Annotated in this window: 47 protein-coding genes and 1 pseudogene; 44 read left to right on the top strand and 4 right to left on the bottom strand. The window is 41.0% G+C overall.

Annotated elements, in window-relative coordinates; all coding sequences use genetic code 11:
- The first annotated feature begins 155 nt into the window (after window positions 1–155).
- The 4 genes from HT693_RS08680 to yaaA all read left to right on the top strand — a co-directional run bounded on the left by HT693_RS08680 (window position 156) and on the right by yaaA (window position 3428).
- Complete coding sequence (locus HT693_RS08680) at window positions 156–566, top strand: peptide deformylase (RefSeq protein ID WP_000412227.1); 411 nt, start codon at window positions 156–158, stop codon at window positions 564–566.
- A gap of 11 nt (window positions 567–577) precedes the next feature.
- A complete protein-coding gene (locus HT693_RS08685) occupies window positions 578–2173 on the top strand; it encodes a hypothetical protein (RefSeq protein ID WP_000822860.1) in 1596 nt (531 codons plus the stop codon).
- Between the two features lie 178 nt (window positions 2174–2351).
- Window positions 2352–2516 (top strand): YczI family protein, encoded by a 165-nt coding sequence (locus tag HT693_RS08690; RefSeq protein WP_000508264.1) that lies wholly within the window; start codon window positions 2352–2354, stop codon window positions 2514–2516.
- A 183-nt stretch (window positions 2517–2699) separates the two neighbouring features.
- Window positions 2700–3428, top strand: coding sequence for a peroxide stress protein YaaA (gene yaaA, locus HT693_RS08695; protein WP_023933180.1), 729 nt, complete (start codon window positions 2700–2702; stop codon window positions 3426–3428).
- Between the two features lie 126 nt (window positions 3429–3554).
- Here yaaA and HT693_RS08700 read toward each other — a convergent pair whose 3' ends face one another.
- On the bottom strand, window positions 3555–4103 hold the full coding sequence (locus tag HT693_RS08700; RefSeq protein WP_000039623.1) for an NADPH-dependent FMN reductase: 549 nt from the start codon (window positions 4101–4103) through the stop codon (window positions 3555–3557).
- 257 nt (window positions 4104–4360) lie between these two features.
- Here HT693_RS08700 and HT693_RS08705 point away from each other — a divergent pair, with 257 nt between their 5' ends.
- From HT693_RS08705 to HT693_RS08780, 16 genes are all read left to right on the top strand, one after another.
- Window positions 4361–4849, top strand: coding sequence for a DUF5590 domain-containing protein (locus HT693_RS08705; RefSeq protein ID WP_000747177.1), 489 nt, complete (start codon window positions 4361–4363; stop codon window positions 4847–4849).
- On the top strand, window positions 4846–6033 hold the full coding sequence (locus HT693_RS08710; RefSeq protein ID WP_050251558.1) for a pyridoxal phosphate-dependent aminotransferase: 1188 nt from the start codon (window positions 4846–4848) through the stop codon (window positions 6031–6033). Before HT693_RS08705 ends, HT693_RS08710 begins: the two co-directional genes overlap by 4 nt.
- On the top strand, window positions 6026–6391 hold the full coding sequence (locus HT693_RS08715; RefSeq protein WP_000565214.1) for a VOC family protein: 366 nt from the start codon (window positions 6026–6028) through the stop codon (window positions 6389–6391). Before HT693_RS08710 ends, HT693_RS08715 begins: the two co-directional genes overlap by 8 nt.
- Before the next feature lie 16 nt (window positions 6392–6407).
- Entirely contained in the window at window positions 6408–7754 is a 1347-nt protein-coding gene (asnS, locus tag HT693_RS08720) for an asparagine--tRNA ligase (RefSeq protein ID WP_161802379.1), read from the top strand.
- 152 nt (window positions 7755–7906) lie between these two features.
- A complete protein-coding gene (gene rpsF, locus HT693_RS08725; protein ID WP_001151784.1) occupies window positions 7907–8197 on the top strand; it encodes a 30S ribosomal protein S6 in 291 nt (96 codons plus the stop codon).
- 11 nt (window positions 8198–8208) lie between these two features.
- Entirely contained in the window at window positions 8209–8679 is a 471-nt protein-coding gene (ssbA, locus tag HT693_RS08730; protein WP_000609606.1) for a single-stranded DNA-binding protein SsbA, read from the top strand.
- A gap of 31 nt (window positions 8680–8710) precedes the next feature.
- Window positions 8711–8950, top strand: a complete 240-nt coding sequence (rpsR, locus tag HT693_RS08735) for a 30S ribosomal protein S18 (protein ID WP_000068664.1) — start codon at window positions 8711–8713, stop codon at window positions 8948–8950.
- Window positions 8951–9121: 171 nt separating this feature from the next.
- Entirely contained in the window at window positions 9122–9625 is a 504-nt protein-coding gene (locus tag HT693_RS08740; protein ID WP_031222773.1) for a GNAT family N-acetyltransferase, read from the top strand.
- An 82-nt stretch (window positions 9626–9707) separates the two neighbouring features.
- Window positions 9708–11108 (top strand): bifunctional Cof-type HAD-IIB family hydrolase/peptidylprolyl isomerase, encoded by a 1401-nt coding sequence (locus HT693_RS08745; protein ID WP_023940251.1) that lies wholly within the window; start codon window positions 9708–9710, stop codon window positions 11106–11108.
- Window position 11109: 1 nt separating this feature from the next.
- Window positions 11110–11469 carry a S1 RNA-binding domain-containing protein gene (locus HT693_RS08750; protein ID WP_000689593.1) on the top strand — a complete coding sequence of 120 codons (360 nt, stop codon included), beginning with the start codon at window positions 11110–11112 and terminating at the stop codon, window positions 11467–11469.
- A 54-nt stretch (window positions 11470–11523) separates the two neighbouring features.
- A complete protein-coding gene (locus tag HT693_RS08755; RefSeq protein WP_000390770.1) occupies window positions 11524–12273 on the top strand; it encodes a tRNA1(Val) (adenine(37)-N6)-methyltransferase in 750 nt (249 codons plus the stop codon).
- The gene (locus HT693_RS08760) at window positions 12263–12547 is read left to right on the top strand and encodes a GIY-YIG nuclease family protein (RefSeq protein WP_023940249.1); all 285 of its coding nucleotides are present in this window, start codon (window positions 12263–12265) and stop codon (window positions 12545–12547) included. Before HT693_RS08755 ends, HT693_RS08760 begins: the two co-directional genes overlap by 11 nt.
- A gap of 85 nt (window positions 12548–12632) precedes the next feature.
- Window positions 12633–13568: a manganese-dependent inorganic pyrophosphatase gene (locus HT693_RS08765; RefSeq protein ID WP_023940247.1), complete on the top strand. Its 936-nt coding sequence runs from the start codon at window positions 12633–12635 to the stop codon at window positions 13566–13568.
- A gap of 86 nt (window positions 13569–13654) precedes the next feature.
- Window positions 13655–14167: a YiiX/YebB-like N1pC/P60 family cysteine hydrolase gene (locus HT693_RS08770; RefSeq protein ID WP_023940246.1), complete on the top strand. Its 513-nt coding sequence runs from the start codon at window positions 13655–13657 to the stop codon at window positions 14165–14167.
- Window positions 14151–14801, top strand: coding sequence for a DUF1803 domain-containing protein (locus HT693_RS08775; RefSeq protein ID WP_023940244.1), 651 nt, complete (start codon window positions 14151–14153; stop codon window positions 14799–14801). The genes HT693_RS08770 and HT693_RS08775 overlap by 17 nt, the downstream gene beginning before the upstream one ends.
- A gap of 100 nt (window positions 14802–14901) precedes the next feature.
- A complete protein-coding gene (locus HT693_RS08780) occupies window positions 14902–15093 on the top strand; it encodes a CsbD family protein (protein ID WP_172925116.1) in 192 nt (63 codons plus the stop codon).
- A gap of 47 nt (window positions 15094–15140) precedes the next feature.
- On the opposite strand, the gene HT693_RS08785 is transcribed toward HT693_RS08780, so the two are convergent.
- The gene (locus HT693_RS08785) at window positions 15141–16586 is read right to left on the bottom strand and encodes a UDP-N-acetylmuramoyl-L-alanyl-D-glutamate--L-lysine ligase (protein ID WP_023941017.1); all 1446 of its coding nucleotides are present in this window, start codon (window positions 16584–16586) and stop codon (window positions 15141–15143) included.
- A gap of 105 nt (window positions 16587–16691) precedes the next feature.
- Here HT693_RS08785 and HT693_RS08790 point away from each other — a divergent pair, with 105 nt between their 5' ends.
- The 13 genes and pseudogenes from HT693_RS08790 to greA all read left to right on the top strand — a co-directional run bounded on the left by HT693_RS08790 (window position 16692) and on the right by greA (window position 33219).
- Entirely contained in the window at window positions 16692–18314 is a 1623-nt protein-coding gene (locus tag HT693_RS08790; RefSeq protein WP_172925117.1) for a polysaccharide biosynthesis protein, read from the top strand.
- A gap of 205 nt (window positions 18315–18519) precedes the next feature.
- Entirely contained in the window at window positions 18520–20478 is a 1959-nt protein-coding gene (locus HT693_RS08795) for a peptide ABC transporter substrate-binding protein (RefSeq protein ID WP_000748867.1), read from the top strand.
- A 210-nt stretch (window positions 20479–20688) separates the two neighbouring features.
- A pseudogene (locus tag HT693_RS12120) lies at window positions 20689–21423 on the top strand (ABC transporter ATP-binding protein); the annotation flags it as partial.
- A gap of 186 nt (window positions 21424–21609) precedes the next feature.
- Entirely contained in the window at window positions 21610–22332 is a 723-nt protein-coding gene (locus HT693_RS12125) for an ATP-binding cassette domain-containing protein (RefSeq protein ID WP_025170631.1), read from the top strand.
- A 157-nt stretch (window positions 22333–22489) separates the two neighbouring features.
- Complete coding sequence (locus HT693_RS08805; protein ID WP_023933152.1) at window positions 22490–23584, top strand: cystathionine gamma-synthase; 1095 nt, start codon at window positions 22490–22492, stop codon at window positions 23582–23584.
- 7 nt (window positions 23585–23591) lie between these two features.
- On the top strand, window positions 23592–24758 hold the full coding sequence (locus tag HT693_RS08810; protein ID WP_172922207.1) for a MalY/PatB family protein: 1167 nt from the start codon (window positions 23592–23594) through the stop codon (window positions 24756–24758).
- Between the two features lie 92 nt (window positions 24759–24850).
- Entirely contained in the window at window positions 24851–27949 is a 3099-nt protein-coding gene (locus HT693_RS08815; protein ID WP_001096284.1) for a DEAD/DEAH box helicase, read from the top strand.
- 47 nt (window positions 27950–27996) lie between these two features.
- Window positions 27997–28614: a hypothetical protein gene (locus HT693_RS08820; protein ID WP_000808233.1), complete on the top strand. Its 618-nt coding sequence runs from the start codon at window positions 27997–27999 to the stop codon at window positions 28612–28614.
- Between the two features lie 10 nt (window positions 28615–28624).
- The gene (murC, locus tag HT693_RS08825; protein ID WP_001127123.1) at window positions 28625–29959 is read left to right on the top strand and encodes a UDP-N-acetylmuramate--L-alanine ligase; all 1335 of its coding nucleotides are present in this window, start codon (window positions 28625–28627) and stop codon (window positions 29957–29959) included.
- Between the two features lie 9 nt (window positions 29960–29968).
- Window positions 29969–30430, top strand: a complete 462-nt coding sequence (locus tag HT693_RS08830) for a GNAT family N-acetyltransferase (protein ID WP_000405299.1) — start codon at window positions 29969–29971, stop codon at window positions 30428–30430.
- On the top strand, window positions 30427–30921 hold the full coding sequence (locus tag HT693_RS08835; protein ID WP_000702440.1) for a GNAT family N-acetyltransferase: 495 nt from the start codon (window positions 30427–30429) through the stop codon (window positions 30919–30921). The genes HT693_RS08830 and HT693_RS08835 overlap by 4 nt, the downstream gene beginning before the upstream one ends.
- An 80-nt stretch (window positions 30922–31001) precedes the next feature.
- A complete protein-coding gene (gene mltG / locus HT693_RS08840; protein ID WP_050975877.1) occupies window positions 31002–32675 on the top strand; it encodes an endolytic transglycosylase MltG in 1674 nt (557 codons plus the stop codon).
- Between the two features lie 61 nt (window positions 32676–32736).
- Window positions 32737–33219 carry a transcription elongation factor GreA gene (gene greA / locus HT693_RS08845; RefSeq protein ID WP_000818760.1) on the top strand — a complete coding sequence of 161 codons (483 nt, stop codon included), beginning with the start codon at window positions 32737–32739 and terminating at the stop codon, window positions 33217–33219.
- Between the two features lie 161 nt (window positions 33220–33380).
- Here greA and HT693_RS08850 read toward each other — a convergent pair.
- Window positions 33381–34428 (bottom strand): IS630 family transposase gene (locus HT693_RS08850; protein WP_172925118.1). Its coding sequence is split into 2 segments (ribosomal slippage): window positions 33381–33936 and window positions 33935–34428, totalling 1050 coding nucleotides; the frame shifts between segments, so codons are not numbered across the junction.
- Between the two features lie 225 nt (window positions 34429–34653).
- Between HT693_RS08850 and HT693_RS08855 the strand changes: the two genes are divergently transcribed.
- The 9 genes from HT693_RS08855 (at window position 34654) to HT693_RS08895 (ending at window position 41828) form a co-directional block, all read left to right on the top strand.
- On the top strand, window positions 34654–35067 hold the full coding sequence (locus HT693_RS08855; RefSeq protein ID WP_166731177.1) for a GNAT family N-acetyltransferase: 414 nt from the start codon (window positions 34654–34656) through the stop codon (window positions 35065–35067).
- A 429-nt stretch (window positions 35068–35496) separates the two neighbouring features.
- On the top strand, window positions 35497–35697 hold the full coding sequence (locus HT693_RS08860) for a F0F1 ATP synthase subunit C (protein ID WP_001054562.1): 201 nt from the start codon (window positions 35497–35499) through the stop codon (window positions 35695–35697).
- 34 nt (window positions 35698–35731) lie between these two features.
- Window positions 35732–36448 (top strand): F0F1 ATP synthase subunit A, encoded by a 717-nt coding sequence (gene atpB, locus HT693_RS08865; RefSeq protein ID WP_000392851.1) that lies wholly within the window; start codon window positions 35732–35734, stop codon window positions 36446–36448.
- A 13-nt stretch (window positions 36449–36461) separates the two neighbouring features.
- Entirely contained in the window at window positions 36462–36956 is a 495-nt protein-coding gene (gene atpF / locus HT693_RS08870; RefSeq protein WP_023941012.1) for a F0F1 ATP synthase subunit B, read from the top strand.
- Window positions 36956–37492, top strand: coding sequence for a F0F1 ATP synthase subunit delta (locus HT693_RS08875; RefSeq protein ID WP_023941011.1), 537 nt, complete (start codon window positions 36956–36958; stop codon window positions 37490–37492). Before atpF ends, HT693_RS08875 begins: the two co-directional genes overlap by 1 nt.
- Window positions 37493–37506: 14 nt before the next feature.
- Window positions 37507–39012, top strand: a complete 1506-nt coding sequence (gene atpA, locus HT693_RS08880; protein WP_023941010.1) for a F0F1 ATP synthase subunit alpha — start codon at window positions 37507–37509, stop codon at window positions 39010–39012.
- A 15-nt stretch (window positions 39013–39027) separates the two neighbouring features.
- Window positions 39028–39906, top strand: a complete 879-nt coding sequence (locus HT693_RS08885; protein ID WP_000301222.1) for a F0F1 ATP synthase subunit gamma — start codon at window positions 39028–39030, stop codon at window positions 39904–39906.
- An 85-nt stretch (window positions 39907–39991) separates the two neighbouring features.
- On the top strand, window positions 39992–41398 hold the full coding sequence (atpD, locus tag HT693_RS08890; protein ID WP_000094362.1) for a F0F1 ATP synthase subunit beta: 1407 nt from the start codon (window positions 39992–39994) through the stop codon (window positions 41396–41398).
- Window positions 41399–41408: 10 nt separating this feature from the next.
- The gene (locus tag HT693_RS08895; protein ID WP_000192870.1) at window positions 41409–41828 is read left to right on the top strand and encodes a F0F1 ATP synthase subunit epsilon; all 420 of its coding nucleotides are present in this window, start codon (window positions 41409–41411) and stop codon (window positions 41826–41828) included.
- A gap of 198 nt (window positions 41829–42026) precedes the next feature.
- Here HT693_RS08895 and HT693_RS08900 read toward each other — a convergent pair whose 3' ends face one another.
- Window positions 42027–43040, bottom strand: a complete 1014-nt coding sequence (locus HT693_RS08900) for a lactonase family protein (protein WP_000665626.1) — start codon at window positions 43038–43040, stop codon at window positions 42027–42029.
- Window positions 43041–43183: 143 nt separating this feature from the next.
- On the opposite strand from HT693_RS08900, the gene HT693_RS08905 reads away from it, so the two are divergent.
- On the top strand, window positions 43184–44350 hold the full coding sequence (locus HT693_RS08905) for an AI-2E family transporter (protein ID WP_000435449.1): 1167 nt from the start codon (window positions 43184–43186) through the stop codon (window positions 44348–44350).
- Window positions 44340–45569 carry a tetratricopeptide repeat protein gene (locus HT693_RS08910; RefSeq protein ID WP_023941003.1) on the top strand — a complete coding sequence of 410 codons (1230 nt, stop codon included), beginning with the start codon at window positions 44340–44342 and terminating at the stop codon, window positions 45567–45569. Before HT693_RS08905 ends, HT693_RS08910 begins: the two co-directional genes overlap by 11 nt.
- Window positions 45570–45638 lie beyond the last annotated feature (69 nt).

The following is a 45638-nucleotide window of genomic DNA, read 5'->3' on the forward strand; positions in this document are numbered from 1 at the left end:
CTTCCTAGTTTGCTTTTTGATTTTCATTGAGTATAAGTAGCAAAAAAGTCATCTTCGGATGGCTTTTTGCTACAGTTGAGGGAAAGGGCTTGCAGTTATCGGCTTTTGTGCTATAATTGTTATAATATAGTAAAAAACAAGAGGAGTGTGAGGAAGTGGAAAAGAAAATTGTAAAAGATATTTTGTTTTTATCTCAGGTATCTCAGCCGGCAAGTCAGGAAGACCTTTATCTTGCCAGAGATTTGCAGGATACACTCTTAGCAAATCGTGAGACCTGCATTGGTCTAGCTGCCAATATGATTGGGGTGCAAAAGCGCGTGATTATCTTTAATCTTGGCTTGGTTCCCGTGGTCATGTTTAACCCAGTGCTTCTGTCCTTTGAAGGATCCTATGAGGCAGAAGAAGGCTGTTTGTCCTTGGTAGGTGTGAGATCAACTAAGCGTTATGAAACCATAAGGCTTGCCTATCGTGACAGCAAGTGGCAGGAACAGACCATTACCTTGACAGGCTTCCCAGCTCAGATTTGCCAGCATGAGCTGGATCACTTGGAAGGACGAATCATTTAGGAGGAAAGCAAATGAAACGAATAGTCTTTGAACTTATTTTTATCGCAACGACCTGGTATATCTTTTTACCGCCCCTTAACCTGACCAGCTGGGAATTTCTCTTCTTCCTCTGTGGGCATTTGTTAGTTGTGGCAATCTTATTTGGCTTTGGCAAGGGGATAAACCTTGTCAAAACGGTTCATGTGCGCCACGGTAAGGCGGAAGCTGCCTTAAATCTTGAGGGTTTCAAAATCAATCGGTTAGGGAAAATTCTGTTAGCTTCGATTGGAGGAATTCTTCTCTTGGCAGCTTTGGTTTCCTTGGTAACTTCCAGCATGTTTCAGGCTAAAAATTATGCCAATGTAGTCACGGTTACGGAAAAAGACTTTACTGAATTTCCTAAGAGTGACACCAGTAAGGTTCCTATCTTAGATAGAAGTACTGCTGAAAAAATTGGTGACCGCTACTTGGGTTCCCTAACAGATAAGGTGTCGCAGTACGTAGCGGCAGATACCTATACCCAATTGACAATTGATGGGAAACCTTATCGAGTGACGCCACTAGAATACGCAGACCCTATCAAGTGGTTTAACAATCAAGCTAAGGGAATCGGTGAGTATATCAAGGTGGACATGGTAACTGGAAATGCGGATTTGGTGGACTTGAAGACACCAATCAAGTATTCAGACTCGGAGTATTTTAACCGTGATGTCAAACGTCACCTGCGCTTGAAGTACCCGACCAAAATCTTTAAAACTCCATCTTTTGAGGTGGACGATGAGGGCAATCCTTTCTATGTAGCAACGGTTTACCAAAAGCAATTTGGACTTGCGGTTCCTCGTCCTGCTTCAGTCATTATCTTGGATGCTACAAATGGAGAAACCAAGGAATACAGCTTATCAGATGTTCCAGAATGGGTGGATAGGATCTATCCAGCAGAGGAAACCATTGAGCAAATCAACTACAACGGCAAGTACAAGGACGGTTTCTTGAATGCCATGATTTCCAAGAAAAATGTGACCCAGACTACCAATGGCTATAATTACTTGTCTATCGGTAATGACATCTATCTCTACACAGGTGTGACGTCGGCTAATGCGGATGAGAGTAATCTTGGTTTCATCCTTGAAAATATGCGAACAGGAGAAATTACTAAGTATAGCTTGGCTTCTGCGACAGAAGAATCAGCCCGTGAATCAGCAGAAGGTGCTGTTCAGGAGAAATCCTACAAAGCAACCTTCCCAATCCTCATCAACCTCAATGACAAGCCTTTCTACATCATGGGTTTGAAGGACAATGCTGGCTTGGTCAAAGAGTATGCTCTAGTAGACGCAGTCGAGTACCAAAATGTTATCGTAGCTACTACAGTGGAAGAGATGCTCAGCAAGTATGCCAATAAAAACGACCTTGAAATTGACAATGCAACGACAGAAAGCATCAAGGGAGTAGTAGCAGACCTCAAATCAGCTGTTATCAAGGGCGACACCGTCTACTTCTTTAAAGTTGATGGCAAGATTTACAAGGTTAAGGCCTCAGTATCAGATGACCTTCCTTACCTTGAAAATGGTAGAACCTTCGAAGGTCAAGTAGGAAAAGACAGCTATCTCAAGACCTTTAAAGTACAGTAATACTCTGCGAAAATCTCTTCAAACCACGTCAACTTTATCTGCAACCTCAAAGCTGTGCTTTGAGCAACCTGCGGCTAGTTTCCTAGTTTGTTCTTTGATTTTCATTGAGTATAAAAAAGGTTTATTTAAGAAATATATGTTATAATAAAATAAATTAAGACTAATGGAGGACAAAGAAATGGGTTTTTATTTGATGCTTGCTTCAATGCTACTTGGACTGCTCGCTTTGAAGATAGGTTTTTCTCAGTTCAAGGAGAAAAAAGATAAATTCTTATCTATCTTAACAAGTTTAGCTGGCGCAGCCCTTGTTCTCGTGGCTATCTGGTTAGGATGGCCCAAATAAATAGAGAAGCCTCGGTCAAACCGAGGTTTTTCATACTCTTCGAAAATCTCTTCAAACCGCGTCAGCTTCGCCTTGCCGTACTCAAGTACAGCCTGCGGCTAGCTTCCTAGTTTGCTCTTTGATTTTCATTGAGTATCAGATGAATTTCTTGGTTGTGGCTAAAAAATATGCTACACTATCAATATGAAAATTTTAATCCCTACAGCAAAAGAAATGAACACAGACTTGCCGAGTATCGAGGCAACACCTTTAATACCAGAAAGTCAGGCCGTGCTGGATGCCTTGGCCCTCTATTCTGCTAGTCAATTGGAGAGTTTTTATAAGGTATCAGCCGAGAAGGCTGCGGAAGAATGTCAAAATATCCAAGCTTTGAAAAGGCAAACTGCTCAACACTACCCAGCTCTTAAACTTTTTGATGGGCTTATGTACCGCCATATCAAGCGAGATAAGTTGACCGAGGCGGAACAAGCCTATCTTGAAAATCATGTCTTTATTACTTCGGCTTTGTACGGTGTCGTTCCAGCCTTGTCATCTATGGCCCCTCACCGTTTGGACTTTTTGATGAAGTTAAAAGTCGCTGGTAAGACTTTAAAGAGTCATTGGAAGGCAGCCTATGATGAAGCTGTGAAGCAGGAAGAAGTGATTTTCTCCCTCTTGTCGTCCGAGTTTGAGACGGTATTTTCTAAGGAAATCAGAGAAAAAATGGTGATCTTCAAATTTATGGAGGATAGAGGCGGTCAGCTGAAAATTCACTCAACCATTTCCAAGAAAGCGCGTGGTGCCTTCCTGACAGCCCTGATAGAAAATCAAGTACAGACGGTGGAGGAAGCTCGTCGCTTAAGCTTTGCAGGATTTACCTACCGAGAAGATCTGTCCCAGCCACAGGAATTGGTTTTTGTTAAGGAAGTATAGAAATCAGATATTTTGTATTTGGCAATATGTATCATCAGCTATTTTAGTTTATAAATGAGAAAAAAAGCGAACAAGCTAGTCTTCTGAGTGTCAGAAAAGTAGTCTTGTTCGCTTTTATTATGTTAGTTACTTGATCGCATTGACCAAGTCTTCCGCTTGTTTTTCAAGTGAGTTTAGGACTGTTTCTTCAAGAACCAATTTTCCGTCTGCCCAAGCAGAGTCATTGACACGTGCAGCAGTGAAATCACCAACGATTTGTGTACGGATAAATGGCAAGAGGTCTTTGTAAATAGCGAAAAGTTGATCGTGACCGGCATTGGCTACAGATGATACGGTGACAAACTTGTCTTGAAGGGCAGAAGCGCCACGTGTATCAGACAAGTCAAGGGCGCGAGATAGCCAGTCAAGCAAGTTTTTTACTGTTCCAGGGATAGAGAAGTTGTAGACTGGAGAGAAGATCCAGATAGCATCCGCAGCGAGAACCGCTTCACGAGCAGTAGCTACAGCTGGATGAGTTGGAACTTCCAAATCTTGGCTGAAGAGAGGAAGGGCTGAATAATCAAGGTAGCTAACTTCCGCTTTACCAGCAAGTGCTTTCTCAGCTTCGAGCGCCATTTGGTGGTTGAAAGAACCTTGGCGTAGTGATCCGACGATAAATAATACTTTTTTAGACATGATGTGTCTCCTTTTTCTTAAATTTACGAGAATTTTCTCGTTGTTATAAAATATATTACAACAAAGCAAAACAACTTGCAAGAAATTTGCTCAGAGTTTATTTGAAAATTGTAAAATTTCGGAAACTCTAGTCATTTGTGACTGAAAAAGTAAGAACTGTTTCACTTTCAAAATCGGTTTTGTTTGAAGGAAGAAATAAAGTGCGATTGTTCTTGCATTCACTTGTAATAAAGCCCAATAGATGGTAAAATAGACGAGTGAAAAAAAGACAAAAAAAAGCAAAAAATAATCTACTGTGGCAGTATGGTCTAGGGATGACGATTTTGTTTGTGGTTATCAGTGCTTCCTTTCTGTATCTAGTGTTTCTGAGTATGAAACCTTATCAAACAGCTAAAAGTGAAGGAGAAAAATTAGCTCAGCAGTATGCAGGATTAGAGCAGGCTGATCAGGTTGACTTATACAATGGCTTGGAATCCTATTATAGCGTTCTTGGCCGTAATAAAAAACAAGAAGCACTTGCTGTCCTGATTGGAAAAGATGACCACAATATTTACGTTTATCAGCTAAATCAAGGTGTTTCACAAGAAAAAGCAGAAGCTGTTTCGAAGGAAAAAGGAGCTGGCGAGATTGACAAGATTACCTTTGGCCGTTATCAAGACAAACCAATCTGGGAAGTCAAGTCAGGCTCTGATTTTTATCTAGTAGATTTTGAAACAGGAGTATTGGTCAATAAGGAGGGCCTATGAAACTATCCAACCGTGTTTTAGAAATGGAAGAAAGTGTGACCTTGGCTGCTGGAGCTCGTGCCAAAGCACTCAAGTCTGAGGGAAGAGATATCCTGTCTCTAACCTTGGGTGAGCCAGATTTCACTACTCCAAAAAATATCCAAGATGCCGCCATTGCATCGATTCGAGATGGGCGTGCTTCTTTTTATACAGTAACCTCAGGCCTGCCAGAGCTCAAGGCAGCGGTCAATACTTACTTTGAACGCTTTTACGGCTATTCTGTAGCGCCAAATCAAGTGACAGTCGCTGCTGGAGCCAAATATTCTCTCTATACCTTCTTTATGGCTGTGGTCAATCCAGGTGATGAAGTTATCATCCCAACCCCCTACTGGGTAAGCTATGGAGACCAGGTCAAGATGGCAGAAGGTGTGCCAGTCTTTGTTCCTGCTAAGGAAGATAATCACTTTAAGGTGACCGTAGAGCAGTTAGAAGCAGCTCGCACAGACAAGACCAAGGTTTTGGTGCTGAATTCGCCATCCAATCCGACAGGTATGATTTACACCCGTGAGGAACTCTTGGCAATCGGAAACTGGGCTGTAGAAAAGGATATTCTCATTCTAGCAGATGATATCTATGGGCGCTTGGTCTATAATGGTCATGAGTTCACACCGATTTCTAGCCTATCTGAGGCCATTCGCAAGCAAACCATTGTCATTAACGGTGTATCAAAAGCTTATGCAATGACGGGTTGGCGGGTAGGTTATGCAGTGGGTGATCCAGAAATCATTGCTGCTATGAGCAAATTAACAGGTCAAACAACTTCGAATCCGTCAGCAGTAGCCCAGTATGCAGCAGTTGAGGCTCTATCAGGTGAGCAAGATACTGTAGAAAGCATGCGTCAGGCTTTTGAGGAACGTCTCAATACCATCTATCCCCTTCTTGCTGAGGTGCCAGGATTTGAAGTGCTCAAACCGCAAGGAGCTTTCTATCTCTTCCCAAATGTCAAAAAAGCTATGGAGATGAAAGGCTATACAGATGTGACAGATTTTACAACCGCTATCCTAGAAGAAGCCGAAGTGGCCTTGGTAACAGGAGCAGGATTCGGAGCACCAGAAAATGTCCGCCTCAGCTATGCGACAGACCTAGACACGCTTAAAGAAGCAGTTAAACGCTTGAAAGCATTTATGGGTAGTGAGAATGATTGATCATTTTGAGATTAAGGTAAAGGATTTACAAATTTCAGAAGGATTTTATAAGAGTTTTCTCGCTCCTTTGGGCTATAAATTGGCTTTTAAGACTAGTTCTCTAATCAGTTTTCTTGCCCCGAACAGCCCTCATCCTGGTGGTGATTTTTGGCTGGCTCAGGGGACACAAGATCCTATTCACTTTGCTTTTTTAGCAGAAAATAAGGAAGAAGTTCAGGCTTGTTATGAGGCTGGTTTAGAGGCAGGTGGGCGAGACAATGGGGCTCCTGATTATCGCAGTGAGCATCCGATTTACTACGCTGCTTTTGTGATTGACCCAGATGGGAACAATATAGAAGTGGTTTGCCATAAAGAATAAAAAAGAAAAAGGAAAAATAATGACAAAACGTGTAACGATTATTGATGTAAAAGACTATGTTGGTCAGGAAGTGACGATTGGCGCTTGGGTTGCCAACAAATCAGGAAAAGGGAAAATTGCCTTCTTGCAATTGCGTGATGGAACAGCCTTCTTCCAAGGTGTGGCTTTTAAACCAAACTTTGTCGAAAAATTTGGTGAAGAAGTAGGACTTGAGAAGTTTGATGTCATCAAACGCTTGAGCCAAGAAACGTCTGTTTATGTGACAGGTATTGTCAAAGAGGACGAACGTTCTAAATTTGGCTATGAGTTGGACATCACAGACATCGAAGTGATCGGTGAATCTCAAGACTACCCAATCACACCAAAAGAACACGGTACAGACTTTTTGATGGACAACCGTCACTTGTGGCTCCGTTCTCGTAAGCAAGTGGCCGTGATGCAAATCCGTAACGCTATTATCCATGCAACTTATGAGTTCTTTGACAAGAACGGTTTCATGAAATTTGACAGCCCAATTCTTTCAGGAAATGCGGCAGAAGATTCAACAGAACTCTTTGAAACGGACTACTTCGGAACGCCAGCCTACTTGAGCCAATCAGGTCAGCTTTACCTAGAAGCAGGTGCTATGGCTCTTGGTCGTGTCTTTGACTTTGGTCCAGTTTTCCGTGCTGAAAAATCAAAAACGCGCCGTCACTTGACCGAGTTCTGGATGATGGATGCAGAGTACTCATACTTGACACATGATGAGTCGCTTGACTTGCAAGAAGCTTATGTGAAAGCTCTTCTACAAGGTGTTCTTGACCGTGCGCCTCAAGCCTTGGAAACCTTGGAACGTGATACAGAGCTCTTGAAACGCTACATTGCAGAGCCATTCAAACGTATCACTTACGATCAAGCCATTGACCTCTTGCAAGAACATGAGAATGATGAAGACGCTGACTACGAACATCTTGAGCATGGTGATGACTTTGGTTCACCACATGAAACTTGGATTTCAAACCACTTTGGTGTGCCAACTTTTGTCACGAACTACCCAGCAGCCATCAAGGCCTTCTATATGAAACCAGTTCCTGGAAATCCAGAGCGCGTGCTTTGTGCAGACTTGCTTGCTCCAGAAGGTTACGGAGAAATCATCGGTGGTTCTATGCGTGAGGAAGACTATGATTCCCTTGTCGCTAAGATGGATGAACTTGGCATGGACCGTACAGAGTATGAATTCTACCTTGACCTTCGTAAATACGGTACAGTTCCACACGGTGGATTTGGTATCGGTATCGAGCGTATGGTAACCTTCGCAGCAGGAACAAAACATATCCGTGAAGCCATTCCATTCCCACGTATGTTACACCGTATTAAACCATAAGAACAGGAAAACGCCCATGTGGCGTTTTTTCGAATTCCAGAGTTTTTACTTGCGTAAAAAATTTTTTTCTAGTATAATAGTTTATTGTGAGCGAACCTCACTTACCCCTTGCAAAGTCTTGGGGTCATTAGACCAAAAGGAGGAACATATCAATGGCTAAATACGAAATTCTTTATATCATTCGTCCAAACATTGAAGAAGAAGCTAAAAACGCTTTGGTAGCACGTTTTGACTCTATTTTGACTGACAACGGTGCAACTGTTGTTGAATCAAAAACTTGGGAAAAACGTCGTCTTGCATACGAAATCAAAGATTTCCGTGAAGGACTTTACCACATCGTTAACGTTGAAGCAAACGACGATGCAGCTCTTAAAGAGTTTGACCGTCTTTCAAAAATCAACGCTGACATTCTTCGTCACATGATCGTCAAAACTGACGCGTAAGAAGGTAAACTATGATTAACAATGTTGTACTTGTAGGGCGTATGACACGTGACGCTGAGTTGCGTTATACCCCATCAAATGTAGCAGTTGCGACTTTTACTCTTGCAGTAAACCGTACATTTAAGAGTCAAAATGGCGAACGTGAGGCTGATTTTATCAATGTCGTTATGTGGCGCCAACAGGCTGAAAACCTTGCTAACTGGGCTAAAAAAGGCTCACTTATCGGGGTGACAGGCCGTATCCAGACTCGTAGTTACGATAACCAGCAAGGACAACGTGTCTACGTGACAGAAGTCGTGGCTGAGAATTTCCAAATGTTGGAAAGCCGTAGTGTGCGTGAAGGTCATACAGGTGGAGCTTACTCTGCCCCAACTGCAAACTATTCAGCACCTACAAATTCAGTGCCAGACTTTTCACGTGATGAAAATCCATTTGGAGCAACAAATCCATTGGATATTTCAGATGATGATTTACCATTCTAATGGACAACTAAAATTATAAAGGAGAAAAAACATGGCTCAACAACGTCGTGGCGGATTCAAACGCCGTAAAAAAGTTGATTACATCGCAGCAAACAAAATTGAATATGTTGATTACAAAGATACTGAGCTTCTTAGCCGTTTCGTTTCAGAACGTGGGAAAATCCTTCCTCGTCGTGTAACAGGAACTTCAGCTAAAAACCAACGTAAAGTAACAACAGCTATCAAACGCGCTCGCGTAATGGCTTTGATGCCTTTCGTAAACGAAGATTAAAGAAAAGACCCGGTTAGGTCTTTTTTTCAGGTCCAGTGGACCTCTTTTTCATGAGCTTGAAAACAAGAAAGTGAATTAAGACCCCGACGGGTCTTTTTTCACGAGATAGTTTTTTTCTGACCTTGGCGTGCTATAATAGTAATAGAAAGAGTAAAGGTGGGTAAGTCAAAGATGAATTGTACGATTAGAAATATGATTAAGTCTGATATTGAATCCTTATCTCATGGATTTATGAATCAAGGTTGGCCTGGTAGAGAGGAAATTTTGGCTAGATATTTTCTGGAACAGGAAAGTGGGGAGAGAGAAGTCTTAGTTGCAGAGATTGATGGTGCTGTAGCGGGCTACGTTACCATTTTGCCCTCTGCTAAACATGGTCCTTTTGCAGAAGTCTATCCAGAATTATCAGATTTTAATGTGTTTGAGCCTTTTCGAAATCAAGGGATTGGGAGTCAACTGCTAGAAGAGGCAGAAAATCGAGTTAAGTTTTTTTCAGACAAAGTGACGTTGGGTGTAGGTTTGCACTCAGGCTATGGACCTGCCCAGAGATTGTATATCAGACGGGGCTACATTCCAGATGGGACAGGTGTCTGGTATCGAAATCAACCCTTGGAAATGAATGCTACTATTCAAAATAATGATGATTTAGTTCTGTACTTATCAAAGAAGTTCGAATAAGAGATGGCGAATTTCTTTGAAAATAGGGGATTTAGCTACTTTATGGTATAATGGAAAGAGTTAGATTGAAAGAGGTAGTGAGATGGATGCCAAATTAAGATACAAGGCAAAAAAGATTAAGATTGTCTTTTTTGATATTGATGATACATTGCGAAATTCCAAGACAGGTTTTATTCCGTCTTCAATCCCAACTGTTTTTAAGCAATTACGTGAGAAAGGAATCTTGACAGGTATTGCTTCTGGACGGGGGATTTTTGGTGTTGTACCAGAGATTCGTGAACTGAATCCTGACTTTTTTGTGACCTTAAATGGGGCTTATATCGAAGATAAAAAAGGTCAGGTTATTTATCAACATCAGATTGAGAAGTCAGATGTTGAGGAGTATATTTCTTGGGCCAAGCAAGAGGAAATAGAGTATGGCTTGGTTGGGAGTCATGATGCCAAATTGTCGACTCGTACCGATATGATTAGTGAAGCTATCAATCCAATTTATCCCGATTTAGATGTAGATCCTGATTTCCATGAAAAAGAAAATATCTATCAGATGTGGACTTTTGAAGATAAAGGAGATGACTTGCACTTGCCTGACAGTCTCTCAGACAAACTTCGCATGGTTCGTTGGCATGAGCATTCGTCTGATATTGTGCCGATTTCAGGCTCCAAAGCGACGGGGGTGGAAAAGGTTGTGGAACATCTTGGCTTGAAACCAGAGAACGTCATGGTTTTTGGAGATGGCCTCAACGACTTGGAACTCTTTGATTATGCTGGAATCAGCGTTGCAATGGGAATTTCTCATGATAAGATCAAAGAAAAAGCAGATTATATTACAAAAGCACTAGAAGAAGATGGCATTTTTGATGCCTTAGAAGGATTTGGTATGGTAGAAAAAGAATTGCATTTCCCACAAGTAGACATTGAAACAGTAGAAGGTCCTATCGCGACTATTAAGACCAATCACGGAGACTTGCGTATTAAACTTTTCCCTGAACATGCTCCTAAAACAGTAGCTAACTTTGTAGCTCTTGCAAAAGATGGTTACTATGATGGTGTCATTTTCCACCGTATTATCAAGGACTTTATGATTCAAGGTGGAGACCCAACTGGAACTGGTATGGGTGGCGAGTCCATCTACGGCGAATCTTTTGAGGATGAATTCTCAGAAGAACTTTACAATGTCCGGGGTGCCCTTTCTATGGCCAATGCTGGTCCAAATACTAACGGCAGCCAGTTCTTTATCGTGCAAAACCAACACCTACCTTATTCTAAGAAAGAAATTGCTCGTGGTGGTTGGCCAGAACCGATTGCGGAAATCTATGCCAACCAAGGAGGAACTCCTCACCTAGACCGCCGTCATACTGTTTTTGGTCAGCTAGCTGATGAAGCTTCTTACGCTGTTTTGGATGCAATCGCTGCTGTTGAAACAGGGGCTATGGACAAGCCAGTTGAAGATGTTGTGATTGAAACAATTGAAATCGAGGACTAAGATGAAAATCGGTGATAAGCTAAAGGGCCGTATTACAGGGATTCAGCCCTACGGTGCCTTTGTTGAGCTAGAGACAGGTGATACGGGGCTGATTCACATTTCAGAGATTCGGACAGGCTTTATTGAAAATATTCATGAAGCCTTGAAAGTCGATGAAGAGGTTCAAGTTCAGGTAGTGGATTTAGATGAATTTACAGGGAAAGCAAGTCTTTCTATCCGCACTTTGGAGGAAGAAAAGCACCAGTTTCCGAGACGGAGACGCTTTTCAAGCGACCGTTTTAACTACGGCTTTGCGCCTCTTAAACGAATGATGCCAATTTGGACTAGAGAAGCCTTGCACTATTTAAAAAAGAAGAAGTAGTTTAGAATTTTATATTTTTTTGTAATGTTAATATAAATCTGCTATAATAGAACCATGGAAGAAGAACAATTATTAAAATCAGGGGAGCGAATTAACCAGCTCTTCTCAACAGATATTAAAATCATTCAAAATAGAGAGGTTTTTAGCTATTCGGTGGATAGTGTTCTCTTGTCACGTTTTCCACGTTTTCCTAAAAAGGGCTTGATAGTGGATTTCTGCGCTGGGAATGGAGCGGTGGGGCTATTTGCTAGCACTCGTACTCAGGCACAGATTTTGGCTGTTGAGATTCAGGAGCGTTTGGCGGATATGGCTGAACGCTCTGTCCGTTTGAATGGTTTGGAAGAGCAGATGGAGGTCATCTGTGATGATTTGAAAAATATGCCTGCTTATATCCAGGGAAGTAAGGTGGATATGATTTTGTGTAATCCGCCCTATTTCAAGGTGGATCCTCATTCAAACCTGAACGAGAGTGAACATTATCTCTTGGCGCGACATGAAATCACGACCAATTTGCAGGAAATCTGTCGTAGTGCCCAGAGTATTCTCAAATCTAATGGGCGTTTGGCCATGGTTCATCGTCCTGATCGACTTCTGGATATTTTGGATACGTTACAACGGCATAATCTAGCCCCTAAGCGTCTGCAATTTGTCTATCCAAAAAAGGAAAAGGAAGCCAATATGCTCTTGATTGAAGCTATCAAGGATGGTTCAACAAGTGGCTTTAAGGTCTTACCACCTCTCATTGTTCACAATGATGATGGCTCTTATACGCCGGAACTCGAAGAGATTTATTATGGATTATAAGGCTTATATGTATGTGCTGGAGTGCCGTGACGGATCCTACTATACAGGCTATACGACTGATGTGAAGAGACGCCTCGCTGTCCATAATAGTGGGAAGGGAGCCAAATACACACGAGTACGCTTGCCAGTCAAACTCATCTATGCTCAAGGTTTTGCCAGTAAGGAAGAAGCCATGTCGGCAGAAGCCCTTCTCAAGCGTAAGAAACGACCACAGAAGGAAAGATTTTTATCTGAAAATCAAGATAGAAATTTACTCAGTTATTTTGAAGAGTAGCGGGGAGTCCTTTGACTCCTCTTACTTTTGTCAAAAAGCGAAAAAAATGCTACAATAAAGAGAATAAACAAAATGAGGTATTATCATGTCTAAGATTCTAGTATTTGGTCACCAAAATCCAGACTCAGATGCCATCGGGTCATCTGTAGCCTTTGCCTACCTTGCAAAAGAAGCTTACGGTTTGGATACGGAAGCTGTTGCTCTTGGAACTCCAAATGAAGAAACAGCCTTTGTCTTGAACTATTTTGGTGTAGAAGCACCGCGTGTTATTACTTCTGCCAAAGCAGAAGGAGCAGAGCAAGTTATCTTGACTGACCACAATGAATTCCAACAATCTGTATCAGATATCGCTGAAGTAGAAGTTTATGGTGTTGTAGACCACCACCGTGTGGCTAACTTTGAAACTGCAAGCCCACTCTACATGCGTTTGGAGCCAGTTGGTTCAGCGTCTTCAATCGTTTATCGTATGTTCAAAGAACATGGTGTAGCTGTGCCTAAAGAGATTGCTGGTTTGATGCTTTCAGGTTTGATTTCAGATACCCTTCTTTTGAAATCACCAACAACACATCCAACAGATAAGATTATTGCTCCTGAATTGGCTGAATTGGCTGGTGTAAACTTGGAAGAGTATGGCTTGGCTATGCTGAAAGCTGGTACAAACTTGGCTAGCAAATCTGCTGACGAATTGATTGACATCGATGCTAAGACTTTTGAACTCAATGGAAATAATGTCCGTGTTGCCCAAGTAAACACAGTGGACATCGCGGAAGTATTGGAACGCCAAGCAGAAATTGAAGCTGCAATGCAAGCTGCCAACACAGCAAACGGCTACTCTGACTTTGTCTTGATGATTACAGACATCGTCAACTCAAACTCAGAAATCCTAGCACTTGGTGCTAATATGGGCAAGGTTGAAGCAGCTTTCAACTTTAAACTTGCAGACAACCACGCCTTCCTTGCTGGTGCCGTTTCACGTAAGAAACAAGTGGTACCTCAATTGACTGAAAGCTTCAATGCTTAAGATTTTGAGTGTCAGTTCAAAATCGGAAAGGATAGTTTGCCTTATATCGAAAGGAGTTTCAGCTCCTTTTTTTCTAGGAGTGAAGCATGTTAGAAAATGGTGATTTAATTTTTGTGAGGGATCTTTCAGATATGGGACAGGCCATCCAGACTTCCACAGGCAACTATAACCATGTTGCCATTTATTTGGATGGGATGATTTACCATGCTAGTGGAAAATTTGGTGTAGTCTGTCAAGAACCAGCAGACTTCTTTGAGCCCAATCATTTGTACGACATCTATGTTTACCCAGAAATGGATATCCATTCGGTGAAGGAAAGAGCTTGTAAACATCTTGGAGCTCCCTACAATGCTTCTTTCTATCCAGATGGAGAAGGTTTTTACTGTTCCCAGTACATGGCAGAAATCCTACCGATTTTTGAAACCATACCCATGAAATTTGGGGATGGGGAGCAGGAGATTAGTGACTTTTGGAGAGAGTATTACAGAGAACTAGGTCTGCCTGTGCCTCTGAACCAAGCTGGGACCAATCCCAGTCAATTGGCAACATCGCCTCTATTACAATGTAAAGAAAGGAATCTTCATGATTCAGATTTTTAATCCATCTCGTTTGACTAGACAGCCATTTTTTAGAGAATTGATCCGCTATCTGGACCAGCATGATGATGTGATTCTACGGGAAATTAAGGCTCAATTTCCAGATGATGCAGTTGATAAACTCATGGAAGAGTATATAAAGGCAGGTTTGATTCTACGAGAAAATAAGCGTTATTACCTTAGTCTTCCTATGCTTGAATCACTCGATAGTCTTGAACTGGATCAAGAGATTTTTGTCAGCGAAGCTAGTCCGATCTATCAAGCCTTGTTACAGAAGAGTTTTGAGACGGAATTGCGCAATCAAACCAATGCAGCTATTTTAGTTGAAAAGACGGACTTTGCGAGATCAAAAATGACCTTGTCTAATTATTTCTACAAGGTCAAACATCAGTATCCTTTGACAGAAAAACAGCAGGAACTCTATGACATTTTAGGAGATGTTAATCCTGAGTATGCCCTCAAATACATGACAACTTTTTTGCTAAAATTTCTCAAAAAAGATCAACTGATGCAGAAACGCCGAGACATCTTTGTGGATAGTTTGGTCGTCCTAGGTTATATTGTCCAAAAGGAAGATGGGAAGTATGAGTTGACCGTCGATTTTGACAAGGAGAGATTAACTTTCTACTTAGCGTGAAATTTTGTTTCTGAGCACATTGTTTGACTTTCCTTAGGATTAAGTATAAACTATACGTAACCGGTAACACATATCGGAATAAACTAAAGGAGACAATCATATGTCACTTGAAAACAAATTGGAACAAGCAACAGGCGCTATCAAAGAAGGATTTGGTAAAGTTACTGGGGATGGTAAGACTGAAGTAGAAGGTGCTGTAGAAAAGACAGTTGCTAAGGCAAAAGAAGTAGTTGAAGATGCTAAAGGTGCTGTAGAAGGTGCCGTTGAAGGTTTGAAAAACGCTTTTAAATAAGGATATAAAAAAATCAAGGGTTTATTTCCCTTGATTTTTTTATTATCTTATAAATAATTTTCTGCGACGGCTGCATCTCCTGGGTAGGCTTCTTTCTTGCCTTGGACGATTTGGTAGCAATCGGCTCCCTTACCAACAATAATAACTGCATCTAATTCTTGACTTGTGATAGCCATAGCTGCCTTGATGGCTTCTTGGCGATCCGCAATTTTTTCAACAGGATGATTGATGTAGCGACTAATTTCATCTGCAATGGCCATTGGGTCTTCGTAGTTGGGGTCATCAGCAGTCAGAAAGACTTGAATCTCAGGGTGTTGATTGAGGAGGAGGCCAAAGTCCTTACGACGACTTTCTCCCTTATTTCCTGTCGAACCTAACACCAGAGCAATCTTTCCTGTTTGATGAGTCTCAACCACATTGATGAGTTTTTTGAGACTGTCACCATTGTGGGCATAGTCGATGAAAACCTTGGCTCCATTTTTCTGAGTGAGGACTTCCATACGACCAGGAACGCGGGTTGCAGCAATTCCTTTTTTGATGTCCTCAAGACTAGCTCCGAGACGGAGGCAAGCAAGTCCAGCAGCAACGGCATTTTCTTGGTTGAAGTTGCCAATGAGTTGGATATCATAATCTCCAGCGAGTTTACCTGTAGCTGAAAAACTAAAGGCTTTGGAATTCTCGATTTGATTATTTGATTGGCTACCATAGAAATCATGGTCTTGATCTGCCACTTGTTCTTTTAAGACAGAAAAGTGGTCCATGTCACTATTAATGATGACTGCTCGGCTATTTTCCATCAAGAGACGTTTGTGGTAGAAGTAGTCTTCAAAGCTAGGGTGTTCAATAGGGCCGATATGGTCTGGGCTGATATTGAGGAAAACTCCCACATCAAAGGTTAGACCATAGACACGTTTGACCAGATAGGCTTGGCTGGAGACTTCCATGATGAGGTGGGTACGGTCATTTTGCACAGCTTGATTCATCATGTCAAAGAGGTCAATACTCTCAGGAGTTGTCAATGCAGACTTAAAGAAAGTCTTGCCATCTAAAGTTGTATTCATAGTCGAGAGCATAGCAGGTCGATGCCCTTGAGATAAGATGTTATAAGCGAAATAGGCTGCTGTTGTCTTACCCTTAGTACCAGTAAAGGCAAGGAGTTTGAGTTTTTCCTGTGGATTACCATAGAACTCCATGGCAATCAAACTCATGGCTTTCTTTATATCGTTCACAATGATGACAGGGATACCGACTTCGTAGTCTTTTTCAGCTACATACCAAGCTAAGCCTTGTGTTATAGCAGAAAGAAGGTATTCTTTTTTAAAGGCAGCACCTTTTGCAAAAAAAAGAGTGTCTTCTTTTACTTTTCGGCTGTCGTAACTAATGCTATCAAAAACAACTTTGCTGTAGTTGTAGTGATAATGTCCTTGGTCGATAATCTCGCGGAAGAGACCATCTTTCTTTAATATATCTAATACGGTTTCAATCTTTATCATACTTTCTATTGTAAACCGAAAGTCGCAAATTTACAAGTAACAAGGAAAAGTTTATAATGGAAGATAAGGAGTGTTTCCTAGTTATCAAAATTGAATGAGGAATCTATGTCGCACGAAAACAATCACCAGCAGGCCCAGATGTTACGGGGGACTGCTTGGCTAACGGCTAGTAACTTTATCAGTCGCCTGCTTGGGGCCATCTATATTATCCCTTGGTACATCTGGATGGGATCTTATGCAGCTACGGCAAATGGTCTCTTTACCATGGGCTACAATATCTATGCCTGGTTCTTGCTGGTTTCAACAGCAGGGATTCCAGTTGCGGTGGCCAAGCAAGTTGCCAAGTACAATACCATGCGAGAAGAAGAGCATAGCTTTGCCCTGATTCGGAGCTTTTTAGGATTTATGACAGGACTTGGCCTCGTTTTTGCTTTAGTTTTGTATCTCTTTGCTCCTTGGCTAGCAGACTTGTCTGGCGTGGGCAAAGACTTGATCCCAATCATGCAAAGCTTGGCTTGGGGAGTCTTGATTTTCCCGTCTATGAGTGTTATCCGAGGATTTTTCCAAGGGATGAATAATCTCAAACCTTATGCCATGAGCCAAATTGCTGAGCAGGTCATTCGTGTTATCTGGATGCTCCTAGCAACCTTTATCATTATGAAACTTGGTTCAGGAGATTACCTAGTAGCGGTTACCCAATCCACCTTTGCTGCCTTTGTCGGCATGGTAGCTAGTTTTGCAGTTTTGATTTATTTCCTTGCCCAAGAAGGCTTACTCAAAAGAGTCCTTGAAACAGGGGATAAGATTAACAGCAAGCATCTTTTGATCGATACCATTAAGGAAGCCATTCCTTTTATCTTGACAGGGTCTGCCATCCAGCTCTTCCAGATTTTGGACCAGCTGACCTTTATCAATAGTATGAGCTGGTTTACCAACTACAGCAATGAGGACTTGGTTATCATGTTTTCTTATTTCTCAGCCAATCCTAATAAAATCACGATGATTTTGATTTCTGTTGGGGTTTCGATTGGGAGTGTAGGCTTGCCGCTTTTGACAGAAAACTATGTCAAGGGGGACTTGAAGGCAGCTTCTCGTCTCGTTCAGGACAGTCTCACCCTACTCTTTATGTTCTTGCTACCAGCAACGGTTGGAGTGGTTATGGTAGGAGAACCTCTTTATACAGTCTTCTATGGCAAGCCAGACAGTTTGGCTATGGGCTTATTTGTCTTTGCAGTTTTGCAGTCTATTATTTTAGGCTTGTACATGGTCTTGTCCCCCATGCTTCAAGCCATGTTCCGCAACCGCAAGGCCGTTCTCTATTTTATCTATGGTTCTATTGCCAAGCTGGTCTTGCAACTGCCTACCATCGCCCTTTTCCACAGTTATGGTCCCTTGATTTCAACAACCATCGCTCTTATCATTCCTAACGTCTTGATGTATCGGGATATTTGTAAAGTAACGGGTGTTAAGCGCAAGGTGATTGTGAAGCGAACCATTTTAATCAGTTTGCTGACCCTAGTCATGTTTCTGTTAATAGGAACCATCCAGTGGCTGTTAGGATTTTTCTTCCAACCAAGTGGACGTTGGTGGAGCTTCTTTTATGTAGCTCTTGTCGGTGCCATGGGGGGTGGACTCTACGGATTCATGAGTCTCTATACTCGTCTCTTAGATAAGGTTATTGGACAGGCCAAAGCTGCCCAGTTGCGAGCAAAATTTAAGTTTTCTTAAGATAGCATTTATAAATAAAAGGAATAAGTTGAACAATCTTTTAGGAGAACTTGAAACTTATTCCTTTTTTTAGCGTCAAAACAGCTAAAATTATCTTTTAAGAGTAGAAGATGAGGCCTTTTTCGATTTTTTTGGACAAAAACATTGACTAAACAAACTAAACGTTGTATAATAAAACAAATCTTTAAATCAGGAGGTTCTGGAAATGAAAAAGTCTAAGAGCAAATATCTAACCTTGGCAGGTCTTGTCCTGGGTACAGGAATTTTATTGAGCGCGTGTGGAAATTCTAGCACAGGATCAAAAACCTATAACTATGTTTATTCAAGTGATCCATCTAGTTTGAACTATCTAGCAGAAAACCGCGCAACAACAAATGATATTGTGACCAACCTGGTAGATGGTCTCATGGAAAATGACCAATATGGGAACTATGTGCCATCCTTGGCAGAGGATTGGAGTGTTTCTAAGGACGGTTTGACCTATACCTACAAACTTCGTAAGGATGCCAAGTGGTTTACTTCTGAGGGAGAAGAATATGCTCCTGTAACTGCCCAAGATTTTGTGACAGGTTTGCAATATGCGGCTGATAAAAAATCAGAAGCCTTGTATCTAGTGCAGGACTCTGTTGCAGGTTTGGATGACTATATCACTGGTAAAACAAGCGACTTTTCAACTGTCGGTGTCAAGGCTCTTGATGACCAAACGGTTCAATACACCTTGGCTCGACCAGAACCTTACTGGAACTCAAAAACGACATCAACCATTCTTTTCCCAGTCAATGCGGATTTCCTAAAATCAAAAGGGGATGATTTTGGCAAGGTAGACCCTGCTAATATTTTGTACAGTGGACCTTTCTTGATGAAAGCTTTTGTTTCAAAATCTGTCATCGAATACAAGAAAAATCCTAACTACTGGGATGCTAAAAATGTCTTTGTAGATGATGTTAAATTGACCTACTATGATGGTAGTGACCAAGATGCTCTTGTTCGTAATTTTACAGACGGAGCCTATAGCTACGCTCGTCTCTATCCAAATAGTTCAAGTTTTGAAGGGATTAAAGAAAAATACAAAGATGATATCATCTACAGTATGCAGACTGCTACGTCTTATTACTGGAATTTTAACCTAGATAGACAAGCTTATAAATTTACTTCTAAGACGACCGACATTGAAAAGAAATCAGCTCAGGAAGCAGTTCTTAATAAAAACTTCCGTCAAGCTATTAACTTTGCCTATGATCGTACAGCCTATGGGGCTCAAACTCAGGGAGAAGACGGAGCGACTAAGATTTTGCGTAACTTGGTTGTTCCTCCAACCTTTGTAAGTATCAAGGGAAAAGACTTTGGTGAAGTAGTAGCCTCTAAGATGGTCAATTATGGTAAGGAATGGCAAGGTATCAACTTTGCGGATGGTCAAGACCCTTATTACAATCCTGAGAAAGCCAAGGCTAAATTTGCTGAGGCCAAGAAAGAGCTAGAAGCTAAGGGAGTTCAATTCCCTATTCATTTGGATGCGACAGTTGACCAAGCTTCTAAGAAGGGGATTCAAGAAGTAAGCTCTATGAAGCAATCTATTGAAGCAGCTTTAGGTACGGAGAACGTCGTTATTGATATCCAACAGTTATCAACAGAGGACTATCATAACTCAAGTTACTTTGCTCAAACAGCAGCTCAAAAAGATTATGACCTTTACAATGGTGGTTGGGGTCCTGACTACTTAGATCCATCAACCTATCTTGATATCTTTAGTGTCAAGAATGGTGGGGTTCTACAAAATCTTGGACTCGAGCCTGGTGAAGCCAACGACAAGGCTAAGGCAGTTGGACTTGACACTTATACTCAAATGTTGGAAGAGGCTAATAAGGAGCAAGACCCAGCCAAACGTTATGAGAAATATGCTGATATTCAAGCATGGTTGATAGATAGTTCTCTAGCGATTCCAAATGTTTCATTAGGTGGAACGCCTAGCTTGAGAAAAACAGTTCCTTTCTCAGCACCTTATTCATTGGCTGGTAATAAAGGGGTTGAATCATATAAATACCTCAAAGTACAAGATAAGATTGTCACAACAGACGAATATGCAAAAGCCAGAGAAAAATGGTTGAAAGAAAAAGAAGAATCCAATAAAAAAGCCCAAGAAGAATTGGCAAAACATGTCAAATAAAATCTAATTGTAGATAAGTTTGTGTAAGAAGTCTTTGTGCTTAAAAACGCATAATATCAGGTATATAAAATCCTAGATGTTATGCGTTTTGTTATAGGAAGATTTATTAGATTTTATCCTCAAATTGAGTTATTCCCGACTTTATCCGTTGAAATATTATAAGGAGTATTTATGAAATTAAAATTATTAAGAGTAGATACTAAGGTGATTATGGGGAGTTTCTTACTTGTTCTGTCTAGTCTACTTGCTTTGTTGCTTCCCCTTATCTTAAAGGGTTTAATAGATGGGAGTTCTATTGAAAATATAGGTTCCAAAGTATTTCAATCGTTTTTGATTTTTATTGGTCAAGCCTTGTTTTCTTCTATTGGTTACTATCTGTTTAGTCAATCGGGTGAAAAAAAGATAGCAAAAATCAGGAAAAAAGTGATAGAGGGGTTGATTTATGCAGAGAAATCCTTCTTTGATAAGAGCCAAAGTGGGGAGTTGACTTCTGCCATTGTCAATGACACGAGTGTCATTCGTGAGTTTTTAATTACGACTTTCCCAAATATTATTTTGAGTTTAGTTATGGTACTTGGTTCCATCATAGTCTTATTTAGTCTTGATTGGAATCTTTCTCTACTTTTATTCATCACTCTTCCTTGTATGATGTTTATTATCTTGCCCCTTTCCAATATCAGTGAAAAGTATAGTCGTCGTTTACAAGAGGAAATCGGATTTTTAACAGGGCAATTGACTGAAAAGATTCAAGAACATGAATTAATTAAGACTAACCAAGCAGAGAAAAGTGTACAGGATGTTTTGGATAATTGTATTGAAAGGGTACAAAACAATTCACTGAAATCAGATAGGATTACTTCTTTTGAGACCCCGTTTGCTCTCTTATTTATCTTTGCGACTATAGCTGTGATGCTAACCTATGGGGGTTATCGGGTCAGCGCAGGATATATATCTGTGGGAACCTTGGTTTCGTTTTTGATTTACCTCTTTCAATTACTTAATCCTATTAGTAATATAGCTAATTTTGTAACTGTTTATTCTAGGAGTAAGGGATCTTCAGTTGCACTGGAGAACTTGCTTGCAGTTCCTAAAGAAAAATTTGAGGGAGGAAAATCGGTATCAGGACAAGGGTTGAATTTTAACCATGTCTATTTTGGTTATGATGAAAATCGACCTGTCTTAAAGGATATTACTTTCTCCATTTTCAAGGGGCAAAAAATTGCTTTTGTTGGACCATCTGGATCAGGAAAATCAACGATTGTGCGTTTGTTAGAGCGGTTTTATAAACCGCTTTCAGGAGATATTCTAATGGAGCAATCAAGTATATATGATTTTAACTTAAAAGAATGGAGAAGTAAAATCGCTTGGGTTTCACAAAATAATGCAGTCTTATCTGGCAGTATTCGTGACAATCTTTGTCTCGGTTTGAATCGCTTAGTAACTGATGATGAATTGATGAAAGTGCTAGACTTAGTATCACTAGGTGATGAGATTCGCTCCATGAAAGAGGGACTAGATACTGAGGTTGGTGAACGCGGACGACTCTTGTCAGGGGGACAAAGCCAAAGACTTCAAATAGCTAGAGCCTACTTAAAAGATGCTGAAATTCTTATATTTGATGAAGCCACTGCTAATCTTGATGCGGATTCTGAGTATGCGATTATCAGTAGCCTCTATTCTGTACTAAAGGAGAAGACAGTTGTGATTATAGCGCATCGTTTGTCAACGGTAAAAGATGTGGATTGTATTTTCTTCTTAGAGGAGGGGAAAATCACTGGCTCAGGAACTCATAAGGAACTACTGGAAAATCATGAGCGTTATGCTCGTTTTGTGCAGGAGCAAATGATAGAGTGAAGGTGTCTTTTGAGATTCACCATTTTATAGTCTATTAAAGGGAGCAGGAAAAACTCCCTTTTTATATAGTTTGAAACTATAGCTAGCTCTTGAAAAGAAGAAAATGAGTTGATGAAAATAAGTGGTACAATAGTTACTATAGATTTGGAGGTATTGTATGAGCAAGGAATTACACATTAACACAATTTTGGCCCAGGCGGGCATTAAGTCAGATGAAGCGACAGGTGCATTGGTGACACCGCTCCATTTTTCAACGACCTATCAGCATCCAGAGTTTGGTCGATCTACTGGGTTTGACTATACGCGCACTAAAAATCCAACTCGTAGTAAGGCTGAGGAAGTCTTGGCGGCTATTGAGTCAGCAGACTATGCCCTAGCGACTAGCTCAGGGATGTCAGCTATTGTACTGGCCTTTAGCGTCTTTCCAGTAGGAAGTAAGGTCTTGGCAGTGCGTGATCTTTACGGTGGTTCTTTTCGCTGGTTTAACCAAGTGGAGCAGGAAGGTCGTTTCCATTTTACCTATGCCAATACAGAAGAAGAGTTGATTGCCGAGTTAGAAAAGGATGTGGATGTTCTCTATATCGAAACCCCAACCAATCCCTTAATGTTGGAATTTGATATCGAAAAACTAGCAAAATTGGCTCATGCTAAGGGTGCCAAAGTGGTGGTGGACAATACCTTCTATAGCCCTATCTACCAACGTCCGATTGAAGATGGAGCAGATATGGTTCTCCATTCAGCAACCAAGTATCTAGCAGGCCACAATGATGTCTTAGCTGGAGTGGTTGTGACCAATAGTTTAGAACTATACGAGAAGCTTTTTTACAATCTCAATACAACAGGGGCAGTCTTGTCCCCATTTGACAGCTACCAGTTGCTTCGTGGTCTCAAGACCTTGTCTCTTCGTATGGAGCGTTCAACAGCTAACGCCCAAGAAGTGGTTGCCTTTTTGAAGGATTCTCCAGCAGTCAAGGAGGTTCTCTATACTGGTCGTGGGGGGATGATTTCCTTTAAAGTAGTCGATGAAACGCGCATTCCTCATATTTTGAACAGTCTCAAGGTCTTCTCGTTTGCGGAAAGTTTGGGTGGGGTAGAAAGTCTCATTACTTATCCAACGACGCAAACTCACGCTGATATTCCAGCAGAAGTGCGCCATTCTTATGGTTTGACAGATGACCTCTTGCGCTTGTCAATTGGGATTGAGGATGCTAGAGATTTGATTGCAGATTTGCGCCAAGCTTTAGAAGGATAAGACAAAGATGGGAAAATATGATTTTACAAGCCTGCCCAACCGTTTAGGGCACCATACCTATAAATGGAAAGAAACAGAAACGGATAGTGAAGTTCTACCAGCTTGGATAGCGGATATGGACTTTGTGGTCTTGCCTGAAATCCGCCAAGCCGTGCAAACTTACGCAGACCAACTGGTTTATGGTTATGCCTATGCCAGTGAAGACTTAATTAAGGAAGTTCAAAAGTGGGAAGCTACACAATACGGTTACAACTTTGACAAAGAGGCTCTTGTTTTTATCGAGGGTGTGGTACCAGCCATCTCAACAGCTATTCAAACCTTTACAAAAGAAGGCGAGGCGGTTTTAATTAACACGCCTGTCTACCCACCCTTTGCTCGCAGTGTCAAGTTGAACAATCGTAGATTGATTACTAATTCCTTAGTGGAAAAGGATGGTCTGTTTGAGATTGACTTTGACCAACTTGAAAAGGATTTGGTGGAAGAGGAGGTTAAACTCTATATTCTTTGCAACCCTCACAATCCTGGTGGACGTGTTTGGGAAAAAGAAGTGTTGGAGAAGATTGGCCAACTCTGCCAAAAACACGGTGTTTTGTTAGTTTCAGATGAGATTCACCAAGATTTGACCCTCTTTGGTCACAAACACCAGTCTTTCAATACCATCAATCCTGCCTTCAAAAATTTTGCTATCGTCTTGAGCAGTGCCACTAAAACCTTTAACATTGCTGGGACAAAAAATTCCTATGCCGTCATTGAAAATCCTAAGTTGAGAGTGGCTTACCAGAAACGCCAGTTGGCTAATAATCAGCATGAAATTTCAGGCTTGGGCTATTTGGCGACAGAAGCTGCCTATCGATACGGTAAAGATTGGTTAGAGGAACTTAAGCAAGTCTTTGAAGACCATATCAATTATGTGGTGGATCTATTTGGAAAAGAGACTAAAATCAAGGTCATGAAACCGCAAGGTACCTACTTGATTTGGCTTGACTTTTCAGCCTATGACCTGACTGATGAAACATTGCAAGAGTTGTTGAGAAATGAAGCCAAGGTTATCCTCAACCGTGGTTTGGATTTTGGAGAGGAAGGAAGTCTCCATGCCCGCATCAATATAGCTATGCCCAAATCTCTGTTGCAAGAAGTCTGTCAGCGGATTGTGGCTACTTTTGCCAAATGTTAAAAATCCAGCCTTCTAGGAGAAAAGTCTTCCTAGAAGGCTATTTTCATAGGCGAAAATATGGTATAATAAACAGATAAGGTAAAGGTGAAAATATGGCTAAATTGATTCCGGGGAAAGTTCGTATCGAAGGTGTTGCCCTTTATGAAACTGGTAAGGTTGATATCATCAAGGAAAAGAACAATCGGCTCTATGCTCGCGTTGCAGAAGAAGAACTGCGCTATAGTTTAGAGGATGATTTGGTTTTTTGTGCCTGTGATTTTTTTCAAAAGAGGGGCTACTGTGTGCATTTGGCAGCGCTAGAGCATTTTCTGAAAAATGATGAGCGTGGTCAGGAAATCTTGTGGAGTCTGGAAGAAGGTCATGAAGAAAAAGAGGCCGTTGAAACCAAGGTGACCTTGGGTGGCAAGTTTTTGGATCGAATTTTATCTCCAAAATCAGAATGCGCCTATGAGTTATCAGCTGTGGGTCAGGTGGAAGCAGGAACCAATCATATCTTGTGGACTCTGAGAATCGGCCAAATCAATAGCCAAAAATACTATGTCATTCGGGATATTCCACTTTTTTTAAGGATTGTCGAGCAGAGAAAGTCGTATATGATTGGCAAGATTTATGAGGAGTCTCTTTCTTGGGAAGCTTTTGATGAGGCCAGCCAAGAACTTTTGACTTTCTTGCACGGACTAACGGAGGAAGGGCTGGTTCCAGACCTCTTTTTCCAAAACCAAGGTCGGCACCTCTTTTTCCCTCTGACCTTTTTTGAGCAGGGTGTGAATTTACTGATGGCCTTGCCCCATTTTCAATTTGACCATCAAGTGGATAGCTACCAAACCCTGCTTTTTCAGGATATGCATGCTGATGCCAATCTATTTGCCTTTACAGTAACAGAATACTCGGACTATTTTGAAATGGAAATCAGTGAGAGTCCTAGGGTCAATGTCTTTTATCAGGGAGCAGTACTTTTCCATAAAGGTCAGGTTTATTTTTTAACAGACCAGCAGATGCGTCTTCTCAAGGAAATTAAAGTGTTACCTGTGGGTCAACAAGGAAAGAAATACCTGCAATTTGATAGCAGTGATCGAGACAAATTGGCCTCCTGTCTGACTCTTTTTATCCAGATGGGTACCGTTTCAGCTCCAGAACGTCTACAAATCAAAACTTTTGCGCCCTCTTTTTACTTTGACAGGGAAGAAGATAATCGGATTCGTTTAGAAATTCAGTTTGATTATGGAAATAGACAGGTATCTAGCCGACAAGAGCTAGAAGAATTACCATTTTCAAGTGACACGGACTTAGAAGAAAGAATTTTCCAAGTCTGTTTGGCTGCGGGCTTTGAAGCAGATTTTCAATCTTGGCGTCAGGCCTTAAAAGCAGAGTCTGTCTATCATTTCTTCCATGAAATCATTCCAGTCTTTGAAAAACTTGGAAATGTTGATTTATCAGACAAGTTAGAAGAGTTTTATAGTCTAGCAAGCCCTCAAGTGCAGATTACTTCCAAGGGAGGTCTCTTGGAAATTCAATTTGATTTTCAAGATATAGCCCAAGAGGAAATTGACCAAGCTATGCAGGCCTTGGTTGATAATCGAGATTTTTATATTGATTCGTCTAATAAAGTCTACTTTTTCGATGAAGAAACCAAGAAAATTCGTCAAAATCTACAGGAGCTGGGGCAATTTGAATTAAAAGATGGCTCCTTGCAGGCTCGGAAATCCTTGGCTTATAGTTTAGCTCATCTCTTTGAAGGACGTGACCGTGTTTCTTTTTCACAAGAATTCCAGAATCTGGCTCACGATTTGACGCATCCAGAGGACTTCCCTAGACAAGCAACTCAGGTTCAGGCTGACTTACGAGATTATCAGGAAAAGGGAATCAGCTGGCTACAGATGCTCCATCACTATGGTTTTGGTGGGATTTTGGCTGACGATATGGGACTTGGTAAAACCCTGCAGACCATTGCTTTTTTGACCAGTCAAGTGACAAAAGAAAGTCGAGTCTTGATTTTAGCACCGTCAGGTTTGATTTACAACTGGGCAGATGAGTTTCAGAAATTTGCCCCACAGTTGGATGTGGCTGTTGTTCATGGTTTGAAAGCTAGTCGTGAGGAGATTCTTGCTGAAAGCCATCAAATCTATGTGACGAGCTATGCTACCTTCCGTCAGGACAGTGAGCTTTATCAGGGGATGGCCTTTGACTTCCTTTTCTTAGATGAGGCTCAGGTCATGAAGAACGCCCAGACCAAGATTGCCCAGACCTTGAGACAGTTTGTGGTGCCGTCAGTTTTTGCTCTGTCAGGGACACCGATTGAAAACCATCTAGGTGAGCTGTGGTCTATTTTCCAAATCGTCATGCCAGGACTTTTGCCAAGCAAGAAAGAATTTATGAAATTGCCAGCTGAACGCGTGGCTCAGTTTATCAAGCCTTTCGTGATGAGGCGCAAGAAAGAAGAAGTTCTGACCGAATTGCCAGACTTAATAGAAGTAGTTTATAAGAATGAACTGGAAGACCAGCAAAAGGCTATCTACCTAGCCCAGTTGCAACAGATGAGAGATAGATTGGCTCAAGTATCAGATCAGGAATTTCAGCGAAGTCGTGTGGAAATCTTGTCTGGTCTGATGCGCTTGCGCCAAATCTGTGACACCCCTGCCCTCTTTATGGAGGATTATCAGGGAGCTAGTGGCAAACTGGATAGTCTCCGAGACCTGCTGGTACAGGTGGTAGACGGTGGACACCGTGTCTTGATTTTCTCTCAGTTCAAGGGAATGTTGGAGAAAATAGAACAAGAACTGCCAGACTTGGGCATGACTTCCTTTAAAATTACAGGTTCAACTCCAGCCAAGGAAAGACAAGACATGACCAAGGCCTTTAACCAAGGGGAAAGAGATGCCTTTCTGATTTCCCTCAAGGCTGGTGGTGTCGGTCTGAACCTGACAGGTGCTGATACAGTGATTTTGGTTGACCTTTGGTGGAATCCTGCGGTGGAAGCGCAAGCTATTGGCCGTGCCCATCGGATGGGTCAGGAAGAAACGGTTGAGGTCTATCGCTTGGTGACCAGGGGAACCATTGAAGAAAAAATTCAGGAACTCCAAGAACAAAAGAAACATCTGGTGTCACAAGTATTGGATGGAACAGAGTCACGTGGCAGTCTCAGCCTAGCAGAAATTAGAGAAATTTTGGGAATTTCTGAAGCCAGCACTTGAAAAATCAAGACAATACGCTATAATGAAGTGTTGAAAGGAAATAGAAAATGAAACAAGAACGATTTCCATTGGTGTCAGATGACGAGGTCATGCTGACTGAGATGCCAGTCATGAACTTGTACGATGAGTCTGATCTGATCAGTAATATCAAGGGTGAGTATCGAGATAAAAATTATTTAGAATGGTCTCCTATTACTGAAGAGGCGCCAGTAAAACCGATTGAAAAGCAAGTCGAGAAACCTAAAAAAGCTCCTTTAGGGGTAAAAAAAGAAGGAAAGAGCTATGCGGAGGTGGCGCGTGAAGAAGCGCGTGCAGACTTGAAAAAGAAACGCTCTGCTAACTATCTAACTCAGGATTTCAGCCGTGCGAGACGTCATTCTAAATCAGGCCTTGTTAGACAGGGCAGTCAACCGACAGCGCCTTTCCAAAAGGAAAATCCTGGTGAATTTGTCAAATATAGCCAAAAATTGACCCAGTCTCATTATATCTTGGCGGAAGAAGTTCATTCTATCCCTACCAAGAATGAAGAAGTGTCAGCACCTGCTCCAAAGAAAAACAACTATGATTTTCTAAAGAAGAGCCAAATCTACAATAAAAAAAGTAAACAAACAGAACAAGAACGTCGGGTTGCCCAAGAGTTGAATCTGACCAGAATGACAGAATAGGGGAGAAAACATGCCAAAGACATATCATTTTATCGGAATTAAGGGATCAGGGATGAGTGCCTTGGCCTTGATGTTGCACCAAATGGGGCATAAGGTACAGGGATCAGATGTTGAGAAGTACTACTTTACTCAACGTGGTCTTGAGCAGGCAGGAATTACTATTCTTCCTTTTGATGAAAAGAATCTAGACGGTGATATGGAAATTATCGCTGGAAATGCCTTTCGTCCAGATAACAACGTCGAAATTGCCTATGCAGACCAAAATGGTATCAGCTACAAACGTTACCATGAGTTCCTAGGTAGCTTTATGCGTGACTTTGTTAGCATGGGAGTAGCAGGAGCGCATGGAAAAACTTCAACGACAGGTATGTTGTCTCACGTCTTGTCTCACATCACAGACACCAGCTTCTTGATTGGAGATGGGACAGGTCGTGGTTCGGCCAATGCCAAATATTTTGTCTTTGAATCTGACGAATATGAGCGTCACTTTATGCCTTACCACCCAGAATACTCTATCATCACCAACATTGACTTTGACCATCCAGACTATTTCACAAGTCTAGAGGATGTTTTCAATGCTTTTAACGACTATGCTAAACAAATTACCAAGGGTCTTTTTGTCTATGGTGAAGATGCAGAATTGCGTAAAATTACGTCTGATGCACCAATTTATTATTATGGTTTTGAAGCAGAAGGTAATGACTTTGTAGCTAGTGAGCTTCTTCGTTCTACGACTGGTTCAACCTTCACCGTTCATTTCCGTGGACAAGACTTGGGGCAATTCCACATCCCAACCTTTGGTCGTCACAATATCATGAATGCGACAACCGTTATTGGTCTTCTTTACACAGCAGGATTTGATTTGAACTTGGTGCGTGAGCACTTGAAAACATTTGCTGGTGTTAAGCGTCGTTTCACTGAGAAAATTGTCAATGATACAGTGATTATCGATGACTTTGCTCACCATCCAACAGAAATTATTGCGACCTTGGATGCGGCTCGTCAAAAATACCCAAGCAAGGAAATTGTAGCAGTCTTCCAACCGCATACCTTTACAAGAACCATTGCCTTGTTAGATGACTTTGCCCACGCTTTAAACCAAGCAGATGCTGTTTACCTAGCGCAAATTTATGGGTCAGCTCGTGAGGTAGACCATGGAGATGTCAAGGTAGAAGACCTAGCTAATAAAATCAACAAGAAACACCAAGTGATCACTGTTGAAAATGTTTCACCACTCCTTGACCATGACAATGCTGTCTATGTCTTTATGGGAGCAGGAGATATCCAAACCTATGAATATTCATTTGAACGACTCTTGTCTAACTTGACAAGCAATGTTCAATAGGTTATTCTCATGGAAATTCCAATTAAGATCATTCAGGCAAGTCAGTCTGATTTGGCTGAGATAGAGGCACTTCAAACTTCGTCTTTTCCGGCTGAAAAGCAGCAACCTTCCCATATCTTAGAAGAAAGTATCCGTAAGTGTGCGGATACCTTTCTTCTAGCTAGGGATGAAAACCAACTTTTAGGCTATATTCTATCAAGTCCCCAGTCAGACAATCCGCAATGTCTAAAAGTAGATTCTTTAGTCATTGAGTCTGACCATCAGAGACAAGGATTGGGAACACTTCTTCTTGCGGCTTTGAAAGAGGTGGCAGTTGAGCTGGATTACAAAGGGATTCGTTTGAAGAGTCCTGATGAGCTGCTTTCCTATTTTGAAATGAGCGGTTTTATTGATGAAGAAACTTCCCTTTATGAAACTAGCCAGGGTTTTAGTATGATTTGGTTTAATCCCTATTATCTGGAGGTACAATGAAGATCAGACAAGCAAGATTAGAAGATTTAGAACGTATCGTTGAGATTGAACTAGAAAATTTCTCGGTAGAAGAAGCTATTCCTCGATCTGTTTTTGAATCGCATTTGCGAGAAATTCAGACCTCTTTTCTGGTTGCGGAAAAAGTAGGTAGAATCATGGGGTACATAGAAGGGCCAGTTGGACCACACCGCCATCTGCAAGACCAGTCCTTTACAGAAGAAATAAAAGACTATAGTCATGAGCCTGGTGGTTATATCTCTGTGACCTGTCTTTCTATTGCCAAAGAAGCACAGGGCCTCGGACTTGGACAAAAATTACTAATAGCCTTGAAAGAAGTTGCTCTTGAAGATAAGAGAGATGGCATTAACCTAACCTGTCATGACTATCTCATCGCCTACTATGAAAAGCACGGATTTGTCAATGAAGGCTTGTCCCAGTCAACCTTTGCAGGGGAAACCTGGTATGATATGGTTTGGGAAACGAAAAAATAAGCTAGGAAAAGTATCATAGGTTGCTTTTCTTGGACTTTTAAGATATAATATTATGGATTGTCAACAAGGAGGAAAAACTTTTGAGTGAAAAGTCAAGAGAAGAAGAGAAATTAAGCTTTAAAGAGCAGATTCTGAGAGATTTAGAAAAAGTAAAAGGCTATGATGAAGTTCTGAAAGAAGATAAGGCAGTAGTTCGCACTCCTGCAAATGAACCTTCAGCTGAAGAACTCATGGCTGATTCCTTGTCAACGGTAGAGGAAATTATGAGAAAAGCTCCTACCGTGCCTACTCACCCAAGTCAAGATGTACCAGCTTCTCCAGCAGATGACCTTCAAAGAGAAACTCCTGGTGTTCCAAGTCATCCAAGTCATCCAAGTCAAGATGTACCTTCTTCTCCAGCGGAAGAAAGTGGTTCAAGACCAGGACCAGGTCCTGTTAGACCTAAGAAACTTGAAAGAGAATACAATGAAACCCCAACAAGGGTAGCTGTTTCCTATAAGACGGCAGAGAAAAAAGCAGAACAAGCAGGTCCAGAAACACCTACGCCTGCTACAGAAACAGTGGATATCATCAGCGATACACCACGTCGTAGCCGTAGAGAAGGAGCAAAACCCGTTAAGCCTAAGAAAGAGAAGAAGTCACATGTGAAAGCCTTTGTGATTTCATTCCTTGTATTCCTTGCCTTGCTCTCAGCAGGTGGTTACTTTGGTTACCAGTATGTTCAGTCATCTTTACAGCCTGTGGATGCTTCATCGAAACAATATGTGACGGTTGGAATTCCAGAAGGTTCAAACGTTCAAGAAATCGGTACGACGCTTGAAAAAGCTGGTTTGGTAAAGCATGGTCTGATTTTTAGCTTTTATGCCAAGTATAAAAATTATACCGACTTGAAAGCAGGTTACTACAATTTGCAAAAGAGTATGAGTACAGAAGACTTACTCAAAGAGTTGCAAAAAGGTGGAACAGATGAACCACAAGAACCTGTCCTTGCGACTTTGACAATTCCAGAAGGTTATACTTTGGATCAGATTGCTCAAGCGGTAGGTCAATTGCAAGGTGACTTCAAAGAGCCTTTGACAGCGGATGCTTTCCTAGCAAAAGTTCAAGATGAGACGTTTATCAGTCAAGCAGTAGCCAAATATCCTACTTTATTGGAAAGTTTGCCTGCAAAAGATAGTGGTGCGCGTTATCGTTTGGAAGGATACCTTTTCCCAGCTACTTATTCTATCAAGGAAAGCACAACTGTTGAGAGCTTGATTGATGAGATGTTAGCTGCTATGGATAAGAACCTATCTCCTTACTATAGTACTATCAAATCTAAAAACTTGACTGTCAATGAGTTGTTGACCATTGCTTCCTTGGTCGAAAAAGAAGGTGCCAAGACAGAAGATCGTAAGCTCATTGCAGGTGTATTCTACAATCGTTTGAATCGTGATATGCCACTTCAAAGTAATATTGCAATCTTGTATGCCCAAGGAAAACTGGGGCAAAATATCAGCTTAGCTGAGGATGTTGCGATTGATACCAACATTGATTCACCTTATAATGTTTATAAAAATGTAGGTCTCATGCCTGGTCCAGTCGATAGTCCAAGTCTGGATGCGATTGAGTCAAGCATCAATCAAACTAAGAGCGATAACCTCTACTTTGTAGCAGATGTCACAGAAGGCAAGGTCTACTATGCTAATAATCAAGAAGACCACGATCGCAATGTCGCTGAACATGTCAACAGCAAATTAAACCAAACAAACTAAAATTATGTGATACTTCACATAATTTTCTTTAGAAAATATTATTAGAAGAAAGTTGAGAAAAATGGCAGAAAAAACATATCCTATGACCCTTGAGGAAAAGGAAAAACTTGAAAAAGAATTAGAAGAATTGAAATTGGTTCGTCGACCAGAAGTGGTAGAACGCATTAAGATTGCCCGTTCATACGGTGACCTTTCAGAAAACAGTGAGTACGAAGCAGCTAAGGATGAACAAGCCTTTGTCGAAGGACAAATCTCTAGCTTAGAAACAAAAATCCGCTATGCTGAAATCGTCAATAGCGACGCAGTTGCCCAGGACGAAGTAGCGATTGGTAAAACAGTCACCATCCAAGAAATTGGTGAGGACGAAGAAGAAGTTTATATTATCGTAGGTTCAGCGGGTGCGGATGCCTTTGCAGGTAAAGTTTCAAATGAAAGCCCAATTGGACAAGCCTTGATTGGCAAGAAAACAGGTGATACAGCAACCATTGAAACGCCTGTTGGTAGCTATGATGTAAAAATCTTGAAGGTTGAAAAAACAGCCTAAAAACAGAAAAAGGAGTGGGGAGGCGATGTACTTCACTCACTCCTTTTTCCATTTTGCTACTCTTCGAAAATCTCTTCAAACCACGTCAGCGTCGCCTTGCCGTATATATGGTTACTGACTTCGTCAGTTCTATCTACAACCTCAAAACCATGTTTTAATACTCATCTACTTTCAAAAAGCATTCTAGTCCATCTCCGATTAACGATGGACGTTATCACCTCCTTCTCCAGTCCTTGTATAACATCTTGAAGTTGATTCATGACATCTTCCAAAGTTCGAAAGGCTTTATTCTTAAATCCACGTTTACGAATCTCTTTCCACACTTGTTCAATGGGGTTCATCTCTGGTGTGTATGGAGGAATAAAGGTAAAGCCAATATTAGTCGGAATCTTTAAGGTACTTGATTTATGCCATATGGCATTGTCCATAACGAGTAAAAGATAATCATCTGGATAAGCTTGTGAAAGCTCTTCTAAAAAGGCGTTCATCCACTCAGTATGACATCCACCAGCGATTAAGAAAAATGATTCGCCTGTATGGGCATCAACAGCTCCATAACAATAGCAAAATTCTCGTATATAGTGACTATGGACATGTGGACCTACTCCTATTGGAGCCCAACAAGATCCCAGTTTACTGATTCTACCGAAACCAGCCTCATCTTGGTACATCAAGCGAACCTTACGAAAATGCCTACTGGTTTTAAAGCGCTTTCTGAGCTTCTTGAATTGAGATTTTATTTTTAGACGCGACAATGGTTTGAGAGTCTACTTTCTTGGGATGTGCTGGACGTGGCCTAATATTTCGCCAACCATGGTGCTTCAAGAGTTGATAGAAGGTATCACGTGTGTAGGAAGAACCTAACTCCTTTTTATAAGCCTGAAATAAGGCATCAATTGTAACAAATTCTCCTGCCTCTGCAGCCTTCAAATGACGGGCAAGAAAGGCTTTCTCTTCCTCAACTGTCATATGTGCATGGTTACGACCACCACGTATTTCTTGAAGGAGAGAATCGCGTCCGAACTCCTCATATTTTTTTACAGTTGGCCAAATCGTTGTTTGATTACAGTCTAAAAACTCTATAATCTCTTTATAAGATTTACCCATCAGACGAAATAGAACGATTTGAAGGCGTTTATGATATTTAGCTGTACGAGAGTCTCTTAAAAGTGTTTTGATAGCTTGGATTTCTTCTTTAGTTGATTTCATATTACTACTATATAATGCTTTTTAATTTTAGTTTAGTATGAGCTGACTTCGTCAGTTCTATCTACAACCTCAAAACCATGCTTTGAGCAACCTGTGGCTAGTTTCCTATTTTGCTCTTTGATTTTCATTGAGTATTAGATGTATAGTGCATTGAAGTTAAAATAGTATACTTTGGTTTCTAAGACATTGTTAGAAATTAGATTAAATTCCTTAATCGATTTGCGCATGTTTTATTTTATTTCACTATACTTTAGATTGAAAAATAAGGATTCACATAAATCGCAAGAAATAGGGAATCTGATTCGTGTTTATAACCGTTCAAAAAGAGAGGAAGCTGAAAGTGAGCCACTTAATCTTTATGTCGAAGATGAAAAGGGCAATCTCCTGGCAGGTTTGATAGTAGAGACTTTTAGAAATTGGCTAGAAATCGAGTATTTATTTGTAAAAGAGGAACTGAGAGGGCAAGGAATCGGTTCAAAACTATTGCAGCAAGCAGAAACTGAAGCTAAGAATCGAAACTGTCGTTTTGCCTTTGTCAATACCTACCAGTTTCAAGCTCTTGATTTTTATAAAAGGTATGGCTACAAGGAAGTCTTTAGGTTACAAGACTATCCCTACATTGGGCAAAGATATTATTAGCAAAAGAATCTGTAAGGTGAGTATGGAGGTATAATACAAAGAGAGGCTCGCACATAAGTATGGAGGTGGACTGATGTATATGAGTAACTATCGATAAATACCAGTTATAACCTAGAAATTGTGTCTTTCTGAGCAATATTGGGTACAATGCAATGGCAGCTGAGAAATTGGGAATCAAGGCTTATCGGGTTAAGAAAAGAAGTGATGTGGTTGATATCTTAAAACAATTTATTTAAACTAAAAACTCTCTATCTTTTTAAATTGACATTAATCCGAGATTCCCCTCTCGAGTTTTTCAGAATAGAGTGAAATCCGAAAGAAAATGGAAATAATTTTTATTAAACGCTTCCAATAGCGGTTAAAAGTTGACAAATTTAAATTTTAGGACTACACTAAGTAAGTAAATTTTATTTTAAAGGAGAATTCGTTATGAATTTAACATTTTTAGGCTTATGTATTGCCTGTATGGGCGTATCTGTCGGTGAAGGTTTATTGATGAATGGACTGTTTAAATCAGTAGCACGCCAACCAGATATGCTTTCTGAGTTTCGTAGTTTGATGTTTTTAGGTGTTGCCTTTATTGAAGGAACTTTCTTTGTAACTCTTGTCTTCTCATTTATTATCAAATAAATACATGGAACGAGAAGAAAAGGGAGGATTTTAGATGGAAGAAAGTATTAATCCAATCATCTCTATTGGTCCTGTTATCTTCAATCTGACTATGTTAGCCATGACCTTGTTGATTGTGGGAGTTATTTTTGTCTTTATTTATTGGGCAAGCCGCAATATGACCTTGAAACCCAAAGGAAAGCAAAATGTACTTGAGTATGTCTATGACTTTGTTATTGGATTTACAGAACCTAACATTGGTTCGCGCTACATGAAAGATTACTCACTCTTTTTCCTTTGTTTATTTCTTTTCATGGTGATTGCCAATAACCTTGGCTTAATGACAAAGCTTCAAACGATCGATGGGACTAACTGGTGGAGTTCGCCAACCGCTAATTTACAGTATGACTTAACCTTATCTTTTCTTGTCATTTTGTTGACACATATAGAAAGCGTTCGTCGTCGTGGATTTAAAAAAAGTATAAAATCTTTTATGAGTCCTGTTTTTGTCATACCGATGAATATCTTGGAAGAATTTACAAACTTCTTATCTTTGGCTTTGCGGATTTTTGGGAATATCTTTGCAGGAGAGGTCATGACGAGTTTGTTACTTCTTCTTTCCCACCAAGCTATTTATTGGTATCCAGTAGCCTTTGGAGCTAATTTGGCTTGGACTGCATTTTCTGTCTTTATTTCCTGCATCCAAGCTTATGTCTTTACTCTTTTGACATCTGTGTATTTAGGGAATAAGATTAATATTGAAGAGGAATAGAAAGGAGTAACTGATGCACGTAACAGTAGGTGAATTGATTGGTAATTTTATTTTAATCACTGGCTCTTTTATTCTTTTGCTAGTCTTGATTAAAAAATTTGCATGGTCTAATATTACAGGCATTTTCGAAGAAAGAGCTGAAAAAATTGCTTCAGATATTGACAGAGCTGAAGAAGCCCGTCAAAAAGCAGAAGTATTGGCTCAAAAACGCGAAGATGAATTGGCTGGTAGCCGTAAAGAAGCTAAGACAATCATTGAAAATGCAAAGGAAACAGCTGAGCAAAGTAAGGCTAATATCTTAGCAGATGCTAAACTAGAAGCAGGACGCTTAAAAGAAAAAGCAAACCAAGAAATTGCTCAAAACAAAGCTGAAGCTTTACAAAGCGTTAAGGGTGAGGTAGCAGATTTGACCATCAGCCTAGCTGGTAAAATCATCTCACAAAACCTTGACGGTCATGCCCATAAAGAACTCATTGATCAGTATATCGATCAGCTAGGAGAAGCTTAATGGACAAGAAAACAGTAAAGGTAATTGAAAAATACAGCATGCCTTTTGTCCAATTGGTACTTGAAAAAGGAGAAGAAGCCCGTATCTTTTCAGACTTGACTCAAATCAAGCAAGTTGCTGAAGAAACAGGTTTACCTTCTTTTTTAAAAAAAGTGACAGTAGATGAGTCTGACAAGAAAAAAACGATTGCTTTTTTCCAAGACTCTGTGTCACCTTTATTACAAAACTTTATCCAGGTTCTGGTCTACAATCACAGAGCAAATCTTTTTTATGATGTGCTTGTAGATTGCTTGGACCGACTTGAAAAAGAAACAAATCGATTTGAAGTGACGATTACTGCTGCTCATCCTCTAACTGATGAACAAAAGAGTCGTTTGCTCCCTTTGATTGAGAAGAAAATGTCTCTGAAAGTAAGGAGTGTAAAAGAACAAATCGATGAAAGTCTCATTGGTGGTTTTGTTATTTTTGCCAATCACAAGACAATTGATGTGAGTATTAAACAACAACTTAAAGTTGTTAAAGAAAATTTGAAATAGAAAGTGGTGTTCTTTTGGCAATTAACGCACAAGAAATCAGCGCTTTAATTAAGCAACAAATTGAAAATTTCAAACCCAATTTTGATGTGACTGAAACAGGTGTTGTAACCTATATCGGGGACGGTATCGCGCGTGCTCATGGCCTTGACAATGCCATGAGTGGAGAGTTGTTGATCTTTGAAAACGGCTCTTATGGTATGGCTCAAAACTTGGAGTCAACAGACGTTGGTATTATCATCCTAGGTGACTTTACAGATATTCGTGAAGGCGATACAATCCGCCGTACAGGTAAAATCATGGAAGTCCCAGTAGGTGAAAGTCTGATTGGTCGTGTTGTGGATCCGCTTGGTCGTCCGGTTGACGGTCTGGGAGAAATCCACACTGATAAAACTCGTCCAGTAGAAGCGCCAGCTCCTGGTGTCATGCAACGTAAGTCAGTCTCAGAACCATTGCAAACTGGTTTGAAAGCTATTGACGCCCTTGTACCGATTGGTCGTGGTCAACGTGAGTTGATTATCGGTGACCGTCAGACAGGGAAAACAACCATTGCGATTGATACAATCTTGAACCAAAAAGATCAAGATATGATCTGTATCTATGTCGCAATTGGACAAAAAGAATCAACAGTTCGTACGCAAGTAGAAACACTTCGTCAGTACGGTGCCTTGGACTACACAATCGTTGTGACAGCCTCTGCTTCACAACCATCTCCATTGCTCTTCCTAGCTCCTTATACTGGGGTTGCCATGGCGGAAGAATTTATGTACCAAGGGAAGCATGTTTTGATTGTATACGATGATCTATCAAAACAAGCGGTAGCTTATCGTGAACTGTCACTCTTGCTTCGTCGTCCTCCAGGTCGTGAAGCTTTCCCAGGAGATGTCTTCTACCTTCACAGCCGTTTGCTTGAGCGCTCAGCTAAAGTTTCTGATGAACTTGGTGGTGGATCAATTACAGCTCTACCATTTATCGAGACACAAGCAGGAGATATCTCTGCCTATATCGCAACCAATGTGATTTCTATCACTGATGGACAAATCTTCCTTGGTGATGGTCTCTTCAATGCGGGTATTCGTCCAGCCATCGATGCGGGTTCATCTGTATCGCGTGTAGGTGGTTCTGCACAAATCAAAGCCATGAAGAAGGTTGCTGGTACACTTCGTATCGACCTTGCTTCATACCGTGAGTTGGAAGCTTTCACTAAGTTTGGTTCTGACTTGGACGCAGCAACACAGGCTAAGTTGAACCGTGGACGTCGTACCGTTGAGGTCTTGAAACAACCTGTTCACAAACCCTTACCTGTTGAGAAACAAGTAACCATTCTCTATGCTTTGACACATGGTTTCTTGGATACTGTTCCAGTAGATGATATTGTTCGTTTCGAGGAAGAGTTCCATGCCTTCTTTGACGCTCAACATCCAGATATTTTGGAAACCATTCGTGATACAAAAGACTTGCCAGAAGAAGCAGTCTTGGATGCTGCGATTACAGAGTTTCTCAATCAATCTAGCTTCCAATAAGAATAGAGGTGTCAGATGGCAGTATCTCTAAATGATATTAAAACAAAAATCGCCTCAACAAAAAATACGAGTCAAATCACTAATGCCATGCAAATGGTATCAGCTGCTAAGCTAGGTCGCTCTGAAGAAGCTGCTCGCAACTTCCAAGTTTACGCTCAGAAAGTTCGCAAACTTTTGACAGATATTCTTCATGGTAATGGAGCTGGTGGCTCAACCAATCCCATGCTGATTAGCCGTCCTGTGAAGAAGACAGGCTATATCGTCATTACTTCAGATCGCGGTTTGGTTGGAGGGTATAATTCTTCTATTCTGAAAGCCGTTATGGAGTTGAAAGAAGAATACCACCCAGACGGTACAGGTTTTGAAATGATCTGTATCGGTGGAATGGGAGCTGATTTCTTTAAGGCTCGTGGTATTCAACCACTTTATGAATTACGTGGCTTGGCGGATCAGCCTAGCTTTGATCAAGTTCGTAAGATTATTTCAAAAACTGTTGAAATGTACCAAAATGAACTCTTTGATGAACTCTATGTTTGCTACAACCACCATGTCAATACGCTAACCAGTCAAATGCGTGTGGAACAAATGCTTCCGATTGTTGACTTGGATCCAAATGAAGCGGATGAAGACTACAGCTTGACTTTTGAATTGGAAACCAGCCGAGAAGAAATTTTGGAGCAGTTGTTGCCTCAGTTTGCAGAAAGTATGATTTACGGTGCCATTATCGATGCCAAGACAGCTGAGAATGCTGCTGGTATGACAGCCATGCAAACAGCGACTGATAATGCTAAGAAAGTCATCAATGATTTGACAATTCAGTATAACCGTGCCAGACAGGCGGCGATTACACAAGAAATTACAGAAATCGTAGCAGGTGCTAGTGCCTTAGAATAGGCTCTAGTCCAGCTCGTATGAAAATGAACTTAGGACCTAGTTGAACTAGGAACCGACAGTATCTTATATAGAATAGGAGAAGGAGATGAGTTCAGGTAAAATTGCTCAGGTTATCGGTCCCGTTGTAGACGTCTTGTTTGCAGCAGGGGAAAAACTTCCTGAGATTAACAATGCACTTGTCGTCTACAAAAATGACGAAAGAAAAACAAAAATCGTCCTTGAAGTAGCCTTAGAGTTGGGAGATGGTATGGTTCGTACTATCGCCATGGAATCAACAGATGGTTTGACTCGTGGAATGGAAGTATTGGACACAGGTCGTCCAATCTCTGTACCAGTAGGTAAAGAAACTTTGGGACGTGTCTTCAACGTTTTGGGAGATACCATTGACTTGGAAGCTCCTTTTACAGAAGACGCAGAGCGTCAGCCAATTCATAAAAAAGCTCCAACTTTTGATGAATTGTCTACCTCTTCTGAAATCCTTGAAACAGGGATCAAGGTTATCGACCTTCTTGCCCCTTACCTTAAAGGTGGTAAAGTTGGACTCTTCGGTGGTGCCGGAGTTGGTAAAACCGTCTTAATCCAAGAATTGATTCACAACATTGCCCAAGAACACGGTGGTATTTCAGTATTTACCGGTGTTGGGGAACGTACTCGTGAGGGGAATGACCTTTACTGGGAAATGAAAGAATCAGGCGTTATTGAGAAAACAGCCATGGTCTTTGGTCAGATGAATGAGCCACCAGGAGCACGTATGCGTGTTGCCCTTACTGGTTTGACAATCGCTGAATACTTCCGTGATGTAGAAGGCCAAGACGTGCTTCTCTTTATTGATAATATCTTCCGTTTCACTCAGGCTGGTTCAGAAGTATCTGCCCTTTTGGGTCGTATGCCATCAGCCGTTGGTTACCAACCAACCCTTGCTACGGAAATGGGTCAATTGCAAGAACGTATCACATCAACTAAGAAGGGGTCTGTAACCTCTATCCAGGCTATCTATGTGCCAGCGGATGACTATACTGACCCAGCGCCAGCAACAGCCTTCGCTCACTTGGATTCAACAACAAACTTGGAACGTAAGTTGGTACAATTGGGTATCTACCCAGCCGTTGACCCACTTGCTTCAAGTTCACGTGCCTTGGCACCTGAAATCGTTGGAGAAGAGCACTATGCAGTTGCTGCAGAAGTAAAACGTGTCCTTCAACGTTACCATGAATTGCAAGATATCATTGCTATCCTTGGTATGGATGAGCTTTCTGATGAAGAAAAGACCTTGGTGGCTCGTGCCCGTCGTATCCAGTTCTTCTTGTCACAAAACTTCAACGTTGCGGAACAATTTACTGGCCAGCCAGGTTCTTATGTTCCAGTTACTGAAACGGTACGTGGCTTTAAGGAAATCCTTGATGGTAAATACGACCACTTGCCAGAAGATGCCTTCCGTGGTGTAGGTTCTATCGAAGATGTGATTGCAAAAGCTGAAAAAATGGGATTTTAAGAGGTGATCTATGACTCAGTTAACTGTCCAGATCGTGACACCAGATGGTCTCGTCTATGATCACCATGCCAGCTATGTATCGGTTCGAACTCTGGATGGTGAGATGGGGATCTTGCCACGACATGAAAATATGATTGCGGTTTTAGCAGTTGATGAAGTAAAGGTGAAACGTATTGATGACGAAGATCACGTGAACTGGATTGCAGTAAATGGCGGTGTTATTGAAATTGCCAATGATATGATCACAATCGTCGCTGACTCTGCAGAACGTGCTCGTGATATCGATATCAGTCGTGCAGAACGTGCCAAACTTCGTGCAGAACGTGCAATTGAAGAAGCACAAGACAAACACTTGATTGACCAAGAACGTCGTGCGAAGATTGCGCTGCAACGTGCCATTAACCGTATTAATGTCGGAAATAGACTATAAGAAAAAATGAACTTGAAAATTCCAAGTTCATTTTTTTATGGTGTTTTATACTCAATAAAAATCAAAAAGCAAACATAGGAAGTTAGCCATAGGTTGCTCAAAACACAGTTTTGAGGTTGTGGATAGAACTGACGAAGTCAGTAACCATACCTACGGTAAGGCGACGCTGACGTGGTTTGAAGAGATTTTTGAAGAGTATTAAGGAGCAAAACGGATGCAGACTGCTTCGGGAACATGGAAGTCGTTGGAGAGTTCTGCTAGACGACCATTGTCACAATTACGTTTAAAGACAGTTGCATTGTCAGAGTCTTGGTGGACAGCAATGAGAAATTTTTGGTCAGGTGTCAAATCAAAATCACGTGGAGTCTGACCATGTGTTGGAACGATTTCTAATAACTCTAAGCTACCGTCCGCAAGGATGGTATATACTGCGATAGAATCATGACCACGGTTAGAAGCGTAGAGGTATTTACCGTCTTTAGAGAGACGAATAGCAGCGGTTCCATTAAAGCCTTCATAACCGTCTGGTAAAGTTGAAATAACCTGCATACGTTCAAATTCGCCAACACCATCGTAGATTAAAACCTCGATAGTACTATTGAGTTCACAAATCAGATAAGCGATTTTATAGTGGTTATGGAAAACGATATGGCGTGAGCCTGCTCCTGGCTGGCTGTGATAGGTGTAGAGCTTAGATAATTTTCCTTCTTGGTCAAGGTCATAAGTGATGACTTGGTCAGTACCCAAATCGCAGGTCACTAGATAGTGGTCAGGTGTTAAATCTGTATAGTGAACATGAGGAGATGCTTGATTTTCATGTGGACCTTGGCCACTGTGTTGATCTACATCACTAAGTAAAAGGCTCCCATCCTTCTGACGTTTATAAACCAGTACCTGTCCTTTATGGTAGTTGGCTGCATAGACCAAATTACGCTTTTCATCGACAGCAACATAACAGTGGGGAGCTCCTTCCTCAACGACATGATTTAACACAGTCCCGTCAGTTTGATAGGCTGCAATTCCCCCCTTATCGTCTTGACTACCAACGGTGTATAAATGTTGGTGCTGGTCAAAGGCAAGGTAGGTTGGACTTGGTTCAGCTGCAAAAAGTTCTAGGTTTGAAAGCTGACCAGTTTCTGTATCAAAGTCAGCCTTGTAAATCCCTTGGGAAGTCCGACGTGTGTAAGTTCCAAAATAAACAGTTTCTTTCATAACTTTACCTCTATATAAAGATAAGACTATTATATCACAAAAACAAGCCAATTAAAGACATCCAATTAGATGTAAGCACTTTAAAAAAGAGTTATTTTGATTTAAAAATGGTATAATGAGAGAACGATAGAAAGGAAGTATTTATGGAACAAAAAGAGAAACATTTTAGCCTGTCTTGGTTTTTCAAGTGGTTTTTGGATAACAAGGCCATTACGGTATTTTTGGTAACCTTATTATTGGGACTGAATCTTTTTATTTTAAGTAAGATTAGTTTTCTATTTTCACCTGTTTTAGACTTTTTGGCAGTTGTGATGCTGCCAGTTATTCTATCTGGTTTACTATATTATTTATTAAATCCTATTGTTGATTGGATGGAGAAGCATAAGGTGAATCGTGTCATAGCTATCACTATTGTCTTTGTCATCATCGCTATCTTTATCATTTGGGGCTTGGCAGTAGCTATTCCAAATCTGCAACGTCAGGTTTTGACCTTTGCAAGAAACGTTCCTGTTTACTTAGAAGATATAGATAGGATTGTTAATGGATTGGTAGCCCAGCACCTGCCAGATGATTTCAGACCTCAGTTAGAGCAGGTTTTGACAAACTTCTCTAGTCAGGCTACAGTTTGGGCGAGCAAGGTTTCATCTCAGGCAGTCAACTGGGTGAGTGCCTTTATTAGCGGAGCTTCTCAAGTGATTGTTGCCTTGATTATCGTTCCTTTCATGCTCTTTTATCTCTTGCGTGATGGGAAAGGCTTGCGTAACTATTTGACCCAATTTATGCCAAGAAAATTGAAGGAACCTGTTGGACAAGTTTTATCAGATGTGAATCAACAGTTGTCCAACTATGTTCGAGGGCAAGTAACAGTGGCTATTATTGTAGCAGTAATGTTTATGATTTTCTTCAAGATTATTGGTCTACGCTATGCAGTTACGTTGGGGGTTACTGCTGGTATTTTAAATCTGGTTCCTTATCTTGGTAGCTTTCTAGCCATGCTTCCTGCCCTAGTATTGGGGTTGATTGCTGGTCCAGTTATGCTTTTGAAAGTAGTGATTGTCTTTATCGTAGAACAAACTATTGAAGGCCGTTTTGTCTCTCCATTGATTTTGGGAAGTCAATTAAACATCCATCCCATTAATGTTCTCTTTGTTTTGTTAACTTCAGGATCTATGTTTGGTATCTGGGGAGTTTTACTTGGTATTCCAGTTTATGCCTCTGCTAAGGTTGTCATTTCAGCCATTTTCGAATGGTATAAGGCAGTCAGTGGTCTATATGAATTAGAGGGCGAGGAAGTCAAAAGTGAACAATAGTCAACAGATGTTACAGGCTTTGGAGGAGCAAGATTTAGCCAAGGCTGAGCACTATTTCGTCAAAGCTTTAGAAAATGATCCAAGTGACCTTCTGTATGAGTTGGCAACTTATCTTGAAGGAATTGGTTTTTATCCTCAGGCAAAGGAGATTTACCTGAAAATTGTAGAGGATTTCCCAGAGCTTCATCTTAATCTAGCTGCAATTGCTAGCGAGGATGGTCAAATCGAAGAAGCCTTTGCTTATCTTGAGGAAATCCAAGCTGACAGTGACTGGTATGTTTCGGCTTTGGCTTTGAAGGCAGATCTTTACCAGATGGAAGGTTTGACAGATGTGGCGCGTGAGAAATTGCTGGAGGCTTTGACCTACTCAGAGGATCCTCTCTTGATATTGGGTTTGGCAGAGTTGGATAGTGAGTTGGAAAATTACCAAGAGGCCATTCAAGGCTATGCCCAGTTAGATAATCGTACTATTTATGAGCAAACGGGCATTTCCACCTATCAACGAATTGGTTTTGCCTATGCCCAGTTAGGGAAATTTGAAACGGCTACTGAGTTTTTAGAAAAAGCCCTGGAGTTAGAATACGATGACCTAACAGCTTTTGAGTTGGCCAGCCTTTACTTTGATCAAGAAGAATACCAAAAAGCCACCCTTTACTTTAAGCAGCTTGATACCATTTCTCCTGACTTTGAAGGCTATGAATATGGTTATAGCCAGGCCTTACATAAGGAACATCAAGTTCAAGAAGCCCTGCGTATCGCTAAGCAAGGCTTAGAGAAAAATCCCTTTGAAACTCGCCTCTTGCTAGCTGCTTCGCAATTCTCTTATGAATTGCATGATGCAAGTGGGGCAGAAAATTATCTCCTAACAGCTAAAGAAGACGCTGAGGATACAGAAGAAATCTTGCTTCGTTTAGCCACTATTTATCTGGAGCAGGAGCGTTATGAGGATATTCTAGACTTGCAGAGCGATGAGCCAGAAAATCTCTTGACCAAGTGGATGATTGCTCGTTCCTATCAAGAAATGGACGATTTGGATACTGCCTATGAGCATTACCAAGAGTTGGCAGGAGATTTAAAGGACAATCCAGAGTTTTTGGAACACTATATCTATCTCTTGCGTGAATTGGGCTACTTTGAGGAAGCAAAAGTCAATGCACAAGCTTACTTAAAACTGGTTCCAGATGATGTGCAAATGCAAGAACTGTTTGAGAGATTGTAAGAATGTTTAAACATATAGAACTGTAGTTTATCTCTTTTGATAGCTACGGTTTTTATTATGGCTTCAAGC

Source organism: Streptococcus sp. 2154, from assembly GCF_013277255.1.
Taxonomy (GTDB): Bacteria; Bacillota; Bacilli; order Lactobacillales; family Streptococcaceae; genus Streptococcus; species Streptococcus pseudopneumoniae.

Coding starts and splice junctions, on each gene's coding strand:
- rpsF (WP_001151784.1), top strand. CDS start 7,907: ATGGCTAAATACGAAATTCTTTATATCATTCGTCCAAACATTGAAGAA.
- HT693_RS08775 (WP_023940244.1), top strand. CDS start 14,151: ATGATTCAGATTTTTAATCCATCTCGTTTGACTAGACAGCCATTTTTT.
- HT693_RS08875 (WP_023941011.1), top strand. CDS start 36,956: ATGGACAAGAAAACAGTAAAGGTAATTGAAAAATACAGCATGCCTTTT.
- HT693_RS08715 (WP_000565214.1), top strand. CDS start 6,026: ATGATTGATCATTTTGAGATTAAGGTAAAGGATTTACAAATTTCAGAA.
- HT693_RS08700 (WP_000039623.1), bottom strand. CDS start 4,103: ATGTCTAAAAAAGTATTATTTATCGTCGGATCACTACGCCAAGGTTCT.
- atpB (WP_000392851.1), top strand. CDS start 35,732: ATGGAAGAAAGTATTAATCCAATCATCTCTATTGGTCCTGTTATCTTC.
- HT693_RS08780 (WP_172925116.1), top strand. CDS start 14,902: ATGTCACTTGAAAACAAATTGGAACAAGCAACAGGCGCTATCAAAGAA.
- HT693_RS08905 (WP_000435449.1), top strand. CDS start 43,184: ATGGAACAAAAAGAGAAACATTTTAGCCTGTCTTGGTTTTTCAAGTGG.
- HT693_RS08810 (WP_172922207.1), top strand. CDS start 23,592: ATGGGAAAATATGATTTTACAAGCCTGCCCAACCGTTTAGGGCACCAT.
- HT693_RS08770 (WP_023940246.1), top strand. CDS start 13,655: ATGTTAGAAAATGGTGATTTAATTTTTGTGAGGGATCTTTCAGATATG.
- HT693_RS08860 (WP_001054562.1), top strand. CDS start 35,497: ATGAATTTAACATTTTTAGGCTTATGTATTGCCTGTATGGGCGTATCT.
- HT693_RS08790 (WP_172925117.1), top strand. CDS start 16,692: ATGTCGCACGAAAACAATCACCAGCAGGCCCAGATGTTACGGGGGACT.
- HT693_RS08855 (WP_166731177.1), top strand. CDS start 34,654: ATGTTTTATTTTATTTCACTATACTTTAGATTGAAAAATAAGGATTCA.
- HT693_RS08785 (WP_023941017.1), bottom strand. CDS start 16,586: ATGATAAAGATTGAAACCGTATTAGATATATTAAAGAAAGATGGTCTC.
- yaaA (WP_023933180.1), top strand. CDS start 2,700: ATGAAAATTTTAATCCCTACAGCAAAAGAAATGAACACAGACTTGCCG.
- HT693_RS08750 (WP_000689593.1), top strand. CDS start 11,110: ATGAAAATCGGTGATAAGCTAAAGGGCCGTATTACAGGGATTCAGCCC.
- HT693_RS08745 (WP_023940251.1), top strand. CDS start 9,708: ATGGATGCCAAATTAAGATACAAGGCAAAAAAGATTAAGATTGTCTTT.
- murC (WP_001127123.1), top strand. CDS start 28,625: ATGCCAAAGACATATCATTTTATCGGAATTAAGGGATCAGGGATGAGT.
- atpD (WP_000094362.1), top strand. CDS start 39,992: ATGAGTTCAGGTAAAATTGCTCAGGTTATCGGTCCCGTTGTAGACGTC.
- atpF (WP_023941012.1), top strand. CDS start 36,462: ATGCACGTAACAGTAGGTGAATTGATTGGTAATTTTATTTTAATCACT.
- rpsR (WP_000068664.1), top strand. CDS start 8,711: ATGGCTCAACAACGTCGTGGCGGATTCAAACGCCGTAAAAAAGTTGAT.
- HT693_RS08690 (WP_000508264.1), top strand. CDS start 2,352: ATGGGTTTTTATTTGATGCTTGCTTCAATGCTACTTGGACTGCTCGCT.
- HT693_RS08755 (WP_000390770.1), top strand. CDS start 11,524: ATGGAAGAAGAACAATTATTAAAATCAGGGGAGCGAATTAACCAGCTC.
- HT693_RS08795 (WP_000748867.1), top strand. CDS start 18,520: ATGAAAAAGTCTAAGAGCAAATATCTAACCTTGGCAGGTCTTGTCCTG.
- HT693_RS08900 (WP_000665626.1), bottom strand. CDS start 43,040: ATGAAAGAAACTGTTTATTTTGGAACTTACACACGTCGGACTTCCCAA.
- HT693_RS08820 (WP_000808233.1), top strand. CDS start 27,997: ATGAAACAAGAACGATTTCCATTGGTGTCAGATGACGAGGTCATGCTG.
- ssbA (WP_000609606.1), top strand. CDS start 8,209: ATGATTAACAATGTTGTACTTGTAGGGCGTATGACACGTGACGCTGAG.
- HT693_RS08760 (WP_023940249.1), top strand. CDS start 12,263: ATGGATTATAAGGCTTATATGTATGTGCTGGAGTGCCGTGACGGATCC.
- HT693_RS08885 (WP_000301222.1), top strand. CDS start 39,028: ATGGCAGTATCTCTAAATGATATTAAAACAAAAATCGCCTCAACAAAA.
- HT693_RS08830 (WP_000405299.1), top strand. CDS start 29,969: ATGGAAATTCCAATTAAGATCATTCAGGCAAGTCAGTCTGATTTGGCT.
- HT693_RS08765 (WP_023940247.1), top strand. CDS start 12,633: ATGTCTAAGATTCTAGTATTTGGTCACCAAAATCCAGACTCAGATGCC.
- HT693_RS08740 (WP_031222773.1), top strand. CDS start 9,122: ATGAATTGTACGATTAGAAATATGATTAAGTCTGATATTGAATCCTTA.
- HT693_RS08685 (WP_000822860.1), top strand. CDS start 578: ATGAAACGAATAGTCTTTGAACTTATTTTTATCGCAACGACCTGGTAT.
- HT693_RS08835 (WP_000702440.1), top strand. CDS start 30,427: ATGAAGATCAGACAAGCAAGATTAGAAGATTTAGAACGTATCGTTGAG.
- greA (WP_000818760.1), top strand. CDS start 32,737: ATGGCAGAAAAAACATATCCTATGACCCTTGAGGAAAAGGAAAAACTT.
- HT693_RS08815 (WP_001096284.1), top strand. CDS start 24,851: ATGGCTAAATTGATTCCGGGGAAAGTTCGTATCGAAGGTGTTGCCCTT.
- HT693_RS08895 (WP_000192870.1), top strand. CDS start 41,409: ATGACTCAGTTAACTGTCCAGATCGTGACACCAGATGGTCTCGTCTAT.
- HT693_RS08805 (WP_023933152.1), top strand. CDS start 22,490: ATGAGCAAGGAATTACACATTAACACAATTTTGGCCCAGGCGGGCATT.
- HT693_RS08710 (WP_050251558.1), top strand. CDS start 4,846: ATGAAACTATCCAACCGTGTTTTAGAAATGGAAGAAAGTGTGACCTTG.